This is a genomic window from Prauserella shujinwangii, assembly GCF_003001955.1.
In the GTDB taxonomy this organism is placed as follows: domain Bacteria; phylum Actinomycetota; class Actinomycetes; order Mycobacteriales; family Pseudonocardiaceae; genus Qaidamihabitans; species Qaidamihabitans shujinwangii.
The window spans coordinates 54,877-111,287 of sequence record NZ_PVNH01000003.1; the positions used below are offsets into that span (position 1 = coordinate 54,877).

The following is a 56,411-nucleotide window of genomic DNA, read 5'->3' on the forward strand; positions in this document are numbered from 1 at the left end:
GCGCGATGGCCGGTGCGCTGAGCGGGGGAACGGCGCAGTTCACCCTGTCCACAACGGACGGAACCGAACACAAGCTGCTGGAGAGCCTCGGTGCGGACGTCCAGCTGCACACGGTCGCCCGCCCGGTGACCGCCGAGGTGCTGTTGCGGCCGGCGAGTCCCACGCTGGCCGACGACCAGGTGCGGGCCGCGGTCGCCACGCTCATCGACCGCGACGCGCTCATCGCCGAGGGCACGGCGGGCGGGCCGTCCGCGCGGCTGCGCGCCGACGCGCAGGTCCGGCCGCCCTCATCGGCCGGCTACGCCGCCACCAAGCCGAAGGACCGCGCCGCCAGGGCCGCGGAGCGCCTGCTGGCGCAGGCCGGCTACACCCGCCAGGCGGGCACCTGGCGGCGGGAGGGCGAGCCGCTGTCGCTCGTCATCGCCGCGCCAGGACAGCGGGAGCCGTACGCGAGCATCGCCAAGGTGCTCGCCAGGCAGCTGATGGCGGCGGGGATCGAGGTGAACACCGTCAACCCGCCGTCGAGGGAGCTGTTCGCCGATCAGCTCGCGATGCCGGTGACCGGCGACGGCACGATCGGGGCGGGCTCGTCGAACGGCGCGGTGCCGGTCGACATCGCGGTGGTGCCGCAGTCCGCCGGTGGCGATCCCGCGACCAACCTGGCCTCGGCGTTCGGCTGCGGTCCCGGCTGGGACGAGGACGAGTCGGGGGACGGCGGGAACTCGGGGGACACCGCGCGGGCGCCGGCCAACCCGGCCGCCTTCTGCGCCGAGGGGATGCAGCCGGAGATCGAGGCGGCGCTCACCGGCGAGCGGCCGGCCGACGCCGTGCTCGCCGAGCTGGAGCCCGCGCTGTGGCAGGAGAACGTGGCGATCCCGCTGTTCCAGCTGGCCGACACCCTCGCGATCGGCTCCGGGGTGCTCGGTGTGACGCCCGGCGCCCCGCTGACCGGCCCGTTCTCCTCGGCCGTCAACTGGACCCGCGGCAACCGCTAGCCGGGACACAGTGAATGGCACATTGCCCGCGTTCAACGCACGCAATGTGCCATTCACTGCTGGTGGTCAGATCAGCTGCAGGGACTCCGCGTAGTGGCAGGCGGAGGGGTGGCCCTGGCCGCGGTCGACCAGCTGTGGCTCCTCGTTCTTGCACTTCTCCCGCTGCGCGTCCGTCAGCTGGTTCGCGAACTTCGGGCAGCGGGTGCGGAACCGGCAGCCGCTCGGCGGGTTCGCCGGGCTGGGCACGTCGCCGGTGATGACGATGCGCTGCCTGCTGCGCTCCTTGCGCGGGTCCGGCACCGGGATCGCCGAGATCAGCGCCTGCGTGTACGGGTGGGCCGCGTTCTGGAACAGCTCCTCCGCCGGCGCCGTCTCCACGATCTTGCCCAGGTACATCACGGCGATCCGGTCGGCGATGTGCCGCACCACCGACAGGTCGTGGGACACGAACAGGTACGACAGCCCGAGTTCGGCCTGCAGGTCCTGCAGCAGGTTCAGCACGCCGGCCTGGATCGACACGTCCAGCGCCGATACCGGCTCGTCCAGCACCAGCAGCTTCGGCTCCAGCGCCAGCGCGCGGGCGATGCCGATGCGCTGCCGCTGGCCACCGGAGAACTCGTGCGGGAACCGGTTCCCGTGCTCCGGCCGGAGGCCCACCGTCTTCAGCAGCTCCCGCACCCGGTCCTTGCCGCCGTTCTCGTACAGCCCGTGGATGCGCAGCGGTTCCGCCACGATCTCGTTCACCGGCAGCCGCGGGTCGAGGGAGGCGTACGGGTCCTGGAACACGATCTGCAGGCTGCGCCGCAGCCGCCGCATCTCCTTGCTGGACAGCTCGCCGAGGTCCTTGCCCTCGAACTCCACCGTGCCGCCGGTCGCGGGCTGGAGGTTGAGCACCACCCGCGCCGTCGTCGACTTGCCGCAACCCGACTCACCGACGAGCCCGAGCGTCTCGTGCGGGTAGATGTCGAACGACACGTCGCACACGGCGTGGATCTCGCCGATCCGGCGGCGCAGCACGCCGCCGCTGTGCACCGGGAAGTGCTTGACCACGTTGCGCGCCGAGAGCACCGGCGTTCCGTGCTGCTTCGAGTGCACAGGGGACATCGCGGTTTCGGTCATCGGCGGGCCTCCCCTTCGTTCGTGCCCGCGGGCAGCGGCGTCGCGTCGTCGGCCTGCTCGCTGAACAGGTCACCCGGCTCGTGTCCCTCGACGCGGTAGCTGAAGTGGCACGCGCCCAGGTGGTCCGGGTTCGGCCCGGGTTCCAGCGCCGGTTCCTCCGTCTCGCAGATGTCCTGGGCGAGCGGGCACCGGGGGCTGAACGGGCATCCCGGCGGCATGTTCACCACGGACGGCGGCGAGCCCGCGATCGGCGTGAGCCGGTCGGTCTTCACGTCGAGCCGGGGCAGGCTGCCCAGCAACCCGAGCGTGTACGGCATCCGGGGCGTGTAGAACACCTCGTCGGCGGTGCCCGCCTCGACCACCTTGCCCGCGTACATGACCAGTACGCGGTCGGCCTGCCCGGCGATGACGCCGAGGTCGTGGGTGATGAGGATCATCGCCGCACCCGTCTCCTGCTGCGCGGTCCGCAGCGCCTCCAGGATCTGGGCCTGGACGGTGACGTCCAGCGCGGTCGTCGGCTCGTCGGCGATGATGACGTCGGGCCGGTTGGCCATCGCGATCGCGATCACGACGCGCTGGCGCATGCCACCGGAGAGCTCGTGCGGGTAGGCGTTCGCCCGCTGCTCAGGGTGCGGGATGCGTACCAGGTCCAGCAGTTCCACGGCCTGCTTGCGGGCCGCGTCCTTGCGGATGTCGTGGTGCGCCATGATCGCCTCGGCGATCTGGTCCCCGATGGTGTAGACCGGGTTGAGCGAGGTCATCGGGTCCTGGAACACCATGGAGATGCCCCTGCCCCGGACCTTGGACAGTTCCTTGTCGTCCGACTCCAGCAGTTCCCTGCCCTGGAAGCGGACCGAGCCGGAGATCCGGGCGGTGCCCGGCAGCAGGCCCATCACGGCCAGCGAGGTCACCGACTTCCCGGAGCCGGACTCCCCGACGATGCCGAGCACCTCGCCGCGGCGCAGGGTGTAGTTGACGCCGCGGACGGCCTGGACGAGCCCGTCGTCGGTGGGAAACTGCACGTTCAGGTCCGCCACCTCGAGGACGGGATCGGCCGTCGTCGCAGTGGGGTCTGTGGTGCTCATGCGCGTACCTTCTTCTGCTGCGGGTCGAACGCGTCGCGGAGTCCGTCCCCGATGAAGTTGATCGTGAGGGCGATGATGATGATGAACAGGCCGGGGAAGTAGAACAGCCACGGCCGGGTCGACACCGCCGTCTGGTTGTCGCTGACCAGCAGGCCCAGCGAGGTGTCCGGCGGGCGGACACCGAAGCCCAGGTAGGACAGCGCGGTCTCGATGAGGATCGCGATCGCCACGAGGATCGTGGCGTTGACGATCACCGAGCCGAGCGCGTTGGGCACCAGGTGCTTGAAGATGATCCGCAGGTCGCTCGCGCCGAGTGCCTTGGACGCCTCGATGAACTCCTTCTCCCGCAGCGAGAGCACCACGCCGCGCGCGACACGGGAGACGTAGGCCCAGTACAGGCCCCCGATGATGAACGCGATCAGCCACCAGCTACCGCCCGCGACGTCTCCGAGCACTGCGGCGACCGCGAGCAGCGGCAGGGTCAGCACCAGGTCGGCGATGCGCATGAGGACGGTGTCGAGCCAGCCCCGGTAGAAGCCGGCCACCGCGCCCCAGATCGTGCCGACGAACGTGGCGATCAGCGCCACCAGCACCGCGACCCCGAGCGAGATCTGGGTGCCGCGCAGCACCTGGGCGAAGCTGTCATGCCCCACCGCGTCGGTGCCGAACGGGTGCTCCCAGGACGGCGGCTGTGACTCGTCCGGGGTGATGTCGGCGACGTTGTACTTCCACAGCGCGCCGCCGACGAAGGCCAGCAGCACCACCGCGAGGAGCACGATGAGGCTGCCCACTGCCAGCCGGTGCTGCAGGAACCGCCGGATGACCAGTTGCGCCTGGCTCCGCTCGGCGACCGTGAACTCCCGTTCGGTGCGGGACGGTCCGGCGACGGTGGTGCCCTCGCCGGTGCCCTTGGTCTCCGGGACCTCGGGGGCGGTCGCGTCGATGTCGCTCTTGGTGTGGTCAGGCATAGCGGATCCTCGGGTCGAGCACGCCGTACAGCAGGTCGGCGACCAGGTTGAACAGGATGATGAACGTCGCCGAGATCAGCAGCCAGGCCTGGATGGCGTAGACGTCGTCGTTGCGGATGGACTCGAGCAGGAAGCTGCCCGCGCCGCGCCACTGGTAGACGTTCTCGGTGACGACGGCGCCGGAGATGATCGCGCCGAGGTCGAGCGCGGTGACCGTGGTCAGCGGGATGAGCGCGGTGCGCAGGGCGTGCTTGCGCATCACCTTGCCGCGCCGCAGCCCCTTCGCCCTGGCCAGCCGCACGTAGTCGCTGTTCAGCACCTCCAGCATGGAGGCCCGCTGGAACCGGCTCCACGCCGCGAAGGACAGCAGGGCCAGCGAGATGGTGGGCAGCACCATGTGCCCGAGGACGTCGGTGAACTCCGCCCACGCGCCCCCCGCGACGTACACGGAACTGTCGCCGATCGTGTAGAGCACCTGCTCGCCGACGGCGTTGTTGAAGCTGATGCCGGCTTCCTTGAGCAGGATCGCGAACCAGAACGACGGCATCGCGAGGAAGAGGAAGCCGAAGAAGGTGAACGTGTAGTCCAGCTTGGTGTACTGCTTCACCGCGCTGATGACACCGACGATGATCGCGAGGATCAGCGCGATGAGCATCGCCAGGAAGATCAGCCGGAAGGTGACGCCGAACCGGGCGATGACCTCGCTACCCAGGTCCAGGTTGGAGTGCACCGAGGGGCCGAAGTCGCCCTGGAAGAGCCCGATGAGCCAGTTCCAGTAGCGCTCGAGCAGGGGCTCGTCGAGGTTCAGCCGCTGCCGCTCGAGTTCGAGCACGCGCGGCGGGGGTGGTGGGTTTCGTGCCTGCAGCTGGTTGAGCGGGTTGGCCGTCAGCGCCCCGCCGATGAAGACGATGAACGTCGAGGCGATGAGGATCGGCACCGATATCAGCAATCGGCGCAGTGCGTAGGCGAGCATGGAGGTCTTCCTGCTGTGTGCGGGTCAACGTGCGGCGTCGCCGCTCGTGGCGGGTACCGCCCGTCAGGCAGCGTACGTCCGTGGATGTGTGGTCGTGATCGGGGCCACCGTCGCCGACCGTCGGCGACGGTGGCCCCTCCCGGTCTATCCGCTGATCAGTGTGGGCTGGTCAGCCCGGGTCACTCCGCCCGCAGGCCCCACTGCGCGATGTTGTAGGTGGGGGTGTCCAGCGTCGAGTTGTTGCGGATGTTGCCGATGTTGTCGTAGGCCGCGATGAACGTCGGCTTCTGGTACAGCGGCAGCACGTAGGCGTCCTCCGCCATGATCCGGTTGGCCTCGTTCAGCTTCTGGTTCGCGGTCTGCTTGTCGGTCTCCGACGCCGCCTCGGTCAGCAGCTTGTCGACCTGGGCGTTCTTGTAGCCGCCGAAGTTGCTCTCCGACTCCGAGTGCCAGAGCTGGATGCCGCCGCTGTAGGGGAACGGCGACATGACCCAGGCGAACACCATGATGTCGTAGTCGCCCTCGACCAGCGTGCCACCGAGGTCGTCGGTCGGCTGCACGTTGACCTTCACGCCGAGCTCCCTGGCGGCCTGCGCGAACAGCTCGCACTGGTCCTTGCGGATCTGGTTGCCCGTGGTGTAGCGGATCCGCATCGCCGGGATCGCCGTGCCGTCCGGGTCGACCAGCTGGTCGCCCTTCAGGGTGTAACCCGCGTCGGTGAGGATCTTCTTGGCCGCCTCGACGTCACCGGTGCCGTGGCCGAACTCGCTCACCACGTCCTGGTAGCCGTCCTGCTGCGGCACGAAGTTGTGGCTGTTGAGCGGCTTCACCTTGTCGGTGAACTGGCCGACGGTCTTGTCGATCAGACCCTGCCGGTCGACCGCGGTGAACAGCGCGTCACGCAGCGGCTCCTCGGCGAGGAACTTGTTGTCCAGGTTGAAGTCGAAGTGCTCCCACGTCAGGCCGAGGCCGATGTGCGAGGACACGTTCGGGATGTTCTTGATCTGGTTGACGAGGTCCACCTGCGGCTGCGGGTAGATCACGTTGACCTCGCCGTTCTGCAGCGCGGTCGGCTCCTGTGCGGCGTCCGTGATCACCCGGAAGACGACCCGGCCGAGGTTGGGCTTGTCGCCCCAGTAGTTCTCGTTCGGCACGAGCGTCAGGGCGACGTTGTTCTCCCACTTGTCGATCTTGAACGCGTTGCCCGAGTAGTCCGGCACGTTCTTGCCGAGCCACTCGTACGACGACGCCAGGCCCTTCGGGGTGTTGATGTCCCCGTGCTCGGCGGCGATGTGCGCCGGGTACATCGGCTCGCCGGAGCCCCACATCTTCTGCCAGTCGGTGAACGGCTTCGTGAACGTCACCGTCACCGTCTTGCCGTTGTCCGAGCCCTCGACCGACTTGACCTGGTCGTACCCGGCGGTGGAGGCGGGCGCGCAGTCCGGGCAGTCCGTGCCGTTCTGGACCTTCCAGTTGTAGATGAAGTCCTCGGCGCTGATCGGCGTGCCGTCCGACCAGGCGGCGTCCTGCTTGATCTTGTACTCGATGACCTGCGGGTCCTCGCTGACCATCTCGGCGGACTCGAGCAGGTCCTCGTTCATGGCGACGCTCAGGTCGGGCTTGGTGTAGAAGGTGTACGGCAGCACCGTCTTGATCGCCATGGCGCTGTCCAGCACGTTGCCCTCGGCCGAGGTGATGTTCCAGTTCTCGATGTTCTTCTCCATCGCGAACGTGACCTCACCGCCGTCCTGCAGCTGGTCCGCCGGCACGGAGTTGCACTCGTTGGGGTTCGTGTCGCAGTCGGCGAAGATCTGGCCGGTCTGGCCCTCCCCGTCGCCGCCTCCGCCGCCGCACGCGGACAGGGCCAGAGCGGCCCCAGCGATGAGCGCGGCCGACCGGACCACGCGTGACTTGCTCGTTAACATTGATTCTCCTTGCTGGACGCCGTCGGGATTCGAGGCGATCTCTCCCCTAGGGACGGCAAGCGACCGATGTGATCGAGCCCGCTGGCCGTTAGCGTGCACGCTAAGCAGCGTCACGGCCACAAGGCTCGTATCAGAGAGCGATCGTGATGCAACGGTGACACCTCAGTACTTACTCCGAAAGAGTGAAGCAAAGCATACCCTTGACTGTGGAGCGTGACTGTTGGGCTCTTCCTCACCGGTTGCCTCTCCACGACCTCGACATGGCGCTTGGCATAACGCGGGGAGAATATCTGAGTTGTCCCGATATGTGGACACGTCGAAGGAACTGAATACCGATTGGTAACATTCGGTGTCCTCCGTTCGGGCGCATCGACCCGGCGCAAGCCCCTCACCAGCGGGAATCTAGGGTGACTCCGTGAGCACTCCGGAGCGGCGCAACGGGCGCGGGTTGCTGCTGGTGCACGCGCACCCCGACGACGAGAGCATCACGACCGGCGGCACCATCGCCAGGTACGCCGCCGAGGGCGCGGAGGTCACCGTCGTCACGTGCACGCTCGGTGAGGAAGGCGAGATCATTCCACCGGATCTCGATCAGCTCGGCTCCTGGGCCGGTGACCAGCTCGGTGGTTACCGGGCCGGGGAACTGGCGGACGCGGGCGCGGCCCTCGGCTGGACCGCTCATCACTACCTCGGGGGTATCGGACGCTGGCGCGACTCCGGCATGGCGGGCACGCCGTCGGCCGAGCACCCGCGCGCGTTCGTCCGGGGATCGGTCGACGAGCAGGTCCGGCAGCTGCGGACACTGCTCGACCGGGTGCGGCCCCAGGTGGTCGTGACCTACGACGAGTCCGGCGGATACGGCCACCCCGACCACATCCGCGCCCACGACGTCACCATGGCCGCCGCCGGCACCGCCGGTTCGGTGCGCCGGATCTTCCACGTGGTCGCCTCGGCCGGAGCCACCGCGCGCGGGCTGGAACGGCTGCGCGGTGCCCGCGACGTGCCGTTCCGCGTGCCCGCCGACGACGAGCTGCCCACCACCGCCGACCGGGAGATCACCACGGTGATCGACATCGCCGGTCACCGCGAGGCCAAGCTCGCCGCCCTGCGCGCGCACGCCACGCAGGTCCAGGTTCCGGCCAGCGCCGAGCCGTGCTTCGCACTGTCCAACGGCATCGCCCAGCCCGTGCCCGACGCCGAGTTCTTCGTGCTCGCCCACGGCCCGGCCGAGGGCGCCGAGCACGATTTGTTCGGAGGGCTCGCGCCGTGAGCACACCGGTCCGGGGCGCTGACTGGGCGCTGCTCGCGCTGCTCACCGTGGACGCCGTGCTGCTCGCGGTGCTGGAACTGCTGTTCCTGCCGCTGCGGCTGGACGGGCACGTACTCCCCCGGGCGGGCGACGTCATGCTGCCGCTGAGCGTCCTCCTCGCCCTCGTCACCACGCCGTTGCTGGTGACGACCGCGGCCAGGCTCGTGCGCTCGCGGCTGGCCCTCGTGCCGTTGCTCGGCTGGCTCGGCACACTGCTCGTGATGAGCATCCTGGGCCCGGGCGGTGACCTGTTGCTCGTCGGTGACTGGCGGACGCTCGCCCTGCTGCTCGGCGGCGCGCTCCCGGCGGCGTTCCTGCTGGGCCGGTCACTCGCCCGGCTGAAGGTGGAAGCGAGGTAGGGATGGCGGAGCCGATCAGCGACCGGCAGGTCGCCGCCGTGCTGCGGCCGTTCGTCCGGGCCACCGGGCCGACGCTCGACGCGCTCCGGCACGCCGACCCGCTCGGGCTGGTGGCCAGGGCGGCAGGCGGCGACGGTGACGGCGACGTGCTCGCCAAGGTCGAGCCGCGGCTGCGGGACCGGGTGCTCGACGGCCTGTCCCGGATGAAGGTGCCCGGTACCGCGGCCTGGGCCGGGATGGCGCCCGCCGAGCGCGCCGAGTGGTGGGTCGGCCGGGTCGGCCGGGTCACCTCCCTCGTGACGGCGATCCCCGGGCTCGGCGGCGCGCTCGCCGACCGGCTGCCCCTTCAGGACACGCTCGGCGCGGCGTCCCAGGGCCTCGTGCTGTGCGCGCTCGCGGGCGAGCGCGGCGTCACCGAGGTCGGTGACCGGGTCCGGCTGCTGGCGTGGGTGCTCTTCGAACGGGACATCGACCCCGAGGTCGCGTCGGGCCGGACGGGCGCGGTGGACGCCGCGGCGGAGGACGCGGAGACCGAGCGGCTCACCGAGGAGCTCTCCGCGTCCTCGCGCAGGCACGGCAGGGTGACGCTGAAGGCGTTCGGGCGCACGCTGTGGCGGCTGGGCCGCTCGCTGCTCTCCGTCACCGACGAGCTGGAGAAGCGGCCGACGGGACGGCTGTACCACCGCGCGCTCGGGATGCTGCCGGTGGTCGGCATGGTCGGCGACTACCTCGGCGAGCGGTCCGCGCTCAAGCGGGTCGCCCGGCGGGCGGACCGCTGGTTCGCCGAGCAGGCCGCCGCCTCCCCGTGAGCCCGGTCAGCGCCAGAACATGAACACGGCCTGGCCGAGGTCGGCCGCGGTCTCGTTGCCGCCGACGGCGCCGAACACCGTGTCGGTGAGGTCCCAGAGGATCTGTGCGAACCCGGGGACGGCGATGATGAGCGCGAACAGGACCAGCGGCGCCCACGGCCGGGCCTTCATGCCGAACTCCCTGGCCTGCGGCGACAGGTACGGCTCGAGCGCGCCGTAGCCGTCCAGGCCGGGCACCGGCAGGATGTTGATCACGAAGGCCAGGATCTGCAGCGACGCCAGGTAGGACAGCCCCACGAGCAGCCCGACCGGCATCGACACGAACGCCACGACCATCGTGAGCACGATCCCGATCGCCAGATTGCTCAGCGGTCCGGCCAGCGACACCCAGGAGGACACGGAGCGGGAGCGCAGCGCCCCGCGGTTGATCCACACCGCCCCGCCGGGCAGCGGGATGCCGCCGATGGCGAGGATGATCAGCGGGAGCACGAGCGACAGCACCGGGTCGGTGTAGCGCCGGATGTCCATCGTCAGGTAGCCCTTGGCCGCGACCTCGTGGTCGCCGCCCCGGTAGGCCACCACGGCGTGCCCGAACTCGTGCAGGGTCAGCGACAGTGCCCAGCCGCCGATGACCAGGACGAACACCCCCAGCGTGCCCAGCGGGCTCCGCTCGAAGGTCTGCGTGACCGGGTCGACGAACGCGGCGAGCAGTCCACCCGCGACGGTGACCGCGAGGATGAGGAAGAACAGCGGACTCGGGCGCACGGCTGATCGTTGCACGGCCCAAGTCTGGCGCAGTCCCGCTGAGAACCTCGCCCGGGGTGAGAACGAGGTGAAAGACTCGCGTCCCGTATCGGCGTGTCCGCTTGCGAAACGCCGCGCGAGTATCCCCCGAACACGCGACTCCGCTTGACCTGGCCGCACTACACGGGTGTAATCACATTGATGTCATTCGCCGCCTGGCAAGGGGAGCGGCGAGTGCCCATCCGATCACCGCCAGCCTGGGAGTGCGTGGAAGCGAGGAGGCGGACGTGCGGTTAGACACTAGCGGAAGGGAACGGGGGCACGTCATGGATTGGGGACACCCGGAGGAGGAGCTGGGGGTTCTCACCGAACTGTTCGACGTGTCCGAGGAACAGGAGTGGCAGGAGCGCGCCCTGTGCGCGCAGACGGATCCGGAGGCGTTCTTCCCGGAGAAGGGGGGCTCGACCCGGGAGGCCAAGCGGATCTGTCAGGGCTGCGAGGTCCGGGCCGACTGTCTCGAGTACGCGCTGGCGCACGACGAGCGGTTCGGCATCTGGGGGGGACTGTCGGAGCGGGAGCGGCGCAAACTCAAGAAGCGCGCGGTGTGACCGCGGCCCGGGCGTGTCGCGCCCGAGCCACACCGTGCCGGCGTGGAACCTCCGGTTCAGGCCGTCGTTAAGGTGATCGAACCCAGATCACCTTGACTCCACGGAGGGTTGTTGCCCCGGACACCCATGCCGCCACCGGCACGCACCGCGCCGGTGCTCGCCGTTCTCGTCTGTCACAACGGGGAAAGCTGGCTGCCGCTCGTGCTGTCCGCGCTGCGGCGCAGCACGATCCGGCCGCGGCACGTGCTCGCGGTGGACACCGGCTCGACGGACCGCACCCCCGCGCTGCTCGCCGAGGCGGCCGAGCCGGGCACGTTCGAGTCCGGCCCGGTACTCGACGGGGTGCTGACCCTGCCGGGGGACACCGGTTTCCCCGAGGCCGTCGCCGCCGCCGTCGACAGGGCCCAGGACCGCTGGGGCGACCCCGGGGCCTGGATCTGGTTGCTGCACGACGACTCCGCGCCGGAGCCCGACTGCCTCGACCTCCTGCTGCGGGCGGCGGAGACGTCGCCGTCCGCGGCGATGCTCGGGCCGCTCGCGGTGGACTGGGCCGACCCGCGGCTCATCGTCGAGGCGGGGCTGTCCACCGACGCCTCGGGGCACCGGCAGCACGCCGTGCCCCGCAGGCTCGGTGAGCAGGAGTCGCCTTCGCAGAGCACCGAGGTGCTCGCGGTGCCCAGCGCGGGGGCACTGATCGACCGCGCCGCCTGGGCGGAGTCCGGGGGCTTCGACCCCGCGATCGCGCTGCTGCGGGAGGACATCGACCTCGGCTGGCGGCTCAACGCGGCAGGCCGGGTCGTGCTGTGCGTTCCGCTCGCGCGGCTGCGGCACGTGCGTGCCGTCGGCACCGGCAGGCGCGGTGCCGACGCGGTCACCGGCTCCGTCGCCGCCGCGGACCGCCGCTACGGTTTGCGCACGTTCCTCGCGAACTGCTCGACCGGCTCCTTCCTGCTGGGACTGCCCCGGCTCGTGGTGCTGTGCGTGCTGCGCGGGCTCGGATTCGCGCTGCTGCGCGACGGGACGCGGGCGGCGGCCGAGTTCGGAGCCGCCGGTTTCCTGCTGCGTGGCGCGGAGGGGGTGCGGGCGGCGCGGGCGGCGCGGCCGCACCACGGCGCGCCACGGGGGTTGTTCACCAGCAGGCTGAACCGGGTGCGCGGGGCCTTCCACGGTGGCGTGGTCCGGTTGGTGCGCAAGCGGGTCGAGAGCGATGCCGCGCTCGGCAGGCTGCCCGAGCAGGCGGCGGACGAGACCGCGTGGATCCCGCCGGAGGAGCGGGCCGAACGCCCTCGGCCGGTGGGACCGGAGGCGCTGCCCGCCGGTGCGCTGCGGGCGCTCCGCTCCCGCGGAACCGGGCTGCGCCGCCCGGGTTCCGTCGTCGCGGTGACCGTGCCCGACCGGGCCGGGGACACGCCGGTAGCCGAGCCGGGCGAACCCGGCGCCGAGTCCGGCGCCGATGCCGCGGCCGCACGGCCGCGGCCCTCACCCGGCGCGGAGGCGGCCGCGGCGGGTGGGCTGCTCTTCGTCGAGGTGAACCGCCGCCGCATCCTCGCGGCCACCGTGCTGTCCCCGCCCGCCGTGCTGCTGGTGGCACTCACCGGACTCGCGCTGCTGGTCAACCGCGCGCGGCTGGGGCTGGACCTCGCGGGCGGGCGGCTGCTGCCCGTCGGTGACCTCGGCCAGGTCTGGACCACGTACCTGCAGGGCTGGCACCCGGTCGGCGGGGGCACCGGCAGTGCCGCCCCCGCCGCGCTCGCGGTGCTGGGGGTGCTCGGCGCGCCACTCGCGCCGGCCGGCGGGCCCGCCGCGCTCGTCGCGATCCTGCTGATCGGGCAGATCCCGCTGGCCGCCCTCGTCGCGTACGCCGCGACCCGGCGGCTGCGGCTCAACCGCTGGATCCGCGCGGGTGCGGCGACGGCCTACGCACTGCTGCCCGCCGGCGCCGCCGCGGCCGCGCAGGGCAGGCTCGGCGTGGTCGTGGCGCACATCCTGCTGCCCGCGCTGCTCGCCGGGCTGGTCGCCGTGCTGACCAGGGCCGACGCCCGCTGGCTGAGCGTGTCGGTGCTGACCGCCCTCGCGCTCGCCGTGCTCGGCGCGTTCGCCCCGCCGCTCGTCGGGCTCGCCCTGCTCGGCCTCGCGGTCGGCTTCGTCGTGCTGCCGCCGGTGGGCGGGCTCGGCCGTCGCGTCGCGTCGGTGGCGATCGTGGTGCTGCTGCCGCCGCTGCTGCTCCTGCCCTGGCTGCCCACGCTGCTGACCCATCCGGCGCTGCTGCTGCACGGCGTCGACGGAGCGTCGGCCGGGGGGCCAGGCGCCGCGGACCTCGCGGGGCTCGACCCGGGCGGCCCCGGCGGCCTGCCCACCGGTATCGCCGTGGTCGCGGCCGTGGTCGTCGCCGTGGTGGCCCGGCCGACGGCGCGCGTCGTCCCCGGCCTGGCGGTGGCCGCGCTGGGGCTCGCGGGCGCGGTCGCGGCCCGTTTCGTGGAGATCGAGCCGGTGCCGGGCGGCGCCGACGAGCCCGGGTTCGCCGGGATCCCGTTGCTGGTCGCCGGGGCCGGGCTGATCGGAGCGGTGCTCGGCGCCGCGCTGCCCGGCGGGCGGCCGGTGCCGCCGGTGCTGGGGCGGCTGGGCCTCGCCGGTGGCGCGCTCGTGCTGGTGGCTCTCGCCGTGGGCGGGGTGGTCGCGGCCGGGCAGGGTCCGGTGCGTGCCGGCGGCGGCTGGTCGCTGGCGCCCTCACTGCGCGCCGAACTCGTCGATACCGGCCGCGCCGTGCTCGTGCTGTCCACGCCCGGGGAGCCGGTGCGGCAGGTCGGAGGGAGGCTGCCGCGGTACGGCGACGACGCGATCGTGCCCGTCGAGGGGACCGCCCAGCGCCTCGCGGGTTGGGAGCAGGACCTGCTCGCGGGCTCCCGCGAGGCCGTGACGTCGGCGGCGGCCGCGGGCGTGCTCTTCGTGGTCCTCCCGCCGGGTGAGGACGCCGAGGCGTTGCGGCAGGCCGCGTCCGACCTCGTCAGCGACGCGCCCCCGACCAGCGACGGCAGGCGGGTGCTCCGGCTCGACCCGGTGAGCGGGCAGGTCACCCTCGTCTCCCCGCAGCAGGCACGGCGCGCGGTGAGCGGGCAGGCGCCGTCGGGTGAGCTGATGGGCGGCACCGCGGTCGTCCCGGTCGACGCGCGGCTGCCGGACGTGCGGGTGCGCGTCTCCGACGGCCCCACCGGCAGGTTGCTCGTGCTCGCGGCCGAGCAGGAGCCGGGCTGGCGGGCCAGCGTCAACGGCGAGCGGGTGCCGATCGTGCCCGCGTGGGGTCACCAGGTGGCGGTGTCGGTGCCGGAGCGGCAGTCCGAGGTGATCGTGGAGTACCCGCAGACCCTGTACAGCCTGCTGCTCCTCGGGCAGGTCGCGGCGGTGCTGTTCACGGCGCTGACCGCGATCCCCGGCCGCCGCCGCTGACCCGCTCCGAAGCTCCCCAATGCCACATTGGGTGCGCCTGACGCACCCAATGTGGCGTTCGGTGCGCCTGACGCAACGAATGCCACATTGGGGAGCTTTCGGGGGCCGCGGCGTTGACCGGGTCCGCCGGCTACTCGCCCTCGATGATGTCGGGTTCCACGCCGAGGTAGCCCGCGATCTGCTCCACCAGCACGTCGTGCACCAGGTCGGCCAGCTCACCGGGGTCCTTCGCGCGGGCCTCCAGCGGACGGCGGTACAGCACGATGCGGGCCCGTGTGGGCAGGCCCGCCCGGTCGACGCCCGCGGGCACCAGCCGGGACAGCGGCACCGCACCGTCGAGCAGCACCCCGTCGGCCTGGGCGGGAGGGATCTCCTTGCGGACGTCGGGCACGTCGTCCACGGCCACGTCCAGCTCGGTCAGCTCGTGCCGCCAGCGCGCCTCGATCGGTTCGAGCGCGTCCAGCACGAGGGCGTCGAACTTCTCCGCCCGGCTCGACGCCGCCGGCAGCGACGCCGGGTACAGCGGCCCGCGCAGTCCGCGGCCGTGCCGGTCCCGGCGCAGCCGCTGTCGCTGTCGCGAACTACGAGCCATTGCCACGTGGGGAAGGGTACGCGGTCCGCTCACCGCATCGTCGGTGTGTCGCCGGTGCGCCTGCGCGCCACCCGCGCGCGGACCGGCTATCGTGACGAACCGTGCCGAGCGTACGGAAGTGTTCGCGGACGGGCTGCCTCGAGCCCGCCGTTGCCACGCTGACCTACGCCTACAGCGACTCCACCGCGGTGGTGGGACCTCTCGCGACGGCGTCGGAACCGCACTCCTACGACCTGTGCGAGGAGCACGCGCTGCGGCTCACCGCGCCGAAGGGCTGGGAGGTCGTCCGGCACGAGGGCGGCTTCTCCGCGCCCGAACCGTCGAGTGACGAGCTGACCGCCCTCGCCGAGGCGGTGCGGGAGGCGGGCCGCTCCGGCCGGTCCGAGCAGCACCCGCGGTCTCCCGAACGGCCCGAGGGCCCGTCCGGGACGTCGGGCCGGCGCGGTCATCTGCGAGTCCTGCCCGGCCACGCATAGCCACCCGGACGTGTCGGTAGGCTTCCCCGCGGGTATCGAAGGCTTGCGTGAGCCACCATCGGACAACCGGGGAGAACGCGTGTCAGACCTGTCGGGCATCGTGAAGGCCTACGACATCCGTGGGGTGGTCGGCGACCAGCTGAACGCCGACCTGGTCCGCGACTTCGGCGCGGCGTTCGCGTTGCTGATCAAGCCCGACTCGCCGTCCGTGGTGATCGGGCACGACATGCGCGAGTCGTCGCCCGGCCTCGCCCGCGCGTTCGCCGACGGCGTGACGTCGCAGGGCCTCGACGTGGTGTCGATCGGGCTCGCCAGCACCGACCAGCTCTACTTCGCGTCCGGCTCGCTGAACATGCCGGGGGCCATGTTCACGGCCAGCCACAACCCGGCCCAGTACAACGGCATCAAGCTGTGCCGCGCGGGCGCCGCCCCGGTGGGGCAGGAGTCCGGCCTCGCCGAGATCCGCGACACCGTCGAGCAGGGCGTGCCGGAGTTCGCCGGGCAGCCCGGTTCCGTGGTCGAGCGCGACGTGCTCGCCGACTACGCCGCCTACCTGCGCAAGCTCGTCGACCTCTCCGGTTCGCGGCCACTCAAGGTGGTGGTCGACGCGGGCAACGGCATGGGCGGGCACACGGTGCCGACGGTGTTCGACGGGCTGCCGACCGAGATCGTGCCGATGTACTTCGAGCTCGACGGCACCTTCCCCCACCACGAGGCCAACCCGCTGGACCCGGCGAACCTGGTCGACCTGCAGGCGAAGGTCCGCGAGCTCGGCGCCGACGCGGGCCTGGCCTTCGACGGCGACGCGGACCGCTGCTTCGTCGTCGACGAGAACGGCGACCCGGTGCCGCCGAGCGCGGTCACCGCGCTCGTGGCCGTCCGCGAGCTGGCCAAGGAGCCGGGTGGCACGATCATCCACAACCTGATCACGTCGAAGGCCGTTCCGGAGATCGTCGCCGAGCACGGCGGGCGGCCCGTGCGCACGCGCGTCGGCCACTCCTTCATCAAGGAGAAGATGGCCGAGACGGGTGCCATCTTCGGCGGCGAGCACTCCGCCCACTACTACTTCCGGGACTTCTGGCGCGCCGACACGGGCATGCTGGCGGCGCTGCACGTCCTCGCCGCGCTGGGGGAGCACGAGGGCACCCTGTCGGACCTGACCGGGGAGTACACGCGGTACGCGGCGTCGGGTGAGATCAACTCGACGGTGGACGACCAGGTCGCCAGGATGCTGGCGGTCAAGGACGCGTTCTCCGGCCGCAGCGGCGTCACCATCGACGAGCTGGACGGTCTCACCGTCGACCTCGGCGACCGGGGCTGGTTCAACCTGCGGCCGTCGAACACCGAGCCGCTGCTGCGGCTCAACGTCGAGGCGCCGGATTCGGCCGCGGTGAAGGAGCTGGCCGACGAAGTGCTGGCGATGGTCCGCGGATAGCGTGGTAAAGAGGAAAGATGGCCGTGACCCTTGATGCGCAGCTGCTGGAGATTCTCGCGTGCCCGGCACCGGATCACGCACCGCTGCGTACCGGTACTCCGGACGACCCGTCGGCGGACGCGCTGACGTGCACGTCGTGCGGCCGCGTCTACCCGGTGCGCGACGGCATCCCGGTACTGCTGCTCGACGAGGCGACCACGCCGGAGTCCGACGAACCGCGTTCCGATGGTGCTTGACGACAGCCTGCTCGACGACCCCGCACGCCTGACGGAGGCCGACACCGCCGGGCTGCTGCGCGCCACCGCGATGGCCGGCGCGCAGGTGCGGGCGACGGTCGAGGCCGCCGCCGAACTGGGCTTCGCGGACCGGCTGGACATCGGGCGGCCCCGGTCGCTCGTGGTGGTCGTCCGGCCGGGCGCGGGCCGCAGCGCCGCGCTGGCGCTGGCTTCGCTGCTCGCGCCGTCGTGCCCGGTGCCGGTGGTGCTCAGCGACGTCGTGCCGGGATGGATCGGCGCGCTCGACGTCGTGCTCGCGCACACCGACGACCCGAACGACAGCGACCTCGCCGCGTCCCTGGAACGGGCCAGCCGCTACGGCGCCACGGTGGTGCTCTCCGCGCCGCCGGACGGGCCCGTCGCGTCGGCCGTGGCAGGCCGCGGCCTGCTCGTGGCGCCGAGGGTGCCGGTGCCGCCCGCGCTCGCCTTCCCCAGGGCCTTCGCCGCCGGTGTGCTCACCGCGAACACGCTCGGCCTGCTCGTCGCCGACGTGGAGTCGCTGGCCGACCACCTGGACGCCGAGGCCGAGCGCGGCCACCCGGGGCACGAGTCGTTCGTCAACCCCGCGAAGGCGCTCGCCTTGCGCATCGCGGGCCGGTTGCCGCTGCTGTGGGGGCTGGACCAGGTCGGCGTGGCGGTCGGCCACCACGCCGCGTACGCGCTCGGAGCCCACGCGGCCGTGGTCGCGGACGTGGCCGACTACCGGCAGGCCCTCGCCCGGCCCGCGTTGCACCGGGCCGCGGTCGAGAGCACCGGGGAGCGCAACATCTTCGCCGACCCGGACGATTCACCGGACGAGGGCCCGTTACCGCGGGTGCTGCTGCTCGCCGTACGCACCGGACCGGCCGCGGACGGCGCCCGATACCGGGCACACGAGTACCTCCACGCGGCGGACGTGCTCGCGCCGGCCGAGGAGATCGAGGCTGACGACGCGGGCCGGGCCGCGATGCTCGCGTTACGGTTCGAGCTCGCGGCGGTCTACCTGGGCCTCGCGGCTGGAACCATTGGGGGAGCCGGCAGGCACGCGCCCGCGATGGTGTGACGCTGGCGGGACTGGACGGGCCGGTACGAGCGATCGACCGGCGAGGAGTTGAGGTGAGCGTGGAACTGCTGCGCAATGCCGTGCGGCCGTATGCGTGGGGCTCCCGGACCACTATCCCCGAGCTGCTGGGCCGCGCGGTGCCCGCGCCGCATCCCGAGGCCGAGCTGTGGATGGGCGCCCATCCCGGTGACCCCTCACGCATCGCGGGTCCGGACGGCACCGAGCGCACGCTGCTGGAGGTCGTCGAGGCCGATCCGGTCGGCCAGCTCGGCGAGCGCTGCGCGGGCCGCTGGGGCGGGCGGTTGCCGTTCCTGCTGAAGATCCTCGCCGCCGAGGAACCACTGTCGATGCAGGCGCATCCCTCGGCGGAACAGGCGGCGGAGGGCTACGCCCGTGAGGAGGCCGCCGGGATTCCGCGGGACGCGCCCAACCGGAACTACCCGGACCCGACGGCCAAGCCCGAGCTGGTGTGCGCGCTGACCGAGTTCCACGCCCTCGCGGGCTTCCGCGACCCGCATCGCACGATGAAGCTGCTCAGGGCGGTCGAGACGCCGGGCCTGTCGAAGTACACCGACCTGCTCGCCGCCCAGCCGGACCCGGACGGCCTGCGCGCCCTGTTCACCACGTGGATCACGCTGCCGCAGTCCGCGCTGGACGAGCTGCTGCCCGAGGTGCTCGACGCCTGCGTGCTGCACATCAAGGAGCACGGGGAGTTCGACGCGGAGTGCCGCACGATCCTGGAACTGGGCGAGGCGCATCCGAGGGACGCCGGGGTGCTCGCCGCGCTGCTGCTCAACCGGCTCACGCTGAGCGCGGGCGAGGCGATCTACCTCCCGGCCGGGAACCTGCACCTGTACCTGCACGGAACCGCGGTCGAGATTCTGGCCAACTCGGACAACATCCTCCGCTGCGGCCTGACGCCCAAGCACGTGGACGTGCCGGAACTGCTGCGGGTGGTCGACTTCGCGTGCGGGGACATGCCCGTGCTGCGCGGGGAACGGGACGGCCGCATGTCGGTCTACCGCACCGACGCGCCTGAGTTCGAGCTGGCCCGCGCCGAGTGGGCGGCGGGCGAGACCGAGGAGATCGTGCTGGACGGCTCCGGGCCGCAGATCCTGCTGTGCACGGAGGGCGCGCTGCGGATCACGACGGAGGAGGGCCGGACCGTCGAGCTGCGCCGCGGCCAGTCGGTGTGGCTGCCCGCGTCCGACCCCGCGGTGCGGCTGCGGCCGTGCGAAGCGGGGCCCGCGCACCTGTTCCGGGCGACAGCGGGGACCTTCCCGGACTGAGCCCGCGCGCCTCAGTATGCTGCTCGCGATCACACAGCCGAGCGGCAGGGGGCGAAGTGGCGGCAAACGGCGGCACCAAGGCGATTCTGGCGGCGTTGTTCGCGAACGCGGGCATCGCCGTCGCGAAGTTCGCCGGGTTCCTCATCACGGGTTCGTCCTCGATGCTCGCCGAGTCGGTGCACTCCGTGGCCGACACGTCGAACCAGGGCCTGCTGTTGCTGGGGCAGCGGACGTCGCGGCGACGGGCCACCCGGGAGCACCCGTTCGGCTACGGGCGGGACCGGTACTTCTACTCGTTCATCGTCGCGCTGATGCTGTTCACGCTCGGCTCGGTGTTCGCCCTGTACGAGGGCATCCACAAGGTGCAGCATCCGGAGGAACTGACGTCGCCCGCGGTGGCGATCGTGATCCTGGTCGTCGCCATCGCGCTGGAGATCTACAGCTTCCGCACGGCGATCGTGGAGTCCGCCAAGATCAAGGGCGATGCGAGCTGGTGGGGCTTCATCCGGCAGTCGAAGACGCCGGAGCTGCCGGTGGTGCTGCTGGAGGACGCGGGCGCCCTGTTCGGGCTCGTGTTCGCGCTCATCGGCGTCGGCCTCTCGGTGGTGACCGGCGAGCCGGTGTGGGACGGCATCGGCACGATCATGATCGGTGTCCTGCTCGGCGTCATCGCGATCATCCTCATCGTCGAGATGAAGAGCCTGCTCATCGGCGAGGGCTCGAGCGAGCGTGAGCTCACGGCGATCACCGAGGCGCTGGCCGCGGACGGCGACGTGGAGCGGGTCATCCACATCCGCACCCAGTACATCGGACCCGACGAGTTGCTCGTCGCCGCCAAGCTGGCGATGCGGCCGGGCCTGACCACGGCCGAGGTGGCCGCCGTCATCGACGGTGCCGAGGCCCGCGTGCGGGAGAGGGTGCCCGCCGCGCGGTTGATGTATCTCGAACCGGACCTGGACCGCGCCATTTCCGCACCCCCGCGCTAGGGTGCCCATCGTTCCTGAGACCCAGGACGATGGGAGGCAATGGTGCCACGTAACGGAATATGGCGGACCAAATCGGTCGAACAGTCCATTGCGGACACCGACGAACCGGACACCCGGCTGAGAAAGAACCTCAGCGCCTGGGATCTGACGGTCTTCGGCGTCGCCGTGATGATCGGTGCGGGGATCTTCACGCTCACCGCGCGGACGGCGGGTGACCTCGCCGGGCCGTCCGTGGCGGTCGCGTTCGTCATGGCCGGTGTCGCGTGTGGACTCGCGGCGTTGTGCTACGCCGAGTTCGCGTCGACGGTGCCGGTGGCGGGCAGTGCGTACACCTTCTCCTACGCGACCTTCGGCGAGTTCCTGGCCTGGATCATCGGCTGGGACCTGATCCTGGAGTTCTCCGTCGCCGCGGCCGCGGTGGCGAAGGGCTGGTCGGTTTACCTCGAGACCGTGCTGCGGTCCGTGTTCGGTGAGAACGTCAGCACCACGGTGGAGATCGCCGGGGCCACCGCGGACTGGGGCTCGCTGCTCCTCGTGGCCGTGCTGGCGGCGCTGCTGACGGCGGGCACCAAGCTGTCGTCGCGGTTCAGCCTGGTCATCACCATGGTCAAGGTGCTGATCATCCTGTTCGTCATCGTGCTGGGGATCGCCTATATCAACCCGGACAACTACACGCCGTTCGTCCCGCCCGCGGCCGGGCCCGCGGAGAGCGCGGGCGGGCTGGAGCAGTCGCTGCTCTCCGCGCTGGCCGGCACCTCGGGCAGCGTGTACGGCGCGTTCGGACTGCTGGCAGGCGCCTCGCTGGTGTTCTTCGCGTTCATCGGTTTCGACATCGTCGCCACGACCGCGGAGGAGACCCGGCACCCGCAGCGGGACGTGCCGCGCGGCATTCTCGGTTCGCTGGCGATCGTGACCGTGCTCTACGTGGCCACGTCCCTCGTGGTCGCCGGGATGGTGCCGTACCCGGCGCTGGCCACGGACGCCGAACCGGCCGGCCGCAAGACGCTGGCCACGGCGTTCTCGCTGAACGGGGTCGACTGGGCGGCCAACATCATCTCGGTCGGCGCGCTCGCCGGGCTCACCACCGTGGTGATGGTGCTCCTGCTCGGGCAGCAGCGGGTGCTGTTCGCGATGGCGCGGGACGGCCTGCTGCCGCGGCCGCTGGCGAAGACCGGCTCCCGCGGTACGCCGGTGCGGGTGAACCTCCTGGTCGGCGTGGTGGTCGCGATCGCCGCGACGTTCTTCGACGCGGGCAAGCTGGAGGAGATGGTCAACGTCGGCACGCTGTTCGCGTTCGTGCTCGTCTCGGCGGGCGTGATCGTGCTCCGGCGCACCCGGCCGGATCTGCCGCGCGGGTTCCGTGTCCCCTGGGTCCCGTGGGTTCCGATCCTCGCGATCGTGGCGTGCCTGTGGCTGATGCTGAATCTGACCGTACTCACCTGGGTGAGGTTCCTTGCCTGGATGGCGCTCGGTGTGCTCGTCTATTTCGCGTACGGCAAACGCCACGCCCTGCTCGGCCAGGGGGACAAACAGGACTCTTCGGTCACGCAGAGTTAGCTGCTTGGTTCCGCCATGTGGTTGTTGGGACTCGATTAGGTTACCGCTGCGGATCGAAACGGTCACTCCTGTGTGGAGTGGGGCAGGGCCGTCACCCGGACGGGATACAGTCCGGGCGGCCGCCCGCCCTGAACGGGCGTTTCATTTTCCCCGAAGTCCAACCCGCACGGGAGTTCCTTGATGTCTGTGAGTCCGCGATTCGGTCTTCGCGCGTTCGCCGTTTCGGCGTTGGCGCTGGGTGTCCTGGCCGGTTCGGCCACCGCCGCCTCGGCGACCTTCCAGGAAGACCCCCGCGCCGAGATCGTCGACGGCAACGTCGACGAGGGTATGAAGGACGCGTGCCAGAAGGCCGGACTGGACGGTGAGCCGATCGACAAGGGCGACGTCGACTACACCGGTGGCACGCAGGAGGACAGGTTCCTGACGATCACGGGCATCCCGGACGGGGCCGAGGTGACCGGCATCATCGTCAAGGGTGGCGACAAGTACAACCTCTACGTCCCGGGTGAGAAGGGGCTGCCCGAGGAGCCGACCTGGGAGAAGCTGCGGGCGCCGCTGAACAAGGGCGGCCAGATCCCGCAGATCAGCCACTGGTTCCTCTGCGGCACCGTGACCACGCCGACCACGAGCACGACGACCGGCACCTCGGACACCGAGACCACGCCGCCGTCGAGCACCGTCTCCAGCCCGGAGACCAGCACCTCCACCCCCACCTCCGGCGAGACGTCGAGCAGCGCGCCGTCCACCACGGCGACGAGCGGCGGGGGTGCGGTGACCACGACGTCGCAGCCCGCCGTCTCGCCCGCCGGGGACACCGACGACCTGGCCTCGACCGGGTTCGGCAGCGGCTGGCTGATCGGCGTGGGGGCCCTGCTGCTCGCCGGTGGCGCCGCCCTGCTGGTGCTCGCCAGGATGCGCCGCAGGACCACCTCCTGACGGCACTGCCGGGCTGACGGGCCCGGCCCGCTAGGTGTTGCAGCGCGGCTGGCCGAGCAGATCGCCGAACAACGGCACCTGCTCGGCCAGCCGCGCCGTCGTGTCCGCGTCCTCCAGCCCGGCGGCCATCACGACCGCCCGGTCCCACTCGGGATCCGCGACGTAGTCCGCGTGCCTGCGCACTCCCGGCACCCAGCGCCGCCCGCTGATCGGACCGCGCAGCGGGTCAGGCAGCCAGTGGTCCCCGCCGAGCACCAGCGCGCCGGTCGGGCCCTGGACCGCGGGCGGGAGCGCGCCGACGCCACCGTCCGGCAGGTAGCCGATGCCGAGCAGCCTGCCGTCGACCATCTGGTGCCGCCACGTCGTGGCCCCACCGCCGAACGTGTCCGTCCCCCGGCACAGTCCGCGCCAGCGCCCCGCCAGCAGCCCGTACAGCCGGGCCAGCGACTCGTGCGGCAGCACGGCGGGGAAGGCACGCTGGTAGCCCCACTGCAGCGGGGCTCCGCCGGTCAGCAGGCCGATCCGGTCGCGGTCCTCCTCCGGCAGCTCGGCGACCAGCCTGCTCGCCGCGATCACCGACAGCAGGCCGCCGATGTGGTACCCGGCGAGCACCACCCGGGTGTTGGGCTCGGCGAGGTGGACCCGTGCCCGCTCGGCCAGTTCCGGCACGACCTTCAGCGGGTACGACGGCGGGACGGCCGGGTGTGCCGCCCGCGGCCAGAAGGACACCAGGTCGGCGAACGCCCCGAGGTGCCTGCTCCGTTCCGGCCCGGTCGCGGTGGTGTAGACGACCCGGAGCAGCCCGGCGGCCAGCGCGCCGAGCGCGACGACGCCCACCGCCGAAAGCGGGTCCAGCCAGCCCGGCAGCGCGCCGAGTCCGAACCGGACCGCCAGCAGCACCGCGACCCCGGCGCCCATCGCCGCCACCACCGTGAGCACCAGCCGGTGCAGCCACTTGCGTTCCCAGCTCGCCTTGGCCCAGGCCGTCGCGGCCTCCTCGCGGTCCTCGTCCTCCGGCTGGAGCATCCGCACCACCTCGGGGACGCCCCGCCTGCGCCGCCGCAGCGGGATCGCGATGGCGTAGACCACCGCGAACAGCAGCGCGGCGAACGGCAGGGTGGCGCCCCACAGCATGGTGACCAGGGTGTAGCTCTGCGGAAGCCGCAGTGCGGCCGAGTCGATGAGGTGCCGCAGCGCGATGGCCAGCCCGGCGCCGAAGCCGCCCCCGAGCAGGCCGGCGAGCGCGAGCGCCGGAGCGGCGGCCCAGCCACCGGCCCATGGCCGCAGCCGGTGCGGCAGCGCCGCCCACGCCGGCCTGGCCAGCAGCGCGGCGGGCACCAGCAGCAGGGCGAACAGGACGGTGACGCCGAGCAGGCCGCCGCCGACGACGCGCACGGCGTCGTTGGTGCCCCACAGCGACGGCGGCAACGGCGACCGCAGCACGGCGGCCGTCAGCAGCAGGACCAGTCCCACGCCGAGCAGCACCGCCTGCGCGATCGGACCGAGCAGGCCGTGCCACCGCAGCGTCGCCGCCAGCACCGCGAACCCGAGCAGCACCACCGCCACCAGCCAGGCCACCAGCTCCGGGGTCGCCGACGGTATGCGCAGCGGACCGCCCAGCAACAGCAGCGCGACCGTGGCCAGCGCGGACAGCGCGTGCAGGCAGCGCAGCAGGGCTGTGTCGGTGCCGTCCACGAGGTCGTCGCCGGGCAGTTCCGGACCGGGGTGCCGGGCCCGGTCCGGGGCGTTGACCGTCCAGCGGGTCGACGACACGCGGTACAGCACGCCGATCACCAGCAGCAGCGGCACGACGCCGACGGCGGTGCGCACCAGGGCGACGTCCCGTGCCCACGACGGCGCGAACGCCAGGCAGGCGGCACCGGGCGCGAGGCACTGCGCGGCGAGCAGGTCGAGGCTGATCACGGCCAGCTGCGTCACCAGCAGGATCGTCAGCAGCAGCCCGGCCAGCCGCAACAGCCCGCGGCAGGCGGCGCCGACCGCGGCCGCGGTGCGGCTGCCGGACCGCACGGGCGGCAGCATCCAGTGCGCCACGTTCGCCAGCGAGAACGGGAACAGCAGCGCCCACGTCGCCTTGACGGCGCCGCCCGAGGTCATGCGGTTCCAGAGGTAGCCCTCGGTCGTGCGCGGCAGCGACCGGCCGAGGGCCTGCAGCACCGGGCCGGGCGCCGGCCTGCGCAGCCGGTCGGAGGGGCGGATCAGTCTGCCGACCCCGTCGCCGGCCACCTCGACGGTGTCCACGGAGTCCAGCAGCGACTCGCCGCTCGTACCGATCAGCCCCGGGACGCGCAGTTCGACGACGCGGGTGTCGGGCCCGGGAAGGGGCACGGGTACCTCTCCTACCTGGTTCGCGAGAAACGAAGAACGAACAAACAACGGTAGTCTTCATGCGTCGGCCAGGCCGGTTGGCGTGACAGCGAGTCTTGGAGGAATGACCCGAATGACCCCTGAAAGCGTTGCTTCCCGGCACCGGACGGTGGGTGGCGTCGAGTTCGCTGTGGCCGACCTCGGCGAGGCGGAGTTCGGCCGGAAGGAGATCCGGCTGGCCGAGCACGAGATGCCGGGGTTGATGGCGCTGCGCCGCGAGTACGCGGAGGCGTACCCGCTCCGGGGGGCCCGGATCTCGGGCTCACTGCACATGACCGTGCAGACCGCGGTGCTCATCGAGACCCTGACGGCGCTCGGTGCCGAGGTCCGCTGGGCCTCGTGCAACATCTTCTCGACGCAGGACCACGCCGCGGCCGCCGTCGTGGTCGGCCCGCACGGGACCCCGGAGGAGCCGAGGGGCGTTCCGGTGTTCGCGTGGAAGGGCGAGACGCTCGAGGAGTACTGGTGGTGCACCGAGCGGATGCTGACCTGGGACGGCGAGGGTCCGAACATGATCCTCGACGACGGCGGCGACGCGACCCTGCTGGTGCACAAGGGCACGGAGTACGAGAAGGCGGGCGTCGTGCCCGCACCGGAGGCGGACGACCCGGACGAGTGGAAGGTCGTGCTGGAGCTGCTGCGCCGGTCGCTGGCCGAGCGCCCGGGGAAGTGGACCAAGATCGGTGAGGGCGTCCTCGGCGTCACCGAGGAGACCACCACGGGCGTGCTGCGGCTGTATCAGCTGGCGGCCCAGGGGCAGCTGCTCTTCCCGGCCATCAACGTCAACGACTCGGTGACCAAGTCCAAATTCGACAACCGGTACGGCATCCGGCACTCGCTCATCGACGGGATCAACCGGGGCACCGACGTGCTCATGGCGGGCAAGACCGCGGTGGTGTGCGGGTACGGCGACGTCGGCAAGGGCGCGGCCGAGTCGCTGCGCGGCCAGGGTGCGCGGGTCGTGGTGACGGAGATCGACCCGATCTGCGCGCTGCAGGCCCAGATGGACGGCTACCAGGTGAAGCGGCTGGAGACCGTGCTGCCCGAGGCCGACATCGTGATCACCACGACCGGCAACAAGGATGTCGTGATGGTCGAGCACATGGCCCGGATGAAGCACCAGACGATCGTCGGCAACATCGGCCACTTCGACAACGAGCTCGACATGGCGGGGCTCGCGCGGTATCCCGGGATCCGGCGGATCACCATCAAGCCGCAGGTCGACGAATGGACCTTCCCGGACGGGCACTCGATCATCGTGCTGAGCGAGGGCAGGCTGCTGAACCTGGGCAACGCGACCGGCCATCCGAGCTTCGTGATGTCCAACAGCTTCTCCAACCAGGTGATCGCGCAGATCGAGCTGTTCACCCGCAACGCCGAGTACGACCGCGAGGTGTACCGCCTGCCGAAGAAGCTCGACGAGAAGGTCGCGCGCATCCACGTCGAGGCGCTCGGCGGGGAGCTGACGAAGCTCACCAAGGACCAGGCCGAGTACATCGACGTCGACGTCGAGGGCCCCTTCAAGTCCGACCACTACCGCTACTGAGCGCCCGCTGGGCAGTGAAGGCCACCTTCAGTGCGCTGGACGCGGTGAAGGTGGCCTTCACTGCTCGTGACGTAAGGTGCTCGCGTGGGTCGACTGGTGGTGATCGAGGGGCTCGACGGCGCGGGCAAGCGGACGCTGACCGACCGGCTGACGGCCGCGTTGCGGCAGGCCGGGGCCGGGGTGAGCACGCTCGCGTTCCCGCGGTACGGCGCAGACGTGCACGCCGACCTGCTCCGCGAGGCGCTCTACGGCGAACACGGTGACCTCGCCGACTCCGTGTACGGCATGGCCCTGCTCTACGCCCTCGACCGCCGGGACGCCGCCGGGGACATCCGGGCCCGCCTGGACGGCCACGACGTGGTGCTGCTCGACCGCTACGTCGCCTCCAACGCCGCCTACGGCGCCGCCCGCCTGCGCGAGAAGGCGAGCGGCGGGTTCGTCGAGTGGGTGCGCACGCTGGAGATCGACCGGTTCGGCCTGCCGGTGCCGGACGCGCAGCTCCTGCTCCGCGTGGCCCCGGAGGTCGCGGCCGGCAGGGCCGAGGGCCGGGCGCGCGCGGACGCGGACCGGGCGCGCGACTCGTTCGAGTCCGACGGCGGGCTGCAGGCCCGGTGCGCGGAGGTCTACGACGAGCTGGCCGCCACCGGCTGGCTCTCGCCCTGGCACGTCGTGGACGGCGCCGCGGGACCGGACGTCCCGGCGCTCGCCGGCAGGCTGCTCGGCTGACGTGCCCGTGCCGGCACGTCAGTCCGGGAAGTGGCCCAGCTGACCGGACAGCTCGGCGGCGGCCTCCGCCATCGGCCTGACGAGCTGCCGGACACGCTCCCGGGAGAGCCGGTACGACGGCCCGGAGGCGCTCATCGCGGCGATGACCTCGTTGCCGCTGCCGAAGATCGGTACCGCCACCGCGTGCATGCCGAGCTCGAACTCCTCGAAGCACGCCGCGTAGCCGTTCTCGACGATGCGGTTCAGTTCCTCGGTCAGCGTCGCGGGCTCGGTCGTGGTCCGCGGGGTGTACCGCTCGAGCGGCCCGCCGAGCAGCCGCCGCCTGCGTTCGCCGTCCATGTAGGCGAGCAGGACCTTGCCGCTGGACGTCGCGTGCAGCGGCGTGCGCCTGCCCGTCCAGTTGTGCGCGGTCACCGCGGCGGAGCCGTGCGCCTGGCTGATGTTGATCGCGATGCCGTCGTCGGCGACGGCGATGTTCACGGTCTCGCCGAGCGACTCGGCGAGTGTCTGACACGTCTGGTTGCCCAGTTTGGCGAGGTCCATACGGCTCGTCGCCGCCCCGGCGAGGCGCACGATGCCGAACCCGATGGCGTACTTGCCGCGCTCGCCGAGCTGTTCGACGAGCCCTCTCGCCTCCAGCACGCTCACCAGCCGGGAGACGGTCGACTTGTGCACGCCGAGCTCACCCGCGATTTCCGTGATGCCCGCCTCGCCGCTGCGGGCGAGCAGCTCGAGCACGCTGATCGCGCGATCCACGGACTGGACCGGGCTGGTGGTGCTCTTGCCTGGCTCGGAGTTCCGCATAGTGCAACGGTAGTAGTCCCATGCAATCGACTCGGTCACAATACGGCCCCCGCGCAAGTCCGGAGGTCCGCACGGAGGGGCTGGAGGACCGATTCCGGCTGCTCCGATCGGGCTAGTACGGGTGCGGTAGGGCGGGCCGTGTTCGCACACCGTGACAGCAGTGCGAATATGTGTGCTCATGAAGGCACGTGTGCTGGTCGTCGACGACGACCCCGCCCTCGCTGAAATGCTGACCATCGTGCTCCGCGGGGAGGGCTTCGACACCGCGGTGGTGTCCGATGGTTCGCGTGCGCTGCCCGCTCTGCGCGAGCTCAAGCCCGACCTCGTGCTGCTCGACCTGATGCTACCCGGCATGAACGGGATCGACGTGTGCAAGGCGATCCGGGCGGAGTCCGGGGTGCCGATCGTCATGCTCACCGCCAAGAGCGACACGGTGGACATCGTGCTCGGCCTCGAGTCCGGCGCCGACGACTACGTGGTCAAGCCGTTCAAGCCGAAGGAGCTCGTCGCCAGGGTGCGGGCCCGCATGCGGCGCACCGAGTCCGAGCCCGCCGAGACGCTGACGATCGGCGACCTCACGATCGACGTGCCCGGTCACGAGGTCACCCGGGACGGCAAGCCGATCGCGCTCACGCCGCTGGAGTTCGACCTGCTCGTGGCGCTGGCGCGCAAGCCGAGGCAGGTCTTCACCCGTGAGGTCCTGCTGGAGCAGGTGTGGGGTTACCGGCACGCCGCGGACACGCGGTTGGTCAACGTGCACGTGCAGCGGCTACGGTCGAAGGTGGAGAAAGATCCGGAACACCCCGAGGTGGTGCTGACCGTCCGGGGTGTCGGGTACAAAGCAGGTCCCCCGTGATTGAGTCATGAACGAGCGGCTGAACACGATCGGCCGCTCGGCCGCCAGGCTGGCGACCCGGGCGGCGACGTTCGGCAGGCGCCGGATGACCGCCTTCGGTGAGCTCTGGCGCCGCTCGTTGCAGTTCCGGGTGACGGTCTCGACCCTCGCGCTGTCGTCGGCCGTCGTCTTCGTGCTGGGCATGGTGCTGCAGAGCCAGATCACCGAACGGCTGATGGAGACCAAGCGTAAGGCCGCGCAGGCCCAGCTGCAGGTCGTCGTCCAGACCGCGGAGAGCCAGCTGGTCGGCGACACGGGCCAGGAGGAGGGCCTGCGCAACCGGCTGAACAACGCGCTGAAGAAGATCACCAGCAGCTCGGTCGCGACGCAGGACACGTCCAGCTCGGCCGCGGGCGCGTTCGAGCCCGTGCTCGCGGCGGGGGACCCGGACCGGTCGCCCTCGGACACGATCTACGCGGGCCCCTACGAGAAGGTGCCCAGCGGGCTGCGCAACTTCGTCGAGAACAACCAGCAGGCGTGGCAGATCCACACGGTGGGCACCGGCGCCGACCGGACGACCTACCTCGAGGTCGGTGCGCCCGTCACCACCACGTCGCGGCCGCTGCAGCTGTACCTGCTGTTCCCGCTCACCGCGGAGCAGAACACGGTCGCGACCGTGCAGAACACGCTGCTCGTGGGCGGGCTGGTGCTACTGCTCCTGCTCGCCGGCATCACGAACATGGTCACCCGCCAGGTCGTCCGCCCGGTCCGCAGGGCGGCGGCGGTGGCGGAGCGGTTCGCCGACGGCGAACTCGATCGCAGGCTGGACGTGGTCGGCGAGGACGACCTCGCCAAGCTCGCCGTCTCGTACAACGAGATGGCGGCCAGCATCGAACGGCAGATGCGGGAGCTCGAGGAGTTCGGGCAGCTGCAGCGGCGGTTCACCTCGGACGTCTCGCACGAGCTGCGCACGCCGCTCACCACGGTGCGGATGGCGGCGGACGTCCTGCACGCCTCGCGCGAGCAGTTCCCCGCGGGCCTGGCCAGGTCGACCGAGCTGCTCGTGGACGAGCTGGACCGCTTCGAGACCCTGCTCCGCGACCTGCTGGAGATCAGCAGGCTCGACGCGGGCGTCGAGGAGCTCTCGCCGGAGCACGTGGACGTGCGGCCGATCGCCGAGCGGGCCGTGGAGCAGGTCAGCGTCATCGCGGGCAACGTCGGCAGTTCCATCGAGCTGGAGCTGCCCGAGGACGCGGTGATGGCGGAGATCGACGCCCGCCGGGTCGAGCGAATCCTGCGCAACCTGCTCGCCAACGCCGTCGACCACAGCGAGGGCAAGCCCGTGTGCCTGCGGGTGGGTGCCAACGAGTCGGCGGTCGCGCTGACCGTGCGCGACTACGGCGTCGGCCTCCGGCCCGGCGAGGCCGAACTGGTGTTCAACCGCTTCTGGCGGGCCGACCCCTCCCGCAACCGGCGCACCGGCGGCACCGGGCTGGGGCTCGCGATCAGCCATGAGGATGCCCGCCTGCACGGCGGGCTGCTGGAGGCGTGGGGCGAGCCGGACCGCGGGGCGTGCTTCCGCCTGACGTTGCCGCGCCAGGTGGGTGAGGAGATCGGCGAGAGCCCGCTCGGCCTGCCGCCGGACGAGCCGGGTGAACCGGGCGAACCGGACGGTTCGGACGAGCCGGACGGCGTGCCCGCGGGTCCCGGCTCCGCCATCGAGGGCGAGGTCGAGGCTCCCGTCGAGCAAGCTCCGCCCGGGCTGCCCGCACCCGACCGGGAGCACGAGGAGGTCAGGTGAGCCGTATCCGGACCGGACGGTCGCGGGCGCTGCTCGGGGCGATCCTCTGCGTGCTGCTCGCCGGCGGATGCGCGAACATCCCGGCGGAGTCGCAGCCGGAGGCGATCCCGAGGGAGCGCGTCGGCCAGCCGACGCAGGAGGTGCCCGAGCCCGCGATCGGACTGGACCCGCTCACGGTCGTGCGGGAGTTCGTGCGCGCCAGCTCGCAGCCGACCAGCGACTACGCCGTCTCGCGGGCCTACCTCAGCGAGAACGCGCGCAAGGAGTGGCGGCCGGACCAGACCATCACGATCATCGAGGACACGTTCGGCACCGTCTACGCGCCGAGCAGCGAGCAGCCCCCCGACGAGAACGAGAAGCTCGTGACGCTGCGCGGCTTCCACGTCGGCAGGCTCGCACCGGACAGCGCGTTCATCCCGTCGACCGACCCCATCGAGCTGCCGGTGCGGCTGCGCCGCCAGCAGGACGGCCAGTGGCGGATCGTCGACCCGCCGAACAGTGTCCTGATCACCGAGACCGACTTCACCGAGAGCTACTTCCGGGTCCCGGTGTACTTCTTCGCCCCGGACTCCAACGCGCTCGTGCCGGATCTGCGCTACGTCGTCGCGAAGCCGCAGTCCGGCCTGCCCGCGCGGGTGATGGACCTGCTGCTCGGCGGGCCGTCGAACGGGCTCAGCGGAGCCGTCCGGAACATGCTCGGCGACTCGGCCACGCTGGAGAGCAACGTGACGGGCACCGACGACGGCGCCCTCGTCGTTCCGCTGTCCGGCGTCGACGAGCACAGCAGGCAGGACAAGGAGCTGATGGCCGCGCAGATCGTGCGGTCCCTGCAGAACGTCACGACGAGCCGGATCCGGCTGCTCTCCGACGGGACGGCCCTGGTGCCGGGCCACATCGACTGGCGGCCCAGCGAGCTGCCCGCCTACGAGGCGCTGTCGTCGCCCAGCTCGGACCTGCCGGGGCTGATGGTGGTCGGCGGACGGATCCGCTCGCTCGGCACCGGAGCGCCCATCGACGGGCCCGCGGGCAGCGGTGCGCTGAACGTCGAGAGCGCCGCCCAGTCCATCAACGGCGGGCAGCTCGCCGTGGTGGAGCGCGTCGGCGACCGGGCGAGGCTGCGGGTCGGCGACTACGGGCAGACCGGGCAGATCGTGGACATCGACAAGGCGACCTCGCTCAGCCGGCCCAGCTGGCGGCCCTCGGCGTCGACGTCCACGTCGTCGGGCGAGCTGTGGACGGTCGTCAACCAGGAGGAGGTCGTGCGGATCCTGCGGGCTCCGGACGGCACGTGGACACCGCAGCTGGTCAACGCGTCGGAGATCGCGGCGGTCGGCGAGATCACCGCGTTGCGGATGTCCCGCGACGGCGCTCGGGTCGCGCTGGTGGCGGGCGGTCAGCTCATGGTGGCCTCGGTGGTGCGCGGGGCGGACGGCACGTCGGTGACGCTGCGCGCGCCGCGGATCCTGCAGAGCGGGCAGCTGGGCGAGGTCGTCGACGTCGACTGGGTCAGCCAGGACACGCTCATCGTGGCGACCGCGTCCGACTCGGTCCCGGTGGCCAGGGTGCCCGTCGACGGGCTGCGGATGGATCCGTTCAACAGCTCCAACCTGACACCGCCGATGCGGGGCATCACCGCCGCGCCCGGCAGGCCGATCGTGGTGGCCGACGCGGGCGGGTTGTGGACGGCCAGCGACGTGGGCGACGTGTGGCGTCCGCACGCCCAGAGCATGGCCGACGCGCTGCCGTTCTACCCGGGCTGACCACCCGCCCGCCTCGTGAGTGGGAAGCGTGGTGAGAACGACGTTCCGCACGCACGACCCCTCGGGGAGGCTCTTTTTGTCGGTGGCAGGCCCCACGCTGCTCGGATGACGGTGTGGACGACCGCGCGTGCGGCCGGAAGGGCGGCGCTCGACCTGCTGCTGCCCGCCTCGTGCGCGGGCTGCGGCGACCAGGGGGCGGCCTGCTGCCCGTCCTGCGCCGCGACGCTCGCCGGGCGGGAGCTCGTGCGCCGCGTGGCCGCGGGCACCGAGATCCACGCGCTCGCCCGTTACGACGGCGTTCCCCGGCGGCTCGTGCTCGCGTACAAGGAGCGGGGCAGGCGGGACCTGGCCCGGCCGCTCGGCGCCGCCCTCGCCGCGGCGGTGCCGTATCTGCCGGGCGGCCGCCCCGCCGCCGACGGCACGTGGTGGCTCGTGCCCGCGCCTTCCCGCCGGTCGGCGGCCAGGGCCAGGGGCGGGCAGCACGTGCACGCGCTGGCTCGCCGGTGCGCGGCCGAGCTGGCCGCCCGGGGAGTGCCCGCGGCCGTCGCCCCGGCGTTGCGGCTCGGTGCGGGGGCGCGGGACGCCGTCGGGCTCGGTCCCGCCGAGCGCGTGGCCAACCTGGCGGGCAGGGTGCGGGCACGCCCCGCGGGCAGCCCACCACCGGGGACGCCGGTCGTGCTGCTCGACGACGTCGTGACCACCGGTGCGACGGCCGTGACCTGCGCGAACGCGCTGCGTACGGGCGGTGCCGAGGTCGTCGCGACGCTCACCCTCACGGCGGCGGGCTGAGCTCCGGCCGGGCACCTTCCTTCACTCGTTCGAGTGGTTGTGGGCCGGGAACCCGCTCCCGGGGCCACTCGTTGACGGGGCATGAGGCCGACACCGTCCGTGGGTCACCCCGCCGGGGTGATGCGAACGCTCGGTGCGGATCTCGGTCTGCAACAGCTCGGCCCGGTTCCCGCGTGTCCGCGGCATGAAGTCCAGGTGAACCCGCTGCTCCGAACGGGGCTCCGGCGAACGGGGAGCACCCCCTGTCCACTGCGGACGGTGACGGGTTCTCACCGCATGACGTCCCCCGCCCCGGGGGCTGTTCTAACCGCCATCGGCGGGCTAACGTGCTGCGCATCAGCGGTCCCGGCAGACAGGGAGGTGACGAGTCCATGTCCCTAGCGCCGGAGGGGTGCTGAGTCCACGCCCGGTCATCGCGCACGAGACGTCGTGACCGCGGGCCGGTCGTCGTTCACTTTCCCGGCGCTCATCGTTCACCAGTCAGCTCGCAGTCATCAGCGAGGAGGTCGTGTATGGACATCGTCGTCAAGGGTCGCAACGTGGAGGTGCCCGAGCACTATCGGACACACGTCGGCGAGAAGCTGGCCCGGTTGGAGCGCTACGACAGGAAGGTCATCCGCTACGACGTGGAGCTCTTCCACGAGCCCAACCGCAGGCAGGCCAAGAACTGCCAGCGTGTCGAGATCACCGGCAAGGGCAAGGGCCCTGCCGTCCGGGCCGAGGCCTGCGCCGCCGACTTCTACGCTGCGCTGGACTCCGCGGTGAACAAGCTGGAGAACCGGCTGCGCCGCATGCACGACCGGCGCCGGGTGCACTACGGGCGCCGCGCTCCCGAGTCCGTCGCCGAGGCGACCTCCGTGTCCGCGGCCGCCGCCACGACACCGGGGCCCGTGCCGAACGGCCGCAGGCCCGCGGCGAGCACCGCCGTGCTGGAGGCCCCCGCCGCCGACACCGAGGCGGCCGCCGGGTTCGCCGGGGACGTCGAAGTACCCGCCCAGCGCTGGGACGACGGTGTGGCCGACCACGAGCCGGGCCGCATCGTGCGGGAGAAGCAGCACTCGGCGGAACCCATGACCCTCGACCGGGCCCTCTACGAGATGGAGCTCGTCGGCCACGACTTCTACCTGTTCAACGACTCCGAGGTGGGCAAGCCGAGCGTTGTCTACCGGAGGAAGGGCTTCGACTACGGCGTGATCCGGCTCGGCTGACCCGGACCGGAACCGCGGCCCCCACGGCCCGCACGCGTGATCGCGTGCGGGCCGTGTCACGTGCCCGTTCGCGGCACCGTGTGCACTGCGGGCTGCATGTTCCCTACGATGGTGTCAGCGCCGCCTCGCTCGCGGGGGTGGCGTGTGCCGAGTTGCCCGGCGTCCGCCCGGGACGTCAGCACTGTCAGCACGACCATGAGACACAGCTAGTGAGGTCGACCGGATGCTTCTGAACCGCCTGCTCCGCGCGGGCGAGGGCAAGATGGTGAAGCGGCTGCGCCACATCGCAGACCACATCAATACCCTCGAAGACGACGTGCTGAACCTCTCGGACGCCGAGCTCCAGGCGAAGACCGACGAGTTCCGGCGGCGGCACTCCGACGGCGAGTCGCTGGACGACCTGCTGCCGGAGGCCTTCGCGGTCGCGCGGGAGGCCGCGAAGCGCGTACTCGGGCAGCGGCCGTTCGACGTCCAGCTCATGGGTGGTGCCGCGCTGCACCTCGGCCAGGTCGCCGAGATGAAGACCGGTGAGGGCAAGACCCTCACCTCGGTGCTCGCCTGCTACCTCAACGCGCTGTCCGGCAAGGGCGTGCACGTGGTCACCACCAACGACTACCTGGCCAAGCGCGACTCCGAGTGGATGGGCCGCATCCACCGCTTCCTCGGCCTCGAGGTCGGGGTGATCCTGTCGGAACTGCCCCCGCCGGCGCGGCGCGCCGCCTACCACGCCGACATCACCTACGGCACCAACAACGAGTTCGGCTTCGACTACCTCCGCGACAACATGGCGTGGAGCCTGGACGACTGCGTCCAGCGGGGGCACAACTTCGCGATCGTCGACGAGGTCGACTCGATCCTCATCGACGAGGCGCGGACCCCGCTGATCATCTCCGGCCCCGCCGACCAGTCGTCGCGCTGGTACACCGAGTTCGCCCGCCTGGCGCCGCTGATGAAGAAGGACGTCCACTACGAGGTGGACGAGCGCAAGCGCGCCATCGGCGTCACGGAGAAGGGCGTGGAGCTGGTCGAGGACCAGCTCGGCATCGACAACCTCTACGAGGCCGCGAACACGCCGCTCGTCGGCTACCTGAACAACGCGCTCAAGGCCAAGGAGCTCTACCGCAAGGACAAGGAGTACATCGTCCGCAACGGCGAGGTGCTCATCGTCGACGAGTTCACCGGCCGCGTGCTGGCGGGCCGCCGCTTCAACGAGGGCATGCACCAGGCGATCGAGGCCAAGGAAGGCGTGGAGATCAAGGCGGAGAACCAGACGCTCGCCACGATCACGCTGCAGAACTACTTCCGCCTCTACGACAAGCTCGCGGGCATGACCGGTACCGCCGAGACCGAGGCGGCCGAGTTCCACCAGACGTACAAGCTCGGCGTGGTGCCGATCCCCACCAACCGGCCGATGATCAGGGCCGACCAGGCCGACCTGATCTACAAGACCGAGCAGTCCAAGTTCGAGGCCGTCGCCGAGGACATCGCGGAGCGGCACGAGAAGGGCCAGCCGGTGCTCGTCGGCACCACGAGCGTGGAGAAGTCCGAGTACCTGTCGAAGCTGCTGCTCAAGCGTGGCGTGCCGCACGAGGTGCTCAACGCGAAGAACCACCACCGGGAGGCGCTGATCGTCGCCCAGGCGGGCCGGAAGGGCGCCGTCACGGTCGCCACCAACATGGCGGGCCGGGGTACCGACATCGTGCTCGGCGGCAACCCGGACATCATCGCCGACGAGGTCCTGCGCGAGCGCGGCCTCGACCCGGTGGAGAGCTCCGAGGAGTACGAGGCCGCGTGGCCGAAGGTGCTCGAGGAGGTCACCGCGTCGTCGAAGGCGGAGGCCGAGGAGGTCATCGAGCTGGGTGGCCTGTACGTGCTCGGCACCGAGCGGCACGAGTCGCGGCGCATCGACAACCAGCTGCGCGGCCGCTCCGGCCGGCAGGGCGACCCCGGTGAGTCCCGATTCTACCTGTCCCTCGGCGACGACCTCATGCGGCGCTTCAACGCCGCGATGGTCGAGCGCGTGATGACCACCATGCGGCTGCCCGACGACGTGCCGATCGAGCACAAGATGGTCAGCAAGGCCATCAAGAGTGCTCAGACGCAGGTCGAGCAGCAGAACATGGAGATCCGCAAGAACGTCCTCAAGTACGACGAGGTCCTGAACCAGCAGCGCAAGGTGATCTACGCCGAGCGCCGCCGGGTGCTGGAGGGCGAGGACCTGCGGGAGCAGGTGCAGCACATGCTGCGCGATGTCGTCACCGCCTACGTCAACGGCGCCACCGCCGAGGGCTACGCCGAGGACTGGGACCACGAGAAGCTGTGGACGGCCCTGCGGACGCTGTACCCGGTGGGTGTGCGCTGGGAGGACATCGTCGAGGAGAACGAGGACATCGACGCCGACCGGCTGCGCGAGATCCTGCTCGACGACGCGCTCGACGCGTACGACAAGCGCGAGGCCGAGATCGACGGCAAAGTCGGCGAGGGTGCGATGCGGGAGCTGGAGCGCCGCGTCGTGCTGTCCGTCCTCGACCGCAAGTGGCGCGAGCACCTCTACGAGATGGACTACCTCAAGGAGGGCATCGGCCTGCGCGCCATGGCGCAGCGCGACCCGCTGGTCGAGTACCAGCGCGAGGGCTTCGACATGTTCAACGGGATGCTCGAGTCGCTCAAGGAGGAGGCCGTCGGCTTCCTGTTCAACCTGCAGGTGGAGCAGGCCGAGCCCAGCCAGCCCGCGCAGGCGCAGCCCCAGGAGGCCGCGGCCGCCCCGGCCACGGCGGGCGCGCCCGGTGGGACGAGCGGGAACGGCGGCCGTGCCGCGGGCGACGGCAGGCACGCGCGGCCGGTGCCCCCGCAGCCGAAGCCCGAGCCGCAGGGCGACGCGGTCCCGGCCGCGCTGCGCGGCAAGGGTCTCGGTGCGGGCTCGTCCCAGCAGGGCCTGACGTTCTCCGGGCCCGCCGAGGGCGGCGGCGTCGAGTCGCACGGCGCCGGTGACGGCTCCCGTCGTGGCGGCGGTGCCGGTGCCGCGGCGGGCGGTACCCGCCGGGAGCGGCGCGCCGCCGCGCGCCAGGAGGCGAAGAAGAACAAGAAGGGCGCCCGCCGCTGAGCCGGCGCCCGGGCACCTCCGGCCGGTGCGGACCCACGGCGGAGTCCGCACCGGCCGGAGGTTTCTCATCCCGGGATCCCCTCGCCCACCGCTAGGGGCGGACCCCACCCGGTTCCAGCACGCCGAAGTACGTGCAGCACCAGGCACCCGCGCGGTACTGGAAGCGCGCCACGGCCGCCACCGCACGCCTGCCGACATGCGCCGTGCCGCACACCTCGACGGCGCCGGTCGCTGGCCTGCTCGCGTGCACCTTCGGCAGCGTGTACCTCGGGCCCACCACGCGAGCCCGTTCGCGCAGCCTGCGCTGGATCGGTGGGGCCAGCCAGGTGCCGAGCTGGGTGGCCGGTCGGCCCCCGGCGTAGACCTCCAGCAGGGCGGTGAGCAGGCCGTGCACCCGGCGCTTGTCGAGGTCCGGCCTCGGCCGCGGTACGGGCGTCCGCTGTGCGGGCACCTCGGCGAGCAGGTCGTCGAGGCTCAACTGCCCCGCCGGCACGGCCGGCCGTGCCGGGCCGTCGCCGTACCTGATCGGCTCGTACGGTGTGAGCGGGAGTAATCCCCCTGCGGGCGATGTCATTCGCATCCGTTTCTCCTCCGAGATCGCTCGGTACGGGTGGTCCCCCTTCGGCCACCCACTACACAGAGGGGCGAAATCCCGGCACGGCCCCACGAAGCACCCGGTCCGGTGAAAAGCGGGCACGGGGCATCGCGAAGACGGCACCGATCGCGCCGCGCGTGCGTCCGTAGGCTGGGGCAATGCTGCGCGGGATCGTCGTCGACTACGCCGGGGTGCTGACCGAACCGGACGCCGGACGCCTCCTCGCCGCGCTGGAGACCGCCCGGTCGGCGGGTGTGCGGACGGCGCTGCTGTCCAACGCGGAGGGCGGCGGCCCGGTGCGGCGCAGGCTGGCCTCCTGGTTCGACGCGCTGGTGTTCTCCGGCGAGGCGGGGGTGGCCAAACCCGACGCGGCGGCGTTCCGGCTGGTGGCCGCCAGGCTGGACCTGCCGACCGCGTCGTGCGTGTTCGTCGACGACGCGGCGGGCAACGTCGCGGGAGCGGTGGCCGCCGGGATGGTGGGTGTGCATCACGTGTCGGTGCGGGAGACGCTGGCCGAGCTGGCCGCGCTCTTCCCGGGGGTGGTGGAAACCTCTGACGCCGGGTGAGAGGGTCGGCTACGCTCGTGTACTGGATCGTCACGGCGAGCAGGAGTCACGGGATGGCGGACGAGTCGTGGGTGGGAGCCGCTGTGCGGGCGACGCAGCAGCCGAGCGCGACGGAGCAGGTACGGCAGGTTTTCGGGTCGTCGCTGCCCTGGGCGGACGGCACCGAGGCGGGGAAGCCGTCCGCCGGTGGCAGCGGGGCGTTCGGCTCGTGGACCTTCGACCGCGAGGAGATCGACGCCTTGATCGCCCAGTGGGAACAGCTGCTGGAAGACGTCAAGAGCGACAAGTTGGCGGTCGACGCGATGATGAACATCGTTGCGCCCCCGTCCGGAGATGACCCCAGCAACGAATTCGTCGAGACCGTGACAGATGGACTGAGGTCGATGCGGGGATCGAGCGACTCGATGGTGTCGTACATCCAGCATTTTCTTGACCAGCTTCGGGATGCCCGCGACCGCATCGACAAGACGGAGGCGGAGAATCAGTACCCGTTTCAGGCTGCGAATGGGTTGACCGAATGATCCGTTGGTCCCGTGTTCATTCACTGCTCTCCGCTTGCCTCGCGGCTGTACTGATGATTTCCGCTTGCTCCCAGGCAGAACCTGGTACCGCGGAGCCGAGCTCGTCTCCCTCCGGTAATGGAGGCGCGGACAGCCCGTATACGGTGCCGCCCGTCTCGCAGGAGTTGGATGCGACGCCGTATCTGACGAAACCTTGTGAACTCGTGCCCGACACCACTCTGGAAAGTCTCGGTTTCGCTCTCCCCGGGGAACCACTGTCTGCGGAGAACGAGAGCACGGCGGATCTCGTCGGGCCTTCTTGCGGTTGGTGGCTGAAACCCGGCAATACGTTGCTTTCGGTGGGAATCCAGACGGGCAATCGTGAGCACGGCGTCGGTGGGCTGCGCGGACTGCGCGGCGGCTACGAACGCGGCCAGTATGCGTATTGGGAATCCACGAACATCGGTGGCTATCCCGCCGCGTACTACGACATCGACGATGAACGGCAAGAAGGCCGATGCAGGCTTGCCGTCGGAATCGCGGACGATCTGACCTTCTCGGTCTCGGCCGGGGTCTACGAGAACGAGCCACAGCAAGCGTGCTCCACAGTCGAGAAGGTCGCCACCGACGTGATCGGGACGCTGAAGCGGGGGGCATGAGATGACGCTGTTCATGAGCGGTGAGGACATCTACCGCAACTTCAAGTCCGGCCGAGGCACAGAGCCGTTGCAGGCGATCGCCAAGGAGCTCGCCCGGCTCAACGAGACCTACCGGGAACGGGCCCAGTCGATCAAGGCCATCCAGGACCGGATGAGCGCGGCCTGGACGGGGGACGCGGGTGCGGCGGCCAGTGAGGGAGCGGGTCCGCTGATGCTCGCGCTCGAGGAGTCGGCCGGGAACATGGACCGCACGACCGGCGCGACGATGGACCAGTCCGCGGCCTGGCACGACGCCGCGAACTCGGTGGAACCCGTGCCGCCCATGCCGGAGAAGCCGAACCCCTGGACGACCGGCCTCAAGGCCGCCATCCCGGTCGCGGGCCCGTTCATGGCCGCCGACGACATCGACTCCTACCAGGAGGGCGCCGCGGCCCACCAGCGCGCCGCGCAGCACAACGTCGACGTCATGAACTCCTACGCCAACCGGACGAGCGGCAACTCGGACTTCCCCCGCACCTACGGTGTGCTCGAGCCCGGCGGCGCGTCGATCTCCGTCACCAGTTCCACGCCGAGCGCCATCTCCGGCGACACGTCCGCCGTGCCCGAGGCCACCGGCGCGTCCCGGTACGCGGGCGTGCCGCAGACCAACGTCGCCACCGGCGGCCCGGTGGGCACCGGTCCGCACGTGGGCCCCGCCACCGGCGCCGTACCCGGCGGCGGCCCGGTCAACCCCGGCCCCGTGGTGTCCAGCGGGCCGAACGCCGGGGGCGCGCCGCAGGTCCCGGCCGGTCCGCCCCCGGCAAGCACGTCCACGACGGGCACGGCAGGCGGCATGGTCACGCCGGGTGGCGGCGGCCAGACGTCCAACTCCGGCCGGAACGTCCCGTCCCGCACCGGGTTCGCCAAGCCTACCCCGGCCACCGGGACGCGTGGCGGCTCCGGTGGCTCCGGTCCCCGGGTAGGCGGACTCGGCGAGCGCGCCGGCAGCAGGCTCTACGGCCAGGGCGGCGGCACCGCGGGCGGCCGCGGCGCGGGCGGCGAAGGCGCCGGCGGGCGCGCCGCGGGGGAGAGCCCGCGTGGTCTGGCCGGCGCGCGGGGCTCCGGCGCCGGGCTGCCCGGTGGCGCCGCCGCCGCCGATTCCGCCGCCACCCGGGGTGCGGCCGGTGCCCGCGGAGCCGGCGGCATGGCGCCCGTCGGGGCCGGGGCGGGCCGTGGCAGGGGCGACGAGGACGAGGAACACCAGCGCCCGACCTACCTGCAGGAGAACGACCCCGACGCCGTGTTCATCGGCGAGCTCGACAAGACCACCCCACCGGTGATCGGCGAGTGAGCGACCGGGTCGATCTCCCGCTCAGCGCGCTCGCCGGGGTGGTCGCCCGCGAGAACCTCGGCAGCCTGCACCTCGCGCTGCAACCGGAGCCGCTGTGGCTGCCCGGCGAGGAGCGGGAGCGAGCCGGTTCCGCGGTGCACCAGGCGCTGGTCGAGGCGGGTGTCGTCGACGGAAGAGGCAGGCTCGCCGCCGACTTCCTCGACCTGCTCCCGCTGCTCACCAGCGCCTCCGTCGAGTACTACGGCTGGTTCACCGTCGAGGGCGAGACGTGGAGCGTGCTCGGCGCCGCCCGCGGCGTCCAGGGCGTGCTCGCCGTGCGCAGCGGGGACTGGGTGGCGCTCGCTCCCGCCGACCGGGGCCGCCTCGCCGAGCTGGTCGTGGACCAGCTACCCGAGGCCGTCGCGGGCGGCGGCACGCCGCGGAGCGTGCGCGCCAGCGATCTGGAACGGGCGGCGGCGAGGGACCACGGCGCCCTGCCCGAGGACGTGCGGCAGATCGTCACGGTGGTGCGGCGGCCGGTCGCCGGCAGCGGTGAGCTCTACGTCGCCGAGCGCGACGAGCTGGGCCACTACCGGAAGCTGGCACGGCCACTGCACTACGTGGACACCGACTGGGGCCGGTACCTGAACTACACCACCGGCGACGACGACGCGGAGATCCACATCGCGCCCGGCACGCGAGGAGCGCTCGCGGCCACGCTGGAGCGGCTCCGCGGCAGCCTCGCGCCCGGCTAACCGCCGCGGCGCACCAGCTCGAAGCACACCACAGCGGCCGCCGCCGACACGTTCAGCGACTCCACGTCGCCCGGCATCGGGATCGACACCCAGCCGGCCACCAGGTCCGCGACGTCCTCACCCACACCGGTGCTCTCCCCGCCGAGCACGAACGCCACCCGGGACGGCAGCTCGACGTCGAACAGCGACCGGTCGCCCCGGGATCCCAGCGCGTACACGGCGTAACCCGATTCGGTGAGCTGCTCGACGGCGTCCGCCGCCGTCGCGCAGCGCAGTACCGGTGCCCGGAAGGCGACCCCGGCCGAGGCCTTCACCACCAGCGGATCGAGCGTCGCCACCCCGCGGCGCGGGACGACGACCCCGCCGAGCCCGGCGGCGGTCGCCGTGCGCAGGATCATGCCGACGTTGGCGGGGGTGGTGATGCCGTCGAGCACCAGCACCGGCGACGGTGGCCGCCGGTCCGCCAGCGCCGTGACCAGCGGCCGCATGTGGGGCGCGACGACGTCGGCCACCACGCCCTGGTCCTGCCTGCCGTTGCCCGCCAGCACCTTCACCCGGTGGGCACTGGCCCGCTGCACCGCGACGCCCTTCGCCCGCGCCGCCTGCTGGATCTCCGTGGTGGCCGGGCCGCGTGCCGTGTCGGCCAGAATCACCTTGTCGACATCGAGCGTGGGGTCGGCCAGCACCTCCAGCACCGGTTTGCGCCCGTAGACGGTGAGGAAGCGGTCCTTCGGCGAGACGGCCGTGTTGTCGTCACCCACGGCAGGAAGTGTCCCACCTGTGTCAGGATCACCCCATGCCCGACCGCCTCTCCGCGCTGGACGCCTCGTTCCTGTACGTGGAGGAACCCGCGACGCCGATGCACGTCGGCGGGGTCGCCGTGTTCGAGCGGCCGCGCGAGGGCTTCGACTACGACCGGCTGCTGGCGCTCGTCGCGCACCGGCTGACCTACCTGCCCCGGTACCGGCAGCGGGTGGTCTCCGTGCCGGGGCACCTGGCCCGGCCGGTGTGGGCCGACGATGTCGACTTCGACCTCAACTACCACGTCCGCCGCTCGGCACTGCCCGCGCCGGGCAGCGAGGAGCAGCTGTTCGAGCTGGTGGCACGGCTGATGTCGCGCAGGCTCGACCCGGAGCGCCCGCTCTGGGAGGCCTACTTCGTCGAGGGGCTCGCCGGCGACCGGGTCGCGCTCGTCACGAAGACACACCAGTCGATGGTGGACGGGATCGGCACGGTCGAGCTCGGCCAGCTGATTCTCGACACGGTTCCGCACGAGCGCGAGCCGGGCGAGGACACCTGGGTGCCGCGGCGCCTGCCCACGCGGGCCCAGCTCGTCCTCGACGCGGTCGGCGAGGCCGTGCAGCGGCCGGGCGAGGTGGTGGAGAACGTGCGTTCGGCGGCACGGGACGCGGCGGCCACGGCGGACAAGGTGCTCGACGCCGCCGGCGAGGTCGCCTCGGCGCTGCGTGCCGTCCTGCGGCCCGCTCCGGACGGGCCGCTGAACGCGCGCGTCTCGGGTGGCCGGGTCTTCGCCGGGGTCCGCACCGACCTGGACGCCTATCGCGGGGTACGGGCCCGGCACGGCGGCACGATCAACGACGTCGTGCTGGCGGTGCTCACCGGTGCGCTGCGCGAGTGGCTCGGGTCGCGTGGCGTCACGCTGTCGCCCACGGCGACGGTGCGCGCGCTCGTCCCGCTGGCGGTGCTCGACCCGGACGCGACGGAGTTCTCCCCCGCGGGGCTGGTCAACAACCGGGTCGAGCCCTACCTCGTCGACCTGCCGGTCGGTGAGCCCGACCCGGTGCTGCGGCTGCAGCACATCGCGCACGCGATGGCCGAGCACGTCGACGCCGAACGGTCGGTGGCCGCGCGGGCGATGCTCAAGGTCGGCGGGTTCGCCCCGGCGACGATGCACTCGCTCGCGGCCCGCGCCGCGGGGTCGCTCTCCGGCAGGCTGTTCAACGTGCTCATCGCGAACTCGCCGGGCCCGCAACGTCCCCTGTACGCGGGGCACGCCCGGATGGCCGAGATCTACCCGGTCATGCCGCTGGCCAGGGACCAGGCGCTCGCGATCGGGGTGACGTCGTATCACGGAGACGTCTACTTCGGACTCAACGGCGATCGGAAGGCGTGCCACGACGTGGCCGCGCTGGGCGGGATGATCTCCGAAGCGCTCGAGGAACTGGAAGGAACACACTGGTGAGGGTCTACCTGCCGGCCACGATCGGCATGCTGCGGCAACTCGTCGACGAGGGGGAGTTCCGGCCGAGGAGCGGGACCGGGTTCGCGCTCACCCCCGCGCTGCGGGAGTCGTACACCAGCGGTTCCACGGAGGAACTGGAGTACGCCGCGCTGCTCGACGCCGCCCGCGCGTCCCTGCGGCTGCTGGCGGTGGCGCAGGAGCCGAGCGCGGCCGACAGCAAGGAGCCGCCCCGCCGGGTGGTCGTGTCGGCCGACGTCGACGACGTCACGCTGCGGCCCGACCTCGACTCCGCCGTCGTCCGCCTCGGCGGGCCGGTGCGGCTGTCCGACGTCGCCGCCGTGCACGTGGACGCGCCCGAGGCGGAGGAGGCCGTGCGCGCCGCGACGGCGGTGATCGACGAGGCCGACCTCGGGGACCCCGACGCCGAGTTCGCCCTCGGCGAGGTGGAGGACCACGACCTCGCCTGGTACGCCCCGCAGGAACTGCCCTTCTTCCTCGAGCTCATGTAACCATGGGGCGAACCGCCCACAAGGCGGAGGAACAGGAGGCGAGACTGACCATGGACGCTGTCACATCCGTTCCGGTACCGGTCAACGAGCCGGTGCGCACCTACGCTCCGGGTTCCGCCGAGCGCGAGTCCCTGCAGCGGCGGATCGCCGAACTCGAGGCCGACAAGCACGAGCTGACCCAGACGATCGGCGGGCGCCGCAGGCTCGCCGGCGGTGAACCCTTCGACGTGGTCCAGCCACACGACCACGGGCACGTGCTCGGCGTGAGCGCGCAGGCCACGCGCGAGGACGTCGGCGACGCCGTGGCGGCCGCGAAGTCCGCGGCCCGCGAGTGGAGCGAGCTGCCGTTCGACGAGCGCGCCGCGGTGTTCCTGCGCGCGGCCGACCTCATGGCCGGGCCCTACCGCGACACGCTCAACGCGGCCACGATGCTCGGCCAGTCCAAGTCGGTGCAGCAGGCCGAGATCGACTCGGCGTGCGAGCTGATCGACTTCCTGCGCTTCAACGTGCACTACGCGCGGCGGATCCTGGCCGAGCAGCCGAACTCGGTGCCCGGCGCCTGGAACCGCATGGAGTACCGGCCGCTCGACGGGTTCGTCGTCGCCATCACGCCGTTCAACTTCACCGCGATCGCCGGCAACCTGCCCAGCGCGCCCGCGCTGATGGGCAACACGGTCGTGTGGAAGCCGACGCCGACGCAGCAGCTCGCCGCGCACTACACGATGCAGGTGTTCGAGGAGGCGGGCCTGCCACCGGGGGTGATCAACCTGGTGACCGGCGACGGGCACGCGGTGAGCGAGGTCGCGCTCGCCGACCGCGGGTTCGGTGGCCTGCACTTCACGGGTTCGACCACCACGTTCAAGATGCTGTGGCGGCGGATCGCGGACAACCTCGACACCTACGCGAGCTACCCGCGGATCGTCGGTGAGACGGGCGGCAAGGACTTCATCGTCGCGCACCCTTCGGCGAACCAGGACAAGCTCGTGACGGCGATCGTGCGCGGCGCGTTCGAGTACCAGGGCCAGAAGTGCTCGGCGGTGTCACGGGCGTACCTGCCGCGCTCGCTGTGGGAGAACGGCCTGCGGGAGCAGCTCGCCGACGTCACCCGGACCGTGAAGTACGGCGACATCACCGACTTCTCGCTGTTCGGCGGCGCGGTGATCAACGCGCGGGCGTTCGCCAAGCACAGGGATCTGCTGTCGAGTGTGGACAGTGACCCGGCGGTGAACGTGCTCGTGGGCGGTGGCTGCGACGACCAGATCGGCTACTTCGTCGAGCCGACCGTGCTGGTCTCCGAGAACCCGGCCCACACGCTGTTCTCCACCGAGTACTTCGGTCCCATCGTCGCCGTGCACGTGTACGAGGACGGGGACTACGAGCGCATCCTGGAGACGGTGGACTCCAGTGCCGAGTACGCGCTGACCGGTGCCGTCTTCGCCGACGACCGCAGGGCCATCCAGCAGGCCCACCGGGTGTTGCGCTACACGGCGGGCAACTTCTACGTCAACGACAAGCCCACCGGGTCCATCGTGGGGCAGCAGCCGTTCGGCGGGTCGAGGGGGTCGGGCACCAACGACAAGGCGGGTTCGATGTTCAACCTGCTGCGCTGGGTCAGCCCGCGCGCGGTCAAGGAGACGTTCGACGCGCCCACCGACATCACCTACCCGCACATGGGCTGAGCACCGCCACGTGCAGTGAAGGCCACCTTCAGTGCGTTGAACGCACTGAAGGTGGCCTTCACTGCTGGCCGAGGGAGCGGGTCAGTTGCCGCCGGGGAACTCGCCGACCTGGTCGGCGGGCGGGGCCTCGACGTTCACCGGGGCACCCCAGTCGGTGTACTTCATGAGCATCGAGCCGCCCTGGCCCGCGGGCGCTCCGGCCGCCTCCATGACCTTGGCCATGTCCATCGAGACCTGGACGGGCAGGTTGTCGCCGTTCAGCCACAGCTCCATCGGCAGCTTCCCGACCTTGTCCGCGAGCTGCTTCATCTGCTCCTCGGAGACGCCCGCGGCGCCGTACTGGTCGGCGATCTTCGCGAAGTCCAGCTCGATCGTGTAGTGGGTGACGTCCTGGCCGTCGAGGGTGGTCTCCTCGCTGTTCGTGATCTCACCGGCCTGCTTGATCTGGTCCAGCACCTTGCTGGGGTCGCTCTGCTCGGCCATCTGGTCGAACGAGCTGCCCAGCTGCTGCGACAGCGGGTCGGTGCCGTCGGCGGAGACCTTGACCCACTCCTTGCCGCCCATCTGGGCCGCGGCCTCGCCCGGCAGCTTCATGTACATGGTGCGGTCGACGAGGCGCATCTCCATCGTCTGCCCGCCCATGTTCATGGTGATGGCCATCTTGGAGTTGGCGCCGTCGTAGACGCCCTCGCCGTTGGCCGAGATCTTCTGCCCGGCCATGTCCATTTCCATGGTGAACTTCGACGACTTGCTCTGGCTCGTCTGCTCGGACGCCGCCGCCACCAGCGCCTGCGCGTCGCTGAACAGGCTCGAGCCGTTGCCACTGTCGCCGCCCACCGGGCTGGCGGTGCCGCCTTCGGAGTCGCCGCACGCGCCGAGCGCGAGCACCAGCGCGAAACCGCTGGCCGCGAGGGCTGTCTTCCGCATGGAGTTCCCCTTGCTTCGGTTGTTCGTCATCTGTCGCCGCACGGATCGGACGGCGGAACCCCGTTCAGGGTTCCAGGTACGAGCTTCCCCGTCGCTCCCCCGGGCCCGATCGGGCGGCATGCGCACACACTGTAACGGCCGGGGCGGACAAACGGGTCACGTTTCGGCAATTCCCGCCCGGGAGGCGAGCAGCCTGCGCAGCGACTCGAGCCTGCCGGGCCGGGCGGCCCCGCTCGCGACGACGTCGTCGAGCGCGCAGTCGGGATCCTCGGGCGGGCCGAGGTGACCGCAGCCGGACGGGCACTCCTCCGCCGCCTCGGCGAACTCGGGGAACGCCTCGACGATGTCGTCCGCGGTCACGTGGGCCAGCCCGAACGACCGCACTCCCGGCGTGTCGACGACCCAGCCGCCCTCCGGCAGCGGCAGCGCGACCGCGCTCACCGACGTGTGCCTGCCCTTGCCCACGGCGCTGACCACGCCGGTCGCGAGATCGGCCTCGGGGACCAGGCGGTTCACCAGGGTCGACTTGCCGACCCCGGAGTGCCCGACGAGCGCGCTGACCCGTCCCCGCAGCCGCTCAGCGAGCTCGGCGGGCTCCTCGTCGTGCCGGGTGACGACGGCGGGCACGTCGAGGTCGGCGTAGGAGGCCAGCAGCTCCTCCGGGTCGGCGAGGTCGGCCTTGGTCAGGCACAGCACCGGTTCGAGCCCGCCCGTGTAGCACGCGACGAGGCAGCGGTCGATGAAGCCGGTGCGCGGGGGCGGATCGGCGAGCGCGGTGACGATGAGTAACTGCTCGGCGTTGGCGACCACGACCCGCTCGTACGGGTCGGTGTCGTCGGCGGTGCGGCGCAGCACGCTGGTGCGTTCCTCGACGCGGACGATCCGCGCGAGCGTGTCCGGCTTGCCGCTGACGTCGCCCACGAGGCCGACCCGGTCACCCACGACGACGGGCGTGCGCCCCAGCTCCCGCGCGCGCATCGCCGTGACCCGGCTGCCGGGGTCGTCCGCCACGGCGCAGGTCCAGCGCCCCCGGTCGACGGCCGTCACCCTCGCGGGCACGGCGTCGGCATGGGCCGGACGGCGCTTGCTCCGGGGCCGGGTGCCCTTGCCCGGGCGCACCCGGACGTCGGACTCGTCGAGCTCGCGCCAGTCCCTGCGGGCCAAACTGTCACACCCTCCTGGTTGGTTGACACCTGTACCGATGATCCCCCATCGCCCTCGCCACGGCTCGGTAACCGTGTCACGATGGCGCCGGGACGACCAGAAGGAGGCCATGCGATGTGCGGCCGCTACGCCGCCACGAAGGATCCGGCCACGTTGATGGCCGAGTTCGACGCGGTGGACGGCACCGAGGGCCACGCGCCCGCTGCGGACTACAACGTCGCGCCCACGAAGAAGGTCGTGAGCGTGGTCGAACGCCACCCCAGGGACGCCGACGGCGAGGTCCTCGAGGACGAGGCCCCCGTGCGCAGCCTGCGGGTCATGCGCTGGGGGCTCGTGCCGTTCTGGGCGAAGGACACGTCGGTCGGCAGCCGCATGATCAACACGCGGGCGGAGACGGCGAAGGAGAAGCCGGCGTTCCGCAAGGCGCTCTCGCGCCGCCGCTGCCTCGTCCCTGCCGACGGCTGGTTCGAGTGGCGGGCCGCCGCCGAGAACACGGGCAAGGGCGGCAAGAAGGCGCCCAAGGAGCCGTTCTTCATGACCACCAGGGACGGGTCGTCGCTGGCGTTCGCCGGCATCTGGGAGACGTGGCGCGACCCGAAGGGCGACCCCGACGACCCGCCGCTGGTCACCTGCTCGGTGCTGACCACCGACGCGATCGGCCAGCTGGCCGACATCCACCACCGCATGCCGCTCGTGCTGCCGAGGCAGCGCTGGGCAGGCTGGCTGGACCCGGACCGCACGGACGTCGAGGGCCTGCTCGACCCGCCGGGGCTCGACGTCGTCGACTCGTTGGAGCTGCGGGCGGTCTCGACGAAGGTCAACAGCGTGCGCAACAACGGTCCCGAGCTGGTGGAGCGCGTCGAACCGCGGCCCGCGGACCTCGACGCGGGGCTGTTCGAGGTCCCCAACCCCTCATGACCCGGGCCCGCATCGAGACCCCGCACGGCCCGGCGTGCGCCGAGCTGCACTGCGCCGAGGAGGGAACGGCGGGCCTGCTGCTCGGCCACGGCGCGGGCGGTGGTGTCGGTGCGCCCGACCTCGTCGCGGCCACGCGCGCGGCCCAGCAGGTCGGGGTGCATGTCGCGCTGGTCGAGCAGCCCTACCGGGTGGCGGGCCGCAAGGCTCCGGCGCCGGCGAAGCAGCTCGACACGGCGTGGCTCGCCGTGGCCGAGGAGCTGTCGGCGACCTGGTTCGACGGCCTGCCCCTGGTCTTCGGCGGGCGCTCGTCCGGGGCCAGGGTGGCCTGCCGCACCGCGGCGAGCGGGCAGGCGGCGGCGGTGCTCTGCCTGGCCTTCCCGGTGCACCCGCCGGGCAAGCCGGAGAAGACCCGGCAGCCCGAGCTGGACGGCGTCGAGGTGCCGACGCTGGTCGTGCAGGGGGAGCGGGACCCGTTCGGCAGGCCGGAGGGTGGTCCGCACCACGAGATCGTGCTGCTGCCCGGTGACCACAGCCTCAAGGCGGACCTGGACGGGCTGTCCAGGGCGGTGGCCGAGTGGCTGGCCCGCGTGCTGCGCCCCTACGCCGCCTGAAAGCCCGGTCAGCGTCCCTCGGCCGGGAGCCGCGTGGCGATCGGAGCCACGGTGGCGCCGGTCAGGGCGACCAGGTCCGCGGGCGACAGCTCGATCTCCAGGCCTCTCCGGCCGCCCGAGCAGAGCACCGTGCCGAACGTCTCCGCGGAGACGTCCACCACCGTCGGCAGCCTGCTGCGCTGGCCCAGCGGGGAGATGCCACCCAGCACGTAGCCGGTGGCGCGCTGGGCCGCGGCGGTGCCGGCCATCCGCGCCCGCTTCCCGCCGACGGCGGCGGCGAGGGCCTTGAGGTCGAGCTGCCCGGTGACGGGCACCACGCCGACGGTCAGCCTGCCGTCCACGTCCGCGACGAGGGTCTTGAAGACGCGCTCGGGTGCCACGCCCAGCGCCTCGGCCGCCTCGAGGCCGTACGAGTCGTGCCTCGGGTCGTGGTCGTAGGTGTGCAGCGAGTGCTCGACCTTCCGTTTGGCCAGCAGCGCGGTCGCGGGAGTGCCCTTTCCAGCCACGTGCGGATCGTAACGCCGGTCACGTCCGGGGGAATTCCGGCGCCGGGCCGCCGCGTTGGACCCCACGTGCCGACCACGCTGACCAGAACCGCACGCCGTTCCCGCGTATCCTCGGGGGCGTCATATGCGCACCCGGCTACGGGTAGGCCACGCCGGCGCGCCGGCGCCGATCGAGAAGGGAACGGTTTGCCGAGCACGCAGAATTCCGCTGACACCGAGGCCACCGAGCCCACCCAGGGCACTCGGGCCCCGGAAGCGACCGAAGGCACCGAGATCGGGTCCGGGACCGACGGGCAGCAGTCGGGCGACGAGCTCACCGAGCGCTTCGAGCGCGACGCGATGCCGCTGCTCGACCAGCTGTACTCGGCCGCCATGCGGATGACCCGCAACCCGGCCGACGCGGAGGACCTCGTCCAGGAGACGTACCTCAAGGCGTACGCGGCTTTCTCGTCCTTCAAGCAGGGCACCAATCTCAAGGCCTGGATGTACCGCATCCTGACCAACACCTACATCAACGGCTACCGCAAGCGGCAGCGGCAACCCCTGCAGCAGCCGACCGAGGAGATCACCGACTGGCAGCTCGCGCAGGCGGAGAGCCACACGTCGAGCGGCCTGCGCTCGGCCGAGGTCGAGGCGATGGACAACCTGCCGGACACCGACGTGAAGGCCGCGCTGCAGCAGCTGCCGGAGGAGTTCCGGCTGGCGGTGTACCTCGCCGACGTCGAGGGCTTCGCGTACAAGGAAATCGCTGAGATCATGGACACACCCATCGGCACGGTGATGTCGCGGCTGCACCGTGGCCGGACCCAGCTGCGCCAGCTGCTGGCCGACGTCGCCACGGAACGGGGCTTCATCCGTTCTGCCCAGCAGGAGGTGGCGGGCCGATGAGCACGCACGGTGAATCGGACAAGTCCCGGAAGGTCCACTGCGAGGAGGCGCTCGCGGAGATCTACCTGCTGCTCGACAAGGAATGCAGCCCCGAGCGTGATGCGCAGCTGCGCAAGCACATCGAGGACTGCCCGCCGTGCCTCGAGGAGTACGGCATCGACGAGCAGATCAAGCAGCTGCTGGCCCGCAAGTGTGGCGGCGACCATGCTCCGGCCGAGCTGAAAACCCGCCTGCGGGCGTCCATCCGGCGGACGGTCGCGGAGCGGGGCGGGTTCACCGTGGAGCGCACCGACGTGCACGTGGAGCGCCAGGTCACGGAGTGAGGCCCCGGACGTGAGAGGGCCCCGGCAACCGGTGCCGGGGCCGCGCCACTCGTCAGGAGTTGGGCTTCTTGCCGTGGTTCGCGCTGTTCTTCTTCCGCGCGCGACGCTTCCTGGCTCGCTTCGACATCCGTCACTCCTCGTACTGGTGCATGCCTGTGCCGACTAGTCTGTCATGCGAGGATGTCTTCGCCGGGAGGGGCGCCCCAGTCCATGACCACGCTCGCCGACCTGCTCGCCGACAACACCGGCCTTTCCGGCGAGGCCGCCGATCACCTGCAGACCGTGGTCGCCGAGTGGCAGTTGCTCGCGGACCTCTCGTTCGCCGACTTCCTGCTCTGGGTCCCGGTCGACGAGGGTGAGGGCGACTTCGTCTGCGTGGCGCAGGCGCGGCCCACCACGGCGCCCACGGCGCATCCGGAGGACGTCGTCGGCACCCGGTTCACCGTCGCCGACCATCCGCAGCTGGCCAGGGCGATGCGGGAGGTCCGCATCTGCCGCGAGGAGGAACCGCACTGGTACCGCGACCTGCCGATGCGCAGGGAGGCGGTCCCGGTGAAGTTCGGCGACGACGTGATCGCGGTGCTGAGCCGGGAGACCAACCTCGCCTCCCCCCGGGTGCCGAGCCCGCTCGAGATCGCCTACCTGGGCAGTGCGGCCGACCTGTGCCAGATGGTCGCCGACGGCACGTTCCCCAGCCCCGACGCGAACACCGACGTGCACACGAGCCCCCGTGTCGGCGACGGGCTGATCCGGCTCGACCAGTCCGGGACCGTGGTGTTCGCGAGCCCCAACGGCCTTTCGGCCTACCACCGGATGGGTCACGAGTCCGATCTGCTCGGCACGCGGCTCGCGCCGCTGACGCGGTCGCTGATCCGCGACCCGTTCGACGCGACGGAGGTCGCGCACCGCATTCTCGACGCGCTCGACGGCAAGCCCGGCAGCCGCACCGAGGTCGACTCGCGGCGCGGCGCTGTCGTGCTGTTCCGCGCGCTCCCGCTGCGCCCGGCGGGCCGCGCGGCGGGAGCGCTCGTACTCGTGCGCGACGTCACCGAGGTGAAGCGGCGGGACCGCGCGCTGCTGTCCAAGGACGCCACCATCCGGGAGATCCACCACCGGGTGAAGAACAACCTGCAGACCGTGGCGGCGCTGCTGCGCCTGCAGTCGCGGCGGACGCCGAGCCCGGAGGCGCGGCAGGCGCTCAGCGAATCGGTGCGCCGCGTCTCGTCGATCGCGATGGTGCACGAGGCGTTGTCGATGTCGGTGGACGAGCGGGTCGACCTGGACAAGCTCCTCGACAACGTGCTGCCGATGGTCGGCGAGGTCGCGACCGCCGAGTCGCAGGTCACGCTGTCCCGCACGGGCTCGTTCGGCGTGGTGGTGGCCGAGATCGCCACGCCGCTCGTGATGGTGGTGGCCGAGTTGGTGCAGAACGCCGTCGGCCACGCGTTCGCCAACGGCAGGCCCGGCAGGGTCGAGATCGTGGTGGAGCGGTCGGCCCGCTGGCTGGACGTCCTCGTGCGGGACGACGGCAAGGGGCTGCCGCCCGGCTTCTCCCTGGAACGCGCCGACGGCCTGGGGCTGCAGATCGCCAGGACGCTGGTGGAGTCGGAGCTGCGTGGCTCGCTGTCGCTGCGGGCCGTGCGTGAGGACGGGACGACCCTCGACGGCGCCGCGGGTGCGGGCCGGAGGGCGGCGGGCACCGAGGCGGCCCTGCGCATTCCGCTCAGCCGCAGGCTCTGAGAGCCCGGGAAGGTTCTGCGGCTCCGAAACCCGTGGGCCGGTGGCCCGGAACGTTTCGAGGGCCGGCACCACAATGGGTGCCGGCCCTCGCAAAACCTTTCGTCTCGTGCGCGAAATGCGCACTAGCCGAAAGTTTGTCGCCTGTGTTCTGCTGCGTTCAGGCGTTGCTCCGCGTGCCGATCTGAGCCCGGCGACGCTTCAGGGCGCGCCGCTCGTCCTCGCTCATGCCGCCCCAGACGCCGGCGTCCTGGCCGCTGGCCAGTGCCCAGGCCAGGCAGTCGGACGCGACGGTGCAGCGGTGGCACACGGCCTTCGCCGCGGCAATCTGCGAGAGCGCGGGCCCGCTCGTCCCCACGGGGAAGAACAGTTCGGGGTCCTCGTCTCGGCAGGCCGCGCGGTGGCGCCAGTCCATTTCTGTGAGCTCCTTATTTCGGCGCGGCAGCCCGCGCCACAGTCGTCATGGCGGTCGTTTTCTGGGGTGCTTGTGAATGCTTTCACGAAGCACCGAGTTGGACAAGGGTTTTCCGGCGATCGGTGAGTCAGCTCACCCGCCCGTGCGACTGGCCTGACCTGCGGATATAAGGCCGAAACCGGCTTTGTGGGGGCGCGCACGATGCGGCGAACGGAGCCTCTCCGTCGATGAGCGGCAACGCTGAGTTTGCCCCGAACGATCAGTGATCGTTCAGACCGCGACGGTGAGCGCGCGGGGCACGCTCCGGAACTCCACCCGGGTCCGCTGGCCGACCAGATCCCCGTCCACCTGGAAGTTTACCGGCTCCTCGGCGACGATGCCGATGATCGGCAGGTCGTCGTGCCGCAGCAGGTGCCTGCCGCGGTGCCTGCCCCGCACCCGCAGCGCCTGCCGGACGTGCCGCAGCACGCTGGGCAGCCCGAGGCCGCGCAGGGCGAACAGGCCGAGGCCGGTGTCGAAGGAGCACTCGGTGTTGAGGTGCACCGGGCGAGCGCCCAGGTAGCTCCAGGGGTCGGTGTTGGAGACGAAGGCGGTGAGCACCTCGGCGGGTTCCGCGCCGGGCAGCCGGACCGTGAGCCGGGGCCGGCCGAGCGGGGGCCGCAGGTAACAGGCGACGGCCGTGCGCAGGTAGAGCGAGGGGCCGGTGCGCTTGCCCCGGCGCCGGTCGACCCCGGCGACCACGTCGGCGTCCCAGCCCATGCCCGCGTTGAACGTGAACCAGCGGTCGTCCGCCAGGCCGAGGCCGACCTGCCTGCTGCTGCGGTCCTCGATCGCGTGCAGCAGGCGGTGGGTGGCCTCGACGGGATCGCGGGGCAGGCCGAGGGCCCGCGCGAACACGTTGGCCGAGCCGCCGGGAACGACGCCGAGCATGGGCACGGAGTCGAACCGTCCCGGCGCGCCGCCGGTGTCCGCGAGCAGCCCGTTGACGACCTCGTTCACCGTTCCGTCGCCGCCGTGGGCGACGACGAGGTCGAGCCCGTCGCGCGCCGCGGCACGGGCGACCGCCATCGCGTGACCCCGGTAGTCGGTCTCGACGACGTCCAGCTTCACCTGGCTCGCCAGTGCGTGCGCCAGCACGTCACGGCCACCGGGCGTGGTGGCGGTGGCTTGCGGGTTCACGACGAGAACGGCACGCACTACTGCAGAGTAGGCGACGTGCGGGGGACGTCGCCGGGGCCGACCGGAGTACTTCCGCGATCCTCGTCACGGTGCCCGGAGCCGTTCTCCACGGCTGTCCACGATCTCGTTCCCTGTGCCGGCTGCCCTCCGATCCTGCGAACGACAGTGCTGTCGAACCGACCGCCGCGACAAGTGCACCCCGGGCCGACCGCCCGCTCATCGACGACTTGCCAGCATCTTCACTCGCGGGACGGGCACGGGAAAACGGCCGACCGGGTGGCATACCATCGAAGGCGTTCACCCTCGGTCACCTGAGTCCTGGAAGGCCGGTACGCGTGCCGCTCGCCGACAAGTTCTCCCCGGCGCCGCGCGAGGTCCGTCTCGCCGGCGCGCTCACGGTGCTGCCCGGGCTGGCGCTGCTGGCGGTCGGTGCCGGCATCGCCGTCGACTCGCTCGGCAGGCCGTCGGCACCGGGCAACAACGTCTACGCCGAGGTCGCGTACTACGCGGTGCTCGCGCTGGGCGTGCTGGCCTGCGCGGCCGGGTTGCTGCTCGGCAAGACCTGGGCCCGCTCGCCGTCCCTCGTCGTCGCCCTGCTGCTCGTCGGCGTCGGCTGGTACACGACGGGCCCTTCGGCCCGCCCCGAGTTCGGCCTCCCGTTGATGGTGGTGGGCGTGCTGGTGGTGGTGCTGCTGTTCCGCAGGCCGGCGCGGGCGTGGGCACTGGAGCTGCGTGAGGGGGAGACCGAGGACGAGGCCGCCCGCCGCGGCGGGGCCGAGGGGCGCGCGGCCGAGCGCGAACAGCGCGGCGAGTGACCCGCCCGGCCGCTCAGCCGCCCGCCGCCAGCGCGCGGAGCGGCTCGTCGGTCAACCGGAACACGGTCCACTCGTCCATCGGAACGGCGCCGATCGACTGGTAGAACCCGATCGCCGGGGCGTTCCAGTCGAGCACCCACCACTCCAGCCGCGCGTAGCCCCGCGCGACGCACTCCTCGGCCAGTGCGGCGAGCAGTGCCCTGCCGAGCCCGGAACCGCGGTGTGCGGGCCGGACGTAGAGGTCTTCGAGGTAGATGCCGTGCACCCCGC

At 71.7% G+C, this 56,411-nt stretch carries 54 protein-coding genes (2 of these 54 only partly in view); 36 read left to right on the forward strand and 18 right to left on the reverse strand.

The window, feature by feature from the left end; translation table 11 throughout:
- Positions 1-995, forward strand: the 3' portion of a protein-coding gene (locus tag B0I33_RS06980) for an ABC transporter family substrate-binding protein (RefSeq protein WP_106177757.1). 757 nt of this gene lie to the left of the window's left edge; the window shows 995 of its 1,752 coding nt (coding positions 758-1,752); the start codon falls outside the window, past its left edge; it ends in the stop codon at positions 993-995.
- Positions 996-1,061: 66 nt separating this feature from the next.
- Here the strand turns inward: B0I33_RS06980 and B0I33_RS06985 are convergent, their stop codons facing one another.
- The 5 genes from B0I33_RS06985 to B0I33_RS07005 form a co-directional block, all read right to left on the reverse strand.
- Positions 1,062-2,114: an ABC transporter ATP-binding protein gene (locus B0I33_RS06985; protein ID WP_245900482.1), complete on the reverse strand. Its 1,053-nt coding sequence runs from the start codon at positions 2,112-2,114 to the stop codon at positions 1,062-1,064.
- The gene (locus B0I33_RS06990) at positions 2,111-3,199 is read right to left on the reverse strand and encodes an ABC transporter ATP-binding protein (RefSeq protein ID WP_106177758.1); all 1,089 of its coding nucleotides are present in this window, start codon (positions 3,197-3,199) and stop codon (positions 2,111-2,113) included. Before B0I33_RS06990 ends, B0I33_RS06985 begins: the two co-directional genes overlap by 4 nt.
- Entirely contained in the window at positions 3,196-4,167 is a 972-nt protein-coding gene (locus B0I33_RS06995; protein ID WP_106177759.1) for an ABC transporter permease, read from the reverse strand. The genes B0I33_RS06990 and B0I33_RS06995 overlap by 4 nt, the downstream gene beginning before the upstream one ends.
- The gene (locus tag B0I33_RS07000; protein ID WP_106177760.1) at positions 4,160-5,140 is read right to left on the reverse strand and encodes an ABC transporter permease; all 981 of its coding nucleotides are present in this window, start codon (positions 5,138-5,140) and stop codon (positions 4,160-4,162) included. The genes B0I33_RS06995 and B0I33_RS07000 overlap by 8 nt, the downstream gene beginning before the upstream one ends.
- 179 nt (positions 5,141-5,319) lie before the next feature.
- Positions 5,320-7,065 (reverse strand): ABC transporter family substrate-binding protein, encoded by a 1,746-nt coding sequence (locus B0I33_RS07005; protein ID WP_106177761.1) that lies wholly within the window; start codon positions 7,063-7,065, stop codon positions 5,320-5,322.
- Between the two features lie 448 nt (positions 7,066-7,513).
- Here B0I33_RS07005 and mshB point away from each other — a divergent pair, with 448 nt between their 5' ends.
- Genes mshB through B0I33_RS07020 form a run of 3 tightly spaced genes read left to right on the forward strand, consistent with a single transcriptional unit; the run spans position 7,514 to position 9,542 of the window.
- Entirely contained in the window at positions 7,514-8,335 is an 822-nt protein-coding gene (gene mshB / locus B0I33_RS07010; RefSeq protein WP_106178223.1) for an N-acetyl-1-D-myo-inositol-2-amino-2-deoxy-alpha-D-glucopyranoside deacetylase, read from the forward strand.
- Positions 8,332-8,733 carry a hypothetical protein gene (locus tag B0I33_RS07015; RefSeq protein WP_106177762.1) on the forward strand — a complete coding sequence of 134 codons (402 nt, stop codon included), beginning with the start codon at positions 8,332-8,334 and terminating at the stop codon, positions 8,731-8,733. Before mshB ends, B0I33_RS07015 begins: the two co-directional genes overlap by 4 nt.
- A gap of 2 nt (positions 8,734-8,735) precedes the next feature.
- A complete protein-coding gene (locus tag B0I33_RS07020) occupies positions 8,736-9,542 on the forward strand; it encodes a hypothetical protein (RefSeq protein ID WP_106177763.1) in 807 nt (268 codons plus the stop codon).
- A 6-nt stretch (positions 9,543-9,548) separates the two neighbouring features.
- Here B0I33_RS07020 and B0I33_RS07025 read toward each other — a convergent pair whose 3' ends face one another.
- Positions 9,549-10,322, reverse strand: coding sequence for a site-2 protease family protein (locus tag B0I33_RS07025; RefSeq protein ID WP_106177764.1), 774 nt, complete (start codon positions 10,320-10,322; stop codon positions 9,549-9,551).
- A 290-nt stretch (positions 10,323-10,612) separates the two neighbouring features.
- Between B0I33_RS07025 and B0I33_RS07030 the strand changes: the two genes are divergently transcribed.
- Positions 10,613-10,894, forward strand: coding sequence for a WhiB family transcriptional regulator (locus tag B0I33_RS07030; protein ID WP_425440459.1), 282 nt, complete (start codon positions 10,613-10,615; stop codon positions 10,892-10,894).
- Positions 10,895-11,020: 126 nt separating this feature from the next.
- The gene (locus tag B0I33_RS07035; protein ID WP_106177766.1) at positions 11,021-14,338 is read left to right on the forward strand and encodes a glycosyltransferase family 2 protein; all 3,318 of its coding nucleotides are present in this window, start codon (positions 11,021-11,023) and stop codon (positions 14,336-14,338) included.
- A 130-nt stretch (positions 14,339-14,468) separates the two neighbouring features.
- Here the strand turns inward: B0I33_RS07035 and B0I33_RS07040 are convergent, their stop codons facing one another.
- On the reverse strand, positions 14,469-14,930 hold the full coding sequence (locus B0I33_RS07040; protein ID WP_106177767.1) for a metallopeptidase family protein: 462 nt from the start codon (positions 14,928-14,930) through the stop codon (positions 14,469-14,471).
- Positions 14,931-15,031: 101 nt separating this feature from the next.
- Between B0I33_RS07040 and B0I33_RS07045 the strand changes: the two genes are divergently transcribed.
- From B0I33_RS07045 to B0I33_RS07080, 8 genes are all read left to right on the forward strand, one after another.
- A complete protein-coding gene (locus B0I33_RS07045; protein ID WP_106177768.1) occupies positions 15,032-15,406 on the forward strand; it encodes a DUF3499 domain-containing protein in 375 nt (124 codons plus the stop codon).
- A gap of 79 nt (positions 15,407-15,485) precedes the next feature.
- Positions 15,486-16,841: a phosphomannomutase/phosphoglucomutase gene (locus B0I33_RS07050; protein ID WP_106177769.1), complete on the forward strand. Its 1,356-nt coding sequence runs from the start codon at positions 15,486-15,488 to the stop codon at positions 16,839-16,841.
- A gap of 17 nt (positions 16,842-16,858) precedes the next feature.
- A complete protein-coding gene (locus B0I33_RS07055; protein ID WP_106177770.1) occupies positions 16,859-17,077 on the forward strand; it encodes a Trm112 family protein in 219 nt (72 codons plus the stop codon).
- Positions 17,067-18,158 carry an SIS domain-containing protein gene (locus B0I33_RS07060; protein ID WP_106177771.1) on the forward strand — a complete coding sequence of 364 codons (1,092 nt, stop codon included), beginning with the start codon at positions 17,067-17,069 and terminating at the stop codon, positions 18,156-18,158. The genes B0I33_RS07055 and B0I33_RS07060 overlap by 11 nt, the downstream gene beginning before the upstream one ends.
- Before the next feature lie 59 nt (positions 18,159-18,217).
- The gene (manA, locus tag B0I33_RS07065) at positions 18,218-19,447 is read left to right on the forward strand and encodes a mannose-6-phosphate isomerase, class I (RefSeq protein WP_106178224.1); all 1,230 of its coding nucleotides are present in this window, start codon (positions 18,218-18,220) and stop codon (positions 19,445-19,447) included.
- 56 nt (positions 19,448-19,503) lie between these two features.
- Positions 19,504-20,433 carry a cation diffusion facilitator family transporter gene (locus tag B0I33_RS07070; protein WP_106177772.1) on the forward strand — a complete coding sequence of 310 codons (930 nt, stop codon included), beginning with the start codon at positions 19,504-19,506 and terminating at the stop codon, positions 20,431-20,433.
- A gap of 42 nt (positions 20,434-20,475) precedes the next feature.
- Entirely contained in the window at positions 20,476-21,990 is a 1,515-nt protein-coding gene (locus B0I33_RS07075) for an amino acid permease (RefSeq protein ID WP_106178225.1), read from the forward strand.
- 228 nt (positions 21,991-22,218) lie between these two features.
- A complete protein-coding gene (locus tag B0I33_RS07080) occupies positions 22,219-22,926 on the forward strand; it encodes a hypothetical protein (protein ID WP_245900483.1) in 708 nt (235 codons plus the stop codon).
- A gap of 30 nt (positions 22,927-22,956) precedes the next feature.
- On the opposite strand, the gene B0I33_RS07085 is transcribed toward B0I33_RS07080, so the two are convergent.
- A complete protein-coding gene (locus B0I33_RS07085; protein WP_106177774.1) occupies positions 22,957-25,272 on the reverse strand; it encodes a hypothetical protein in 2,316 nt (771 codons plus the stop codon).
- A 112-nt stretch (positions 25,273-25,384) separates the two neighbouring features.
- On the opposite strand from B0I33_RS07085, the gene ahcY reads away from it, so the two are divergent.
- Entirely contained in the window at positions 25,385-26,857 is a 1,473-nt protein-coding gene (ahcY, locus tag B0I33_RS07090) for an adenosylhomocysteinase (RefSeq protein ID WP_106177775.1), read from the forward strand.
- Between the two features lie 84 nt (positions 26,858-26,941).
- Positions 26,942-27,583 carry a dTMP kinase gene (locus B0I33_RS07095; protein ID WP_106177776.1) on the forward strand — a complete coding sequence of 214 codons (642 nt, stop codon included), beginning with the start codon at positions 26,942-26,944 and terminating at the stop codon, positions 27,581-27,583.
- 18 nt (positions 27,584-27,601) lie between these two features.
- Here B0I33_RS07095 and B0I33_RS07100 read toward each other — a convergent pair whose 3' ends face one another.
- Positions 27,602-28,387, reverse strand: a complete 786-nt coding sequence (locus B0I33_RS07100) for an IclR family transcriptional regulator (protein WP_106177777.1) — start codon at positions 28,385-28,387, stop codon at positions 27,602-27,604.
- Between the two features lie 178 nt (positions 28,388-28,565).
- On the opposite strand from B0I33_RS07100, the gene mtrA reads away from it, so the two are divergent.
- The 6 genes from mtrA (at position 28,566) to secA (ending at position 37,883) form a co-directional block, all read left to right on the forward strand.
- The gene (gene mtrA / locus B0I33_RS07105; RefSeq protein ID WP_106177778.1) at positions 28,566-29,243 is read left to right on the forward strand and encodes an MtrAB system response regulator MtrA; all 678 of its coding nucleotides are present in this window, start codon (positions 28,566-28,568) and stop codon (positions 29,241-29,243) included.
- A gap of 7 nt (positions 29,244-29,250) precedes the next feature.
- On the forward strand, positions 29,251-31,023 hold the full coding sequence (gene mtrB / locus B0I33_RS07110; RefSeq protein ID WP_106177779.1) for an MtrAB system histidine kinase MtrB: 1,773 nt from the start codon (positions 29,251-29,253) through the stop codon (positions 31,021-31,023).
- Positions 31,020-32,783, forward strand: coding sequence for an LpqB family beta-propeller domain-containing protein (locus tag B0I33_RS07115; RefSeq protein ID WP_425440450.1), 1,764 nt, complete (start codon positions 31,020-31,022; stop codon positions 32,781-32,783). The genes mtrB and B0I33_RS07115 overlap by 4 nt, the downstream gene beginning before the upstream one ends.
- Positions 32,784-32,888: 105 nt before the next feature.
- Positions 32,889-33,572 carry a ComF family protein gene (locus tag B0I33_RS07120; RefSeq protein ID WP_106177780.1) on the forward strand — a complete coding sequence of 228 codons (684 nt, stop codon included), beginning with the start codon at positions 32,889-32,891 and terminating at the stop codon, positions 33,570-33,572.
- 512 nt (positions 33,573-34,084) lie between these two features.
- On the forward strand, positions 34,085-34,780 hold the full coding sequence (gene hpf / locus B0I33_RS07125; RefSeq protein WP_106177781.1) for a ribosome hibernation-promoting factor, HPF/YfiA family: 696 nt from the start codon (positions 34,085-34,087) through the stop codon (positions 34,778-34,780).
- Between the two features lie 223 nt (positions 34,781-35,003).
- Positions 35,004-37,883 (forward strand): preprotein translocase subunit SecA, encoded by a 2,880-nt coding sequence (secA, locus tag B0I33_RS07130; protein ID WP_106177782.1) that lies wholly within the window; start codon positions 35,004-35,006, stop codon positions 37,881-37,883.
- 91 nt (positions 37,884-37,974) lie between these two features.
- On the opposite strand, the gene B0I33_RS07135 is transcribed toward secA, so the two are convergent.
- Positions 37,975-38,463 (reverse strand): Rv3235 family protein, encoded by a 489-nt coding sequence (locus B0I33_RS07135; RefSeq protein WP_106177783.1) that lies wholly within the window; start codon positions 38,461-38,463, stop codon positions 37,975-37,977.
- Positions 38,464-38,636: 173 nt separating this feature from the next.
- On the opposite strand from B0I33_RS07135, the gene B0I33_RS07140 reads away from it, so the two are divergent.
- The 5 genes from B0I33_RS07140 to B0I33_RS07160 are packed head-to-tail and all read left to right on the forward strand — an operon-like array spanning position 38,637 to position 42,267.
- Positions 38,637-39,044 (forward strand): HAD-IA family hydrolase, encoded by a 408-nt coding sequence (locus tag B0I33_RS07140; protein ID WP_106177784.1) that lies wholly within the window; start codon positions 38,637-38,639, stop codon positions 39,042-39,044.
- Between the two features lie 53 nt (positions 39,045-39,097).
- Positions 39,098-39,565 (forward strand): hypothetical protein, encoded by a 468-nt coding sequence (locus B0I33_RS29870; RefSeq protein WP_181193208.1) that lies wholly within the window; start codon positions 39,098-39,100, stop codon positions 39,563-39,565.
- Between the two features lie 53 nt (positions 39,566-39,618).
- Positions 39,619-40,203 (forward strand): DUF3558 domain-containing protein, encoded by a 585-nt coding sequence (locus B0I33_RS07150; protein WP_245900534.1) that lies wholly within the window; start codon positions 39,619-39,621, stop codon positions 40,201-40,203.
- A 1-nt stretch (position 40,204) separates the two neighbouring features.
- Positions 40,205-41,533, forward strand: coding sequence for a hypothetical protein (locus tag B0I33_RS07155; RefSeq protein WP_245900557.1), 1,329 nt, complete (start codon positions 40,205-40,207; stop codon positions 41,531-41,533).
- Positions 41,530-42,267 carry an ESX secretion-associated protein EspG gene (locus tag B0I33_RS07160; RefSeq protein ID WP_106177787.1) on the forward strand — a complete coding sequence of 246 codons (738 nt, stop codon included), beginning with the start codon at positions 41,530-41,532 and terminating at the stop codon, positions 42,265-42,267. The genes B0I33_RS07155 and B0I33_RS07160 overlap by 4 nt, the downstream gene beginning before the upstream one ends.
- Here the strand turns inward: B0I33_RS07160 and B0I33_RS07165 are convergent.
- Entirely contained in the window at positions 42,264-43,028 is a 765-nt protein-coding gene (locus B0I33_RS07165; protein WP_106177788.1) for a TrmH family RNA methyltransferase, read from the reverse strand. The genes B0I33_RS07160 and B0I33_RS07165 overlap by 4 nt on opposite strands.
- Positions 43,029-43,063: 35 nt before the next feature.
- Between B0I33_RS07165 and B0I33_RS07170 the strand changes: the two genes are divergently transcribed.
- The 3 genes from B0I33_RS07170 to pruA are packed head-to-tail and all read left to right on the forward strand — an operon-like array spanning position 43,064 to position 46,658.
- A complete protein-coding gene (locus tag B0I33_RS07170; RefSeq protein ID WP_106177789.1) occupies positions 43,064-44,470 on the forward strand; it encodes a WS/DGAT/MGAT family O-acyltransferase in 1,407 nt (468 codons plus the stop codon).
- Complete coding sequence (locus B0I33_RS07175; RefSeq protein ID WP_106177790.1) at positions 44,467-44,979, forward strand: DUF6912 family protein; 513 nt, start codon at positions 44,467-44,469, stop codon at positions 44,977-44,979. The genes B0I33_RS07170 and B0I33_RS07175 overlap by 4 nt, the downstream gene beginning before the upstream one ends.
- Before the next feature lie 50 nt (positions 44,980-45,029).
- Positions 45,030-46,658, forward strand: coding sequence for an L-glutamate gamma-semialdehyde dehydrogenase (pruA, locus tag B0I33_RS07180; protein WP_106178228.1), 1,629 nt, complete (start codon positions 45,030-45,032; stop codon positions 46,656-46,658).
- Between the two features lie 81 nt (positions 46,659-46,739).
- On the opposite strand, the gene B0I33_RS07185 is transcribed toward pruA, so the two are convergent.
- Positions 46,740-47,585, reverse strand: coding sequence for an SCO4651 family lipoprotein (locus tag B0I33_RS07185; protein ID WP_106177791.1), 846 nt, complete (start codon positions 47,583-47,585; stop codon positions 46,740-46,742).
- 156 nt (positions 47,586-47,741) lie between these two features.
- Positions 47,742-48,749, reverse strand: a complete 1,008-nt coding sequence (gene rsgA, locus B0I33_RS07190; protein WP_106177792.1) for a ribosome small subunit-dependent GTPase A — start codon at positions 48,747-48,749, stop codon at positions 47,742-47,744.
- A 114-nt stretch (positions 48,750-48,863) separates the two neighbouring features.
- On the opposite strand from rsgA, the gene B0I33_RS07195 reads away from it, so the two are divergent.
- Positions 48,864-49,667 (forward strand): SOS response-associated peptidase, encoded by an 804-nt coding sequence (locus B0I33_RS07195; protein ID WP_106177793.1) that lies wholly within the window; start codon positions 48,864-48,866, stop codon positions 49,665-49,667.
- Entirely contained in the window at positions 49,664-50,278 is a 615-nt protein-coding gene (locus B0I33_RS07200; RefSeq protein WP_106177794.1) for an alpha/beta hydrolase family protein, read from the forward strand. The genes B0I33_RS07195 and B0I33_RS07200 overlap by 4 nt, the downstream gene beginning before the upstream one ends.
- Positions 50,279-50,286: 8 nt before the next feature.
- Here the strand turns inward: B0I33_RS07200 and ybaK are convergent, their stop codons facing one another.
- Positions 50,287-50,784 (reverse strand): Cys-tRNA(Pro) deacylase, encoded by a 498-nt coding sequence (gene ybaK, locus B0I33_RS07205; RefSeq protein WP_106177795.1) that lies wholly within the window; start codon positions 50,782-50,784, stop codon positions 50,287-50,289.
- Positions 50,785-50,970: 186 nt separating this feature from the next.
- On the opposite strand from ybaK, the gene B0I33_RS07210 reads away from it, so the two are divergent.
- Positions 50,971-51,672, forward strand: coding sequence for a sigma-70 family RNA polymerase sigma factor (locus B0I33_RS07210; RefSeq protein ID WP_425440451.1), 702 nt, complete (start codon positions 50,971-50,973; stop codon positions 51,670-51,672).
- Complete coding sequence (gene rsrA / locus B0I33_RS07215) at positions 51,669-51,995, forward strand: mycothiol system anti-sigma-R factor (RefSeq protein WP_106177796.1); 327 nt, start codon at positions 51,669-51,671, stop codon at positions 51,993-51,995. Before B0I33_RS07210 ends, rsrA begins: the two co-directional genes overlap by 4 nt.
- A 52-nt stretch (positions 51,996-52,047) precedes the next feature.
- Here the strand turns inward: rsrA and B0I33_RS30870 are convergent, their stop codons facing one another.
- The gene (locus tag B0I33_RS30870; RefSeq protein WP_425440460.1) at positions 52,048-52,122 is read right to left on the reverse strand and encodes a 50S ribosomal protein bL37; all 75 of its coding nucleotides are present in this window, start codon (positions 52,120-52,122) and stop codon (positions 52,048-52,050) included.
- 83 nt (positions 52,123-52,205) lie between these two features.
- On the opposite strand from B0I33_RS30870, the gene B0I33_RS07220 reads away from it, so the two are divergent.
- On the forward strand, positions 52,206-53,735 hold the full coding sequence (locus B0I33_RS07220) for a sensor histidine kinase (protein ID WP_106177797.1): 1,530 nt from the start codon (positions 52,206-52,208) through the stop codon (positions 53,733-53,735).
- Positions 53,736-53,892: 157 nt separating this feature from the next.
- Here the strand turns inward: B0I33_RS07220 and B0I33_RS07225 are convergent, their stop codons facing one another.
- Together B0I33_RS07225 and B0I33_RS07230 are read right to left on the reverse strand one after the other, a co-directional pair.
- Positions 53,893-54,147, reverse strand: a complete 255-nt coding sequence (locus B0I33_RS07225; protein WP_106177798.1) for a WhiB family transcriptional regulator — start codon at positions 54,145-54,147, stop codon at positions 53,893-53,895.
- A gap of 270 nt (positions 54,148-54,417) precedes the next feature.
- Positions 54,418-55,344, reverse strand: coding sequence for a diacylglycerol/lipid kinase family protein (locus tag B0I33_RS07230; RefSeq protein ID WP_106177799.1), 927 nt, complete (start codon positions 55,342-55,344; stop codon positions 54,418-54,420).
- A 317-nt stretch (positions 55,345-55,661) separates the two neighbouring features.
- Here B0I33_RS07230 and B0I33_RS07235 point away from each other — a divergent pair, with 317 nt between their 5' ends.
- Positions 55,662-56,141: a hypothetical protein gene (locus B0I33_RS07235; protein WP_106177800.1), complete on the forward strand. Its 480-nt coding sequence runs from the start codon at positions 55,662-55,664 to the stop codon at positions 56,139-56,141.
- A gap of 13 nt (positions 56,142-56,154) precedes the next feature.
- On the opposite strand, the gene B0I33_RS07240 is transcribed toward B0I33_RS07235, so the two are convergent.
- Positions 56,155-56,411, reverse strand: partial view of a GNAT family N-acetyltransferase gene (locus tag B0I33_RS07240; RefSeq protein ID WP_106177801.1) — the 3' portion only. It continues 226 nt past the right edge of the window; 257 of the gene's 483 nt are visible here — the last part of the coding sequence; its start codon lies beyond the right edge, outside the window — the gene reads right to left on this strand; its stop codon occupies positions 56,155-56,157.

What these genes read in the sequence shown, in the direction of transcription:
- B0I33_RS07155 (WP_245900557.1), top strand. Translation starts at nt 40,205, where the DNA reads ATGACGCTGTTCATGAGCGGTGAGGACATCTACCGCAACTTCAAGTCC.
- B0I33_RS07140 (WP_106177784.1), top strand. Translation starts at nt 38,637, where the DNA reads ATGCTGCGCGGGATCGTCGTCGACTACGCCGGGGTGCTGACCGAACCG.
- B0I33_RS07220 (WP_106177797.1), top strand. Translation starts at nt 52,206, where the DNA reads ATGACCACGCTCGCCGACCTGCTCGCCGACAACACCGGCCTTTCCGGC.
- B0I33_RS07035 (WP_106177766.1), top strand. Translation starts at nt 11,021, where the DNA reads ATGCCGCCACCGGCACGCACCGCGCCGGTGCTCGCCGTTCTCGTCTGT.
- hpf (WP_106177781.1), top strand. Translation starts at nt 34,085, where the DNA reads ATGGACATCGTCGTCAAGGGTCGCAACGTGGAGGTGCCCGAGCACTAT.
- pruA (WP_106178228.1), top strand. Translation starts at nt 45,030, where the DNA reads ATGGACGCTGTCACATCCGTTCCGGTACCGGTCAACGAGCCGGTGCGC.
- B0I33_RS07185 (WP_106177791.1), bottom strand. Translation starts at nt 47,585, where the DNA reads ATGCGGAAGACAGCCCTCGCGGCCAGCGGTTTCGCGCTGGTGCTCGCG.
- B0I33_RS07120 (WP_106177780.1), top strand. Translation starts at nt 32,889, where the DNA reads ATGACGGTGTGGACGACCGCGCGTGCGGCCGGAAGGGCGGCGCTCGAC.
- B0I33_RS07170 (WP_106177789.1), top strand. Translation starts at nt 43,064, where the DNA reads ATGCCCGACCGCCTCTCCGCGCTGGACGCCTCGTTCCTGTACGTGGAG.
- B0I33_RS07200 (WP_106177794.1), top strand. Translation starts at nt 49,664, where the DNA reads ATGACCCGGGCCCGCATCGAGACCCCGCACGGCCCGGCGTGCGCCGAG.
- mtrA (WP_106177778.1), top strand. Translation starts at nt 28,566, where the DNA reads ATGAAGGCACGTGTGCTGGTCGTCGACGACGACCCCGCCCTCGCTGAA.
- B0I33_RS07195 (WP_106177793.1), top strand. Translation starts at nt 48,864, where the DNA reads ATGTGCGGCCGCTACGCCGCCACGAAGGATCCGGCCACGTTGATGGCC.
- B0I33_RS07005 (WP_106177761.1), bottom strand. Translation starts at nt 7,065, where the DNA reads ATGTTAACGAGCAAGTCACGCGTGGTCCGGTCGGCCGCGCTCATCGCT.
- B0I33_RS07030 (WP_425440459.1), top strand. Translation starts at nt 10,613, where the DNA reads ATGGATTGGGGACACCCGGAGGAGGAGCTGGGGGTTCTCACCGAACTG.
- B0I33_RS07060 (WP_106177771.1), top strand. Translation starts at nt 17,067, where the DNA reads ATGGTGCTTGACGACAGCCTGCTCGACGACCCCGCACGCCTGACGGAG.
- B0I33_RS07040 (WP_106177767.1), bottom strand. Translation starts at nt 14,930, where the DNA reads ATGGCTCGTAGTTCGCGACAGCGACAGCGGCTGCGCCGGGACCGGCAC.
- B0I33_RS07150 (WP_245900534.1), top strand. Translation starts at nt 39,619, where the DNA reads ATGATTTCCGCTTGCTCCCAGGCAGAACCTGGTACCGCGGAGCCGAGC.
- rsrA (WP_106177796.1), top strand. Translation starts at nt 51,669, where the DNA reads ATGAGCACGCACGGTGAATCGGACAAGTCCCGGAAGGTCCACTGCGAG.
- ahcY (WP_106177775.1), top strand. Translation starts at nt 25,385, where the DNA reads ATGACCCCTGAAAGCGTTGCTTCCCGGCACCGGACGGTGGGTGGCGTC.
- B0I33_RS07135 (WP_106177783.1), bottom strand. Translation starts at nt 38,463, where the DNA reads ATGCGAATGACATCGCCCGCAGGGGGATTACTCCCGCTCACACCGTAC.
- secA (WP_106177782.1), top strand. Translation starts at nt 35,004, where the DNA reads ATGCTTCTGAACCGCCTGCTCCGCGCGGGCGAGGGCAAGATGGTGAAG.
- B0I33_RS07000 (WP_106177760.1), bottom strand. Translation starts at nt 5,140, where the DNA reads ATGCTCGCCTACGCACTGCGCCGATTGCTGATATCGGTGCCGATCCTC.
- B0I33_RS07055 (WP_106177770.1), top strand. Translation starts at nt 16,859, where the DNA reads ATGGCCGTGACCCTTGATGCGCAGCTGCTGGAGATTCTCGCGTGCCCG.
- B0I33_RS07225 (WP_106177798.1), bottom strand. Translation starts at nt 54,147, where the DNA reads ATGGACTGGCGCCACCGCGCGGCCTGCCGAGACGAGGACCCCGAACTG.
- mtrB (WP_106177779.1), top strand. Translation starts at nt 29,251, where the DNA reads ATGAACGAGCGGCTGAACACGATCGGCCGCTCGGCCGCCAGGCTGGCG.
- B0I33_RS06990 (WP_106177758.1), bottom strand. Translation starts at nt 3,199, where the DNA reads ATGAGCACCACAGACCCCACTGCGACGACGGCCGATCCCGTCCTCGAG.
- B0I33_RS06985 (WP_245900482.1), bottom strand. Translation starts at nt 2,114, where the DNA reads ATGACCGAAACCGCGATGTCCCCTGTGCACTCGAAGCAGCACGGAACG.
- B0I33_RS06995 (WP_106177759.1), bottom strand. Translation starts at nt 4,167, where the DNA reads ATGCCTGACCACACCAAGAGCGACATCGACGCGACCGCCCCCGAGGTC.
- B0I33_RS07020 (WP_106177763.1), top strand. Translation starts at nt 8,736, where the DNA reads ATGGCGGAGCCGATCAGCGACCGGCAGGTCGCCGCCGTGCTGCGGCCG.
- B0I33_RS07100 (WP_106177777.1), bottom strand. Translation starts at nt 28,387, where the DNA reads ATGCGGAACTCCGAGCCAGGCAAGAGCACCACCAGCCCGGTCCAGTCC.
- B0I33_RS29870 (WP_181193208.1), top strand. Translation starts at nt 39,098, where the DNA reads ATGGCGGACGAGTCGTGGGTGGGAGCCGCTGTGCGGGCGACGCAGCAG.